Source organism: Sinorhizobium fredii USDA 205 (assembly GCF_001461695.1).
In the GTDB taxonomy this organism is placed as follows: domain Bacteria; phylum Pseudomonadota; class Alphaproteobacteria; order Rhizobiales; family Rhizobiaceae; genus Sinorhizobium; species Sinorhizobium fredii.
Genome location: NZ_AUTC01000045.1, coordinates 113587 through 171257 on the forward strand (window position 1 = coordinate 113587; position 57671 = coordinate 171257).

General features: G+C 64.1%; 43 protein-coding genes and 2 pseudogenes (1 of these 45 running past the window's edge). 19 read left to right on the forward strand and 26 right to left on the reverse strand.

The genetic code is table 11. The features are described 5' to 3' along the window. The 4 genes from cysE to N181_RS06470 form a co-directional block, all read right to left on the reverse strand. Positions 1-193 carry the beginning of a serine O-acetyltransferase gene (gene cysE / locus N181_RS06455; protein ID WP_014329834.1) on the reverse strand. Its footprint begins 635 nt before the window's first position, so 193 of the gene's 828 nt are visible here — the first part of the coding sequence; it begins with the start codon at positions 191-193; the stop codon falls past the left edge of the window. Positions 194-200: 7 nt separating this feature from the next. Then, positions 201-1190, reverse strand: coding sequence for a WD40 repeat domain-containing protein (locus N181_RS06460; RefSeq protein WP_014329833.1), 990 nt, complete (start codon positions 1188-1190; stop codon positions 201-203). A 37-nt stretch (positions 1191-1227) separates the two neighbouring features. Beyond that, positions 1228-2322, reverse strand: a complete 1095-nt coding sequence (locus N181_RS06465) for a CobW family GTP-binding protein (protein ID WP_014329832.1) — start codon at positions 2320-2322, stop codon at positions 1228-1230. A 113-nt stretch (positions 2323-2435) separates the two neighbouring features. Next, positions 2436-3227, reverse strand: a complete 792-nt coding sequence (locus N181_RS06470; protein WP_014329831.1) for a creatininase family protein — start codon at positions 3225-3227, stop codon at positions 2436-2438. A gap of 113 nt (positions 3228-3340) precedes the next feature. Here N181_RS06470 and N181_RS06475 point away from each other — a divergent pair, with 113 nt between their 5' ends. From N181_RS06475 to N181_RS06485, 3 genes are all read left to right on the forward strand, one after another. Continuing rightward, positions 3341-3844, forward strand: coding sequence for a MarR family winged helix-turn-helix transcriptional regulator (locus N181_RS06475; protein ID WP_014329830.1), 504 nt, complete (start codon positions 3341-3343; stop codon positions 3842-3844). Between the two features lie 371 nt (positions 3845-4215). After that, positions 4216-5238 carry a LacI family DNA-binding transcriptional regulator gene (locus N181_RS06480; protein ID WP_014329829.1) on the forward strand — a complete coding sequence of 341 codons (1023 nt, stop codon included), beginning with the start codon at positions 4216-4218 and terminating at the stop codon, positions 5236-5238. A gap of 76 nt (positions 5239-5314) precedes the next feature. Next, the gene (locus tag N181_RS06485; RefSeq protein WP_014329828.1) at positions 5315-6277 is read left to right on the forward strand and encodes a 2-hydroxyacid dehydrogenase; all 963 of its coding nucleotides are present in this window, start codon (positions 5315-5317) and stop codon (positions 6275-6277) included. On the opposite strand, the gene N181_RS06490 is transcribed toward N181_RS06485, so the two are convergent. Beyond that, positions 6278-7033: a gamma-glutamyl-gamma-aminobutyrate hydrolase family protein gene (locus tag N181_RS06490; RefSeq protein ID WP_014329827.1), complete on the reverse strand. Its 756-nt coding sequence runs from the start codon at positions 7031-7033 to the stop codon at positions 6278-6280. 419 nt (positions 7034-7452) lie between these two features. Here N181_RS06490 and N181_RS06495 point away from each other — a divergent pair, with 419 nt between their 5' ends. From N181_RS06495 to N181_RS06520, 6 genes are all read left to right on the forward strand, one after another. After that, the gene (locus N181_RS06495) at positions 7453-9762 is read left to right on the forward strand and encodes a putative bifunctional diguanylate cyclase/phosphodiesterase (protein WP_060563300.1); all 2310 of its coding nucleotides are present in this window, start codon (positions 7453-7455) and stop codon (positions 9760-9762) included. 167 nt (positions 9763-9929) lie between these two features. Next, a complete protein-coding gene (locus tag N181_RS06500; protein WP_014329825.1) occupies positions 9930-10706 on the forward strand; it encodes an N-acyl amino acid synthase FeeM domain-containing protein in 777 nt (258 codons plus the stop codon). A 335-nt stretch (positions 10707-11041) separates the two neighbouring features. Further along, positions 11042-11266, forward strand: coding sequence for an aa3-type cytochrome c oxidase subunit IV (locus N181_RS06505; protein WP_014329824.1), 225 nt, complete (start codon positions 11042-11044; stop codon positions 11264-11266). A gap of 266 nt (positions 11267-11532) precedes the next feature. Beyond that, positions 11533-12681 carry a Re/Si-specific NAD(P)(+) transhydrogenase subunit alpha gene (locus N181_RS06510; protein WP_060563301.1) on the forward strand — a complete coding sequence of 383 codons (1149 nt, stop codon included), beginning with the start codon at positions 11533-11535 and terminating at the stop codon, positions 12679-12681. Further along, the gene (locus N181_RS06515; RefSeq protein WP_012709410.1) at positions 12682-13092 is read left to right on the forward strand and encodes an NAD(P) transhydrogenase subunit alpha part 2; all 411 of its coding nucleotides are present in this window, start codon (positions 12682-12684) and stop codon (positions 13090-13092) included. A gap of 9 nt (positions 13093-13101) precedes the next feature. Further along, positions 13102-14502: an NAD(P)(+) transhydrogenase (Re/Si-specific) subunit beta gene (locus N181_RS06520; RefSeq protein WP_060563302.1), complete on the forward strand. Its 1401-nt coding sequence runs from the start codon at positions 13102-13104 to the stop codon at positions 14500-14502. 94 nt (positions 14503-14596) lie between these two features. On the opposite strand, the gene N181_RS06525 is transcribed toward N181_RS06520, so the two are convergent. The 4 genes and pseudogenes from N181_RS06525 to rpsU form a co-directional block, all read right to left on the reverse strand. Continuing rightward, positions 14597-15817, reverse strand: a complete 1221-nt coding sequence (locus N181_RS06525) for an adenylate/guanylate cyclase domain-containing protein (RefSeq protein WP_050984028.1) — start codon at positions 15815-15817, stop codon at positions 14597-14599. A 177-nt stretch (positions 15818-15994) separates the two neighbouring features. After that, the gene (locus N181_RS06530) at positions 15995-16468 is read right to left on the reverse strand and encodes a DUF992 domain-containing protein (RefSeq protein WP_037394188.1); all 474 of its coding nucleotides are present in this window, start codon (positions 16466-16468) and stop codon (positions 15995-15997) included. 156 nt (positions 16469-16624) lie between these two features. Beyond that, positions 16625-17511, reverse strand: a pseudogene (locus N181_RS06535) (tetratricopeptide repeat protein). A 252-nt stretch (positions 17512-17763) separates the two neighbouring features. After that, positions 17764-17976 carry a 30S ribosomal protein S21 gene (gene rpsU / locus N181_RS06540; protein WP_012709405.1) on the reverse strand — a complete coding sequence of 71 codons (213 nt, stop codon included), beginning with the start codon at positions 17974-17976 and terminating at the stop codon, positions 17764-17766. 352 nt (positions 17977-18328) lie between these two features. On the opposite strand from rpsU, the gene N181_RS06545 reads away from it, so the two are divergent. The 4 genes from N181_RS06545 (at position 18329) to soxG (ending at position 23524) form a co-directional block, all read left to right on the forward strand. After that, a complete protein-coding gene (locus tag N181_RS06545) occupies positions 18329-19582 on the forward strand; it encodes a sarcosine oxidase subunit beta family protein (RefSeq protein ID WP_014329818.1) in 1254 nt (417 codons plus the stop codon). Between the two features lie 69 nt (positions 19583-19651). Then, the gene (locus N181_RS06550) at positions 19652-19993 is read left to right on the forward strand and encodes a sarcosine oxidase subunit delta (RefSeq protein ID WP_014329817.1); all 342 of its coding nucleotides are present in this window, start codon (positions 19652-19654) and stop codon (positions 19991-19993) included. Next, a complete protein-coding gene (locus tag N181_RS06555) occupies positions 19990-22983 on the forward strand; it encodes a sarcosine oxidase subunit alpha (protein ID WP_014329816.1) in 2994 nt (997 codons plus the stop codon). Before N181_RS06550 ends, N181_RS06555 begins: the two co-directional genes overlap by 4 nt. After that, complete coding sequence (gene soxG, locus N181_RS06560; protein WP_014329815.1) at positions 22976-23524, forward strand: sarcosine oxidase subunit gamma family protein; 549 nt, start codon at positions 22976-22978, stop codon at positions 23522-23524. Before N181_RS06555 ends, soxG begins: the two co-directional genes overlap by 8 nt. Before the next feature lie 81 nt (positions 23525-23605). Here soxG and N181_RS06565 read toward each other — a convergent pair whose 3' ends face one another. The 13 genes from N181_RS06565 to N181_RS06625 form a co-directional block, all read right to left on the reverse strand. Continuing rightward, positions 23606-24682, reverse strand: coding sequence for a DUF2332 domain-containing protein (locus N181_RS06565; protein ID WP_037394191.1), 1077 nt, complete (start codon positions 24680-24682; stop codon positions 23606-23608). Beyond that, complete coding sequence (locus tag N181_RS06570) at positions 24675-25163, reverse strand: MaoC family dehydratase (RefSeq protein WP_014329813.1); 489 nt, start codon at positions 25161-25163, stop codon at positions 24675-24677. The genes N181_RS06565 and N181_RS06570 overlap by 8 nt, the downstream gene beginning before the upstream one ends. Before the next feature lie 77 nt (positions 25164-25240). After that, positions 25241-27205 (reverse strand): glycogen debranching protein GlgX, encoded by a 1965-nt coding sequence (gene glgX, locus N181_RS06575; RefSeq protein ID WP_037394194.1) that lies wholly within the window; start codon positions 27203-27205, stop codon positions 25241-25243. Between the two features lie 254 nt (positions 27206-27459). After that, positions 27460-29088, reverse strand: a complete 1629-nt coding sequence (locus N181_RS06580) for an alpha-D-glucose phosphate-specific phosphoglucomutase (protein WP_037435179.1) — start codon at positions 29086-29088, stop codon at positions 27460-27462. A 5-nt stretch (positions 29089-29093) separates the two neighbouring features. Further along, positions 29094-30536 (reverse strand): glycogen synthase GlgA, encoded by a 1443-nt coding sequence (gene glgA / locus N181_RS06585; protein ID WP_040961719.1) that lies wholly within the window; start codon positions 30534-30536, stop codon positions 29094-29096. 11 nt (positions 30537-30547) lie between these two features. Next, complete coding sequence (glgC, locus tag N181_RS06590) at positions 30548-31810, reverse strand: glucose-1-phosphate adenylyltransferase (protein WP_037394210.1); 1263 nt, start codon at positions 31808-31810, stop codon at positions 30548-30550. Positions 31811-31923: 113 nt separating this feature from the next. Beyond that, entirely contained in the window at positions 31924-34134 is a 2211-nt protein-coding gene (gene glgB, locus N181_RS06595; RefSeq protein WP_037394213.1) for a 1,4-alpha-glucan branching protein GlgB, read from the reverse strand. Beyond that, positions 34131-36596 (reverse strand): glycogen/starch/alpha-glucan phosphorylase, encoded by a 2466-nt coding sequence (locus N181_RS06600; RefSeq protein ID WP_081318981.1) that lies wholly within the window; start codon positions 36594-36596, stop codon positions 34131-34133. The genes glgB and N181_RS06600 overlap by 4 nt, the downstream gene beginning before the upstream one ends. Positions 36597-36862: 266 nt before the next feature. After that, complete coding sequence (locus tag N181_RS06605; protein WP_037394216.1) at positions 36863-38104, reverse strand: vWA domain-containing protein; 1242 nt, start codon at positions 38102-38104, stop codon at positions 36863-36865. Positions 38105-38278: 174 nt separating this feature from the next. After that, positions 38279-39157 carry a transglutaminase family protein gene (locus N181_RS06610; protein WP_037394246.1) on the reverse strand — a complete coding sequence of 293 codons (879 nt, stop codon included), beginning with the start codon at positions 39155-39157 and terminating at the stop codon, positions 38279-38281. 253 nt (positions 39158-39410) lie between these two features. Next, positions 39411-41819 (reverse strand): circularly permuted type 2 ATP-grasp protein, encoded by a 2409-nt coding sequence (locus tag N181_RS06615; protein ID WP_037394219.1) that lies wholly within the window; start codon positions 41817-41819, stop codon positions 39411-39413. Then, the gene (locus tag N181_RS06620) at positions 41820-45146 is read right to left on the reverse strand and encodes a transglutaminase family protein (protein WP_014329803.1); all 3327 of its coding nucleotides are present in this window, start codon (positions 45144-45146) and stop codon (positions 41820-41822) included. A 138-nt stretch (positions 45147-45284) separates the two neighbouring features. Further along, a complete protein-coding gene (locus N181_RS06625) occupies positions 45285-46319 on the reverse strand; it encodes an aldo/keto reductase (protein WP_014329802.1) in 1035 nt (344 codons plus the stop codon). A 104-nt stretch (positions 46320-46423) separates the two neighbouring features. Here N181_RS06625 and N181_RS06630 point away from each other — a divergent pair, with 104 nt between their 5' ends. After that, positions 46424-47374 carry a LysR family transcriptional regulator gene (locus tag N181_RS06630; protein WP_037435190.1) on the forward strand — a complete coding sequence of 317 codons (951 nt, stop codon included), beginning with the start codon at positions 46424-46426 and terminating at the stop codon, positions 47372-47374. A 48-nt stretch (positions 47375-47422) separates the two neighbouring features. On the opposite strand, the gene N181_RS06635 is transcribed toward N181_RS06630, so the two are convergent. Further along, complete coding sequence (locus tag N181_RS06635) at positions 47423-48187, reverse strand: VOC family protein (protein ID WP_060563303.1); 765 nt, start codon at positions 48185-48187, stop codon at positions 47423-47425. A gap of 34 nt (positions 48188-48221) precedes the next feature. Continuing rightward, positions 48222-48692, reverse strand: a complete 471-nt coding sequence (locus N181_RS06640) for a DUF1579 domain-containing protein (RefSeq protein ID WP_037394228.1) — start codon at positions 48690-48692, stop codon at positions 48222-48224. A 324-nt stretch (positions 48693-49016) separates the two neighbouring features. Here N181_RS06640 and N181_RS06645 point away from each other — a divergent pair, with 324 nt between their 5' ends. After that, positions 49017-49463, forward strand: a complete 447-nt coding sequence (locus tag N181_RS06645; RefSeq protein ID WP_014329798.1) for a MarR family winged helix-turn-helix transcriptional regulator — start codon at positions 49017-49019, stop codon at positions 49461-49463. A gap of 35 nt (positions 49464-49498) precedes the next feature. Here N181_RS06645 and N181_RS06650 read toward each other — a convergent pair whose 3' ends face one another. Beyond that, the gene (locus N181_RS06650; RefSeq protein ID WP_037394231.1) at positions 49499-49960 is read right to left on the reverse strand and encodes a MarR family winged helix-turn-helix transcriptional regulator; all 462 of its coding nucleotides are present in this window, start codon (positions 49958-49960) and stop codon (positions 49499-49501) included. Between the two features lie 101 nt (positions 49961-50061). On the opposite strand from N181_RS06650, the pseudogene N181_RS06655 reads away from it, so the two are divergent. Next, positions 50062-50465, forward strand: a pseudogene (locus N181_RS06655) (GFA family protein). Positions 50466-50532: 67 nt separating this feature from the next. On the opposite strand, the gene ilvD reads toward N181_RS06655, so the two are convergent. Then, a complete protein-coding gene (gene ilvD / locus N181_RS06660; RefSeq protein ID WP_037394235.1) occupies positions 50533-52371 on the reverse strand; it encodes a dihydroxy-acid dehydratase in 1839 nt (612 codons plus the stop codon). 357 nt (positions 52372-52728) lie between these two features. Here ilvD and N181_RS06665 point away from each other — a divergent pair, with 357 nt between their 5' ends. From N181_RS06665 to N181_RS33970, 3 genes are all read left to right on the forward strand, one after another. Then, positions 52729-55995, forward strand: a complete 3267-nt coding sequence (locus N181_RS06665; RefSeq protein ID WP_037394238.1) for an adenylate/guanylate cyclase domain-containing protein — start codon at positions 52729-52731, stop codon at positions 55993-55995. A 90-nt stretch (positions 55996-56085) separates the two neighbouring features. Then, complete coding sequence (locus N181_RS06670; RefSeq protein ID WP_014329793.1) at positions 56086-56766, forward strand: peroxiredoxin-like family protein; 681 nt, start codon at positions 56086-56088, stop codon at positions 56764-56766. A gap of 352 nt (positions 56767-57118) precedes the next feature. Next, complete coding sequence (locus N181_RS33970) at positions 57119-57286, forward strand: hypothetical protein (RefSeq protein ID WP_014329792.1); 168 nt, start codon at positions 57119-57121, stop codon at positions 57284-57286. The last annotated feature ends 385 nt before the right edge of the window (positions 57287-57671 follow it).

Here is a 57671-nt window from a genome sequence, read left to right on the forward strand (position 1 = left end):
GGGAAGCAAGAATGCCACCAAGCAGTTCGGCATTTGTCCGGGCTTGCGTGATCAGTCTCAGGGTCGGTTCCATGACCGGTTCGCTTGCGGCAAGCTGCCGAGCTTCCGCGCGAATGAAGTCCCAACCCTCGCCGTCGGCCAGCGGCGCTACCGTCGAGCCGCGATACCTCTCGGCCGTGTTCCCTTTGACCATTCGTTCCCTATCCCGCCAAATCCACCACGCCACAATCTCCGGCGGCGGAGCCGAAAGCAAGCTGCCGGCCGGTCCTGTTCCAGGCCATGGCGGTGACCGCGCCCTTGCCGGGGCGGCGCAGCAGCACTTCCTTGCTGTCGGCGAGGCGGGCGGCGAGGATCATGCCGTCCTCGTAGCCGATCGCGACGATGTCCTCGGCCGGATGACAGGCGACCGTTGTCACCATCGTGTTGCCGCGCGTGCCGAGTTCGAGCGGCGCCTTGCCCATTGGGCCGTCCTTGCCCTGGAAGGGCCAGACGATCGCCGCCGGGGCGCCCGCGGAGGCGAGCCATTTGCCCTTGGCCGACCAGGAAAGCGACTTTACCTTGGCCGGGTAGCCGGTCATGCGCATGTGCCGCGCCTCGGCGCCTGGCTTTGCATCGAGTTTCCAGCCATGCAGCGCGTTTTCCTGCATAGAAGTGACGACGAAGCGGCCGTCGGGCGAAAAGGTAACGCCGGTATGGGCGCCCTTCCATTCGAGGTCGAGCGGCTGGCCGGCGATTCCGACCCAATGCAACGACACGCCATTGTAGCGCGCCACAGCGATGCGCAAGCCCTTGGGGGCGAAGGCAATGCCCTCGACGGTGCGCTCCTCGGGGAATTCCTTGGTGGTGCCGTCGGCAAGGCGGACATAGCTCGTCTTGCCGAAAGCATAGGCGACCGCCCTTTGTGGGCCGGCGGCGACCTGGGAAATCCATTTGCGCGGCGTCTCGGCGACAAGGCTCGCCGTTCCGTCGGCCGAAACGCGCATCACCTTGCCGTCCTCGCCGCCGGTCAAGAGCGTGTCGGTTGCCTCGTCATAGGCGAGCGACAGCAGGCCGTCGTGCAGCTCGGTCGTCTTGTGGCCCTGATCGAGACGGTGAATGGTGCCGGCGGCCCCGGCGAAAAAGGGAATGTCCTTCAAAAAGGCCACGCCGACGACGTGGCCTTCGAGATCGAGCGGAGCGACGGTCGGCATCAGTTGGTCAGGCTCTCTTGGTTACCACTACCCGGGATCATGCCTGGACTTCACAGGCCTTGAAGGTGCGCTCGAGCTTCTCGCGGTCGAGATCGCGGCCGATGAAGACGAGGCGGGTCTCGCGCTTCTCGCCTTCCTTCCACGGCCGCTGGTGGTCGCCCTCGATGATCATGTGAACGCCTTGCACCACATAGCGCTCGGCGTCGCCTGCAAAGGCGATGATGCCCTTGAGGCGCAGGATGTTCGGCCCATCCGTCTGGGTGATCTTCTGGATCCAGGGGAAGAAGCGTTCCGGATTCATCTCGCCGCCACGCAACGAGATCGACTGCACTGTCACGTCGTGGATCGGCGACGGGGCATGATCGTGGTGATGGTGATGGTCGTGATCATGATCATGGTGGTGATGGTCATGATCGTGATGATGATGGTCGTGATCGCAGTCGGGGCCGCAGACGTGATCGTCCTGTTCACCCTGATCGAGAAAATGCGGATCGTTCTCCAGCGCCCTTTCGAGGTTGAAGGCGCCCTGGTCGAGCACCTTGCCGAGATCAATATCAGAGCGCTGCGTCCGGTAGATGCGGGCCGACGGGTTGATCACGCGGACGGTCGCCTCGATGCGCTCGAGTTCTTCGGGTGACACGAGATCGGTCTTGTTGAGCAGCACCACATCGGCAAAGGCAATCTGGTCTTCCGCCTCCCGGCTGTCCTTCAGCCGCAGCGGCAGGTGCTTGGCGTCGACCAGTGCCACGACTGCGTCGAGCTCGGTCTTGGCGCGCACGTCGTCATCCATGAAGAAGGTCTGGGCAACCGGCACCGGATCGGCAAGGCCGGTCGTCTCGACGATGATCGCGTCGAAACGACCGGGACGGCGCATCAGCCCTTCGACGACACGGATGAGGTCGCCGCGCACGGTGCAGCAGACGCAGCCGTTGTTCATCTCGTAGATTTCTTCGTCGGATTCGACGATCAGGTCGTTGTCGATGCCGATCTCGCCGAATTCGTTGACGATCACCGCATATTTGCGGCCGTGATTTTCGCTGAGGATGCGGTTGAGGAGCGTCGTCTTGCCGGCGCCGAGATAGCCCGTGAGCACGGTGACGGGGATCGGCTTCTGCGTGGTCGTTTCGGTCATGGGAGCCTCGAGGATTGGCGATGCACCGCGGGCATCTTACGTTGGGGTCTCATATAGGAGATGACGCAGCGATGCGCAAATGTGCGGCGCGCCTTTTCGCCGCCGTCAATCGATCAGGCAAAGTCACCGATGTCGAAGGCTTGCACGTCCCTGAGCAGTTCGATGATGCCGCCGACCGCATGGCCGAGCAGCGCTTCGCCGCGCTCCGGCGTGGCGGCGGCGGCATTGCCGGCCACGCCGTCCGGGTTGAGGTCCGACATCTTCCAACCGAAGGCATGCGGGCCATAGGCGCGCAGATGTTTGAACCGCCGCTGGAACTCGCTCTGGCGGGAAGGAAAGTGGCGCGCCTTTGCCATGTCGACCTTGTCCGGGTGGAGGGCCAGCATCACCGACGTTTCGATGTCGCCGCCATGGATGTCGATCGCCTTGTCCTCCGCGCTGATCCAGCCCTCCGGCTGCCCGAAACGGGTCCAGCTCGTCGCGACCGCCAGCATGCCGAAGCGCATGCGCGCTTCGGTTGCCACGATGGTCATCAGGGGGGAATTGCCGCCATGCGCGTTCAGCATCACGAATTTGCGGATGCCGAGCCGGCTGAGGTTTTCGGCGATACCGAGCCAGCGCGCGATCGCTTCGCCGTAGGCAAGCGTCCGGGTCCCGGCAACGTCCAGATGTTCGATCGAATAGCCGATGGGCTCGACCGGCAGAAAGGTCGCCGGCAGTCCCTGGGGCAGCCTCGCAATGACGCGATCGACAATGCCCTCGGCGATCAGCCGATCGGTTTCGAAGGGCAGATGCGGCCCGTGCTGCTCCTGCGCGCCGAGCGGCAGGACGGCGATCCAATCCCGGCGCTCAGCGGCAGCAAGAGCGGCGGGATTGTCGCCCCAGCGGGGCTTCGGCAGCGACATTTCTGTTCGGTCCTCCGCATCGATTGTCGTAAAATCGTTATTTGAGTCACACAGTTCGTAATCTCAAGCGGTATTGCTATAAAGGCAGTGTACGGGATTCGGCCGGAGGTCCAATGGGCAAGAAGAGCAAAGCCGAAAAGAAGGTCAAGAACGGCAAGAGGAAGGACGAGATCGCCGCCGAGGCGCTCGATCATGATTTGGCGTCGATTCTCGTCCAGGCAGCCCGATCGATGCGCACCGTGCTTTCCCGCAACCTCGTTGAAAGCGGCCTTTATGCGGGCCAGGACGGCGTCATGCTCGCCCTTGCCGAAACCGACGGTCTGACCGCCGGGGCGCTCGCCGCCAGGCTCGGCGTCAAGGCGCCGACGATGACGCGCACGATTGGCCGCATGGAGGCCCAGGGCTTCCTCGAGCGCCGGCCGGACGAAGGTGACGCGCGGCTGACGAAGGTCTTTCTGACGGCTCCGGGTCGCGACCGCCTGCAGACCATCGCCGAGGCCGGCCAGCATTCCGAAAAGCTCGCGACGCGCGGCCTCACCGACAAACAGGTGCGTACGCTTCTGAAACTCCTGCGCGCGGTCGACAAAAACCTTCAGGCGGCACGCGCCGCCAACTAACGTCCGGGTTTAGAGCCTTTCCTGGTTAAATTGAAGCATTCTGCCGGAGCAGGTTTTCGTCAGGGCAGAGGCGATTGTCGAAGGTCGTACCTGAAGGTACGGCCGAGGCGATCGCGTCTGAGCCTGGCGGAAAGATGCCCGGCCCTTCGGGTTGGCTGAAGCGGGCGGCCTGTTTGCTCGGCTGGCTTGGCCGTATGCTTTGGCTACGCCGCGCGCCAGCCGAGCAAACATTCCACTCCGCTTGAGCCAACAGAATGGTTCCATTTAACCAGGAAAGGCTCTAAGCGCACTTCCCGATTGCAGCGGCGATTTAAACAGTTTAAAGAGGGTTTAAAACGGGCCGGGACAATCGACGGGCAACGGGGGGCACGGTGGCGCAGAAGGTCAAGCTTTCGACAATCGCGGAGACACTCGGACTTTCGACGGCGACCGTATCCCTGGCATTGCGAGACAGCCCGCTGGTGGCGATCGCCACCCGCGAGAAGATCAAGGAGCAGGCGCGCGCCCTCGGCTACATCTACAATCGCCGCGCCGCAAGCCTCAGGACATCGCGCTCCGGCATCATCGGCGTCGTCGTGCACGACATCATGAACCCCTTCTATGGCGAAATCCTCAAGGCGATCGAGGCGGAACTCGACCGCGACAAGCAGACCTTCATCCTCTCCAATCATTACGATTCCGTCGAGAAGCAGCGCGATTTCATCGAGACGCTGCTGCAGCTCGGCGGCGACGGCGTCATCATGTCGCCGGCAATCGGCACACCGCCGGAGGACATCCAGCTCGCCGAGGACAACGGCATGCCGGCGATCCTGATCGCCCGCTCGATCGAGGGCCTCGACGTGCCGATCTTCCGCGGCGACGACGCCTACGGCATCGCGCTTGCCACCAACCATCTGATCGGACTCGGCCACCGCTGCATCGCCATGGTCGGCGGCACCGACCAGACCTCGACGGGGCGCGACCGCTATCAGGGCTATGTCAACGCGTTGCGCAAGGCGAATATCGACGTCGATCCGGACCTGCGCATCCCCGGCCCCCGTTCCAAGCAGGGCGGCTTCGAGGCGGCGGTGCATCTTCTGTCGCTGCCGCAAAAGCCAACCGCCGTGGTCTGCTGGAACGACCTTGTGGCGATCGGCATGATGAACGGCATCGCCCGCGCCGGCCTCGTGCCGGGCGTCGATATTTCGGTCACCGGTTACGACGATCTCGAGGAGGCCTCGATCGCGACGCCGGCGCTGACGACCGTCTGGAACGGTCAGGCGGAAGTCGGCCGCAGCGCGGCGCGCGCCCTGCTCGACAAGCTTTCGGGCAGCCACGAGCCGGATGGCATCCACCTGATCAAGCCGGAAATGCGGATCCGCCAATCGACCGGTCCGCTCCGCGTAACGGCTTGATCCTTTTCTCCGAGTCAGAACAGGATGCGGGAAGCGATCATCCGCGTTTTCGCCACGCTCCGGAAAGGGAACCTCGATGAGCCGTCCTAGAATCCTCGTGCCCGGCAAGATCAACCCGCGCATCCTCGAGCGACTGCCTGAGATGTTCGACACCGTGCGGATCGAGCGTGCCGATGCTTCGCTGGTCACGGCAGACATGGCGGATGTCGCCGGCATTGCCGTCTCGGGGCGCCTGCCGACCGAACTGATGGACGCCTTCCCGCGGCTCGAGATCGTCGGCAATTTCGGCGTCGGCTATGATGGCGTCGACGCCGCCCGTGCGGCGGCGCGCGGCATCGTCGTCACCAACACGCCGGATGTGCTGACCGAGGAAGTCGCCGATACGGCGATCGGTCTGCTGCTCAACACCGTGCGCCAACTGCCGCAGGCGGAGCAATGGCTGCGGCAGGGCCGGTGGGTTCGCGACGGCAACTTTCCGCTATCGCCGCTGTCGCTCCGTGGCAGAAAGGTCGGACTTTTCGGCCTCGGCAGAATCGGTCTGGCGATCGCCCGCAGGCTGGAGGCGTTCAGCGTGCCGATCGCCTATCACACGCGCAGCCGGCGCGAGGACTTGCCCTTTGCCTATTATCCGAGCTTGGTGGGTCTCGCCGAGGCGGTCGACACGCTGATTGTCATTGTGCCGGGGACGCCGAGCACGGCGAAGGCCGTCAATGCGGACGTGCTCGCGGCGCTCGGACCGCAAGGGGTGGTGATCAATGTCGGCCGCGGTTCGACTCTGGACGAAGCCGCCCTCATTGCGGCGCTACAGGGCGGCACCATTGCCGGTGCCGGGCTCGACGTCTTCGAGAACGAGCCGCATGTGCCCGAGGCGCTGATCGCATTTCCGAATGTCTCGCTGCTGCCGCATGTGGCGTCTGCCTCGGTCGTCACCCGCAATGCCATGGCCGATCTCGTCGTCGACAATCTGAAGGCGTGGTTTTCAACCGGACGGGCGCTCACGCCGGTCCCGGAGACGCCGTTCGAGCGCGCGAGCCGATAGCTATCCGGCCTTGCTTTTGCGATAGCCGCGCACCGCATCGCCGAAACCCTTGAACAGGGCGGCGGAAGGCGCGTCGGTCCGCACCCAGTATTCCGGATGCCATTGCACTCCGACCGCGAACGCCTTGGCGCCGATGACCGACACGGCCTCGATCGTGCCATCGTCGGCGATGGCCTCGACCGCAAGCCGCGGTGCGGTGGCGGCGATCGCCTGGCGATGCAGCGAGTTGACCCGAATCCGGCCGGTGCCGAGGACGGGCGCGAGGCAGCTTCCTTCCTTGACGACCACGTCCTGGCGGATGCCGTAGGCGATGTCGAGATCGGGCACGTCCGGTTTGCGATGGTCGGAGATTCCCGGCTGCTCCTGAATTTCGGTCGCGAGCGTGCCGCCGAGCGCGACATTGAGCTCCTGAATGCCACGGCAGATGGCGAGCAGCGGGACGCCTCGATCAAGCGCCCGACGGATCAAAGGAAGGCTGGTCGCATCGCGGCCCGGGTCGAAGGGGCCGTCCGCGTCGGTCGCCTCTCGGCCGTAAAGCGACGGGTGGACGTTGGAGCGGGCGCCGCTGGCAAGCACGCCATCGACCCGGTCGAGGATTTCGTCGATGTCGTTGCCGGTTTCGAGCGCCGGAACGAGGAACGGCATGACGCCCGCGCCCTCGACGGCGGCACGCACATATTGATGGGCGACCACGTGCCAGACATTGCCGTCGAATTCGCGAAAGTCGCAGGGGATGGCAACGACAGGTTTCGACATTCTCAGACTCCGTTCATCGTGTTGATAAGCCTTGTCGCCAGAGCGCGGCCAAAGTCAACTACGGAGAGAGGCGCTCCGTGCGCGTGCTCCCCGGCGCGGTTTTCGGACCTGCTCAGGTCTTCGATCATGCGCCTGGCGTCGTTTCTTCAAAGTCGGCTAACCATTTGCTCTGGAAAGAGCCTCGGCGGCTCCGAAACTGCGCAGGTTGGATCGGTTACGATTTCCTTAAAGCGCACCTATGCGCGGTTGCAAAACCCATCCACTATTTGGCGTCAGCTGCAAGAGCTGGTTGAATCTCCGGCCGGAATGGGAAAACCGAGTTGCCGCTGCTTCCCAATTCTGCAGATATATTCGACAGTTAGACGAAATCATTCGTTAAGCCGTGGATCCTAACAATCCGGCAAACCGGAGCTTGGTTCATGACGCGCAATGAACAGGGCGCTTTTCCGACGGACATCTACCTGTCGTCTGTAAGTTCGCTCTACCAACATCGCCGGGCATTGGTGATCGGCATGCTGTCGCACGTCGTAATCTTTCTGCTCGTCTTCCTGAAGACGTCCGAACCCCTCTATCTTGGCTGTGCCATCGCGATCGTGATCATCTGGATCCTTCGCAACCTCGACATGCGGCGCTTCGACCGCCAGGATTTTTCCCGTGCCGATCAAGCGGCCGTCAGGAGGTGGGAAAACCGGTATATCATCGGTGGCATTGGCGTCACGCTCACCTGCGGCCTCACCTGCGGCTACGCCATTGCCGTCAGTCAGGATGCATTCTCCGAACTCGCCTGCATCTCGGTGACGCTCGCCTCGATGATTTCGCTGGTCGGCAGGAATTACGGTTCCGAACGCGCGGTGCTGTTGCTGTCGTCGTCGGCCTGCCTGCCGATCGTCGTCGGTCTGCTGACGTTGCGCGATCCCTACATGCTCGTGCTGGCCATCCTGATCCTGCCGTTCATCTTCACGACGTGGAAGATGGCCAACAATGTACGCGCCTTTCTCTACGACAATGTCCTCGCCGCCCGGGAAATCAGGTCGATCGCCGGACAATTCGACGCGGCGCTCAACAACATGACACACGGCCTGTTCATGCTGGACGGCGACAACCGCATTGTCGTCGCCAATGAACGCGCCTGCGAGCTTCTGAAGCTCGGCGACAAGGCGGATATGAAGGATCGGCTCCTCGACGACGTGCTTCAGCACGGCGCCGGCCAGATGTCGCTCGACGGCGAAAAGAGCGCGAACATGGTTCGCCAGCTCGACCTCCTGCTCAAGGGCAAGCGGTCGCGCGCCCTCGTGCCCATAGCCGAGGATCTCTTTCTCGAATTCTCGGCGAGCCGGCGCGAGAACGGCGAGATCGTGCTGATCTTCGAAGACGTGACGGCGCGGATTCAGGCGGAAAGGCAAATCCTGCAGATGGTGCGTTTCGATACGCTGACCGGACTGCCGAGCCGCGACTATCTTGCCGAGTTGGCGCACAATGCGGTCGCTGGCGAGGCTGCGTCTGATCGCGACGTCGGGCTGCTGCTCATCGATATCGCCGAATTCAAGCATGTGAACGATACAAGGGGCCACGTGGTCGGCGACAAATTGCTTCAGGCAATTGCCGAGCGCCTCAAGCACGTTGCCGGCAGCGGCGCGATCGCGGCACGCCTGATGGGGGACGAGTTCGTCGTCTTCTTCCCCAACAAGGCAAACAGTCTCGACCTGGATGAGCGGATTCGCGATCTCCACGCCCGGATGCGCGGTACCTATGAGGCTGGCGGCTTCACATTCTACATGACCATGAGCGCCGGCTTCGTCGTCGCCAAGCGCAGCGCCTTTCGATTCGAGGATCTGCAGATCAAGGCCGATCTGGCGCTGGCGGAGACAAAATCGCGCGACAGGGGAGGGTGTACGGCCTTTGAAGCCGAGATGGATGCGCGCTACCTCGATCGGCAGAGACTCAAGAGCGACCTGCGCGAAGCGCTCAAGTCCGGCGCCCTTAGCGTCTCCTATCAGCCGATGTTTACACCGGACGGATCGCGTGTCGAGTGCTGCGAGGCCCTGGCGCGCTGGGCTCATCCAGAACGCGGACCGGTCCCGCCCAGTGTCTTCATTCAGCTCGCGGAGGAGATGGGACTCGTCACCGACATCACCCGCTTCGTTCTCCGGCAGGCCTGCCGCGACTGCTCGACCTGGCCCCAGGGCGTGGCTGTTTCGGTCAACTTGTCCGTCCTCGACCTTCGAGACAGGCAGATCGTCGAAATTGTCGGCAAGGCCCTGGACGAGACGGGGCTCGATCCTGCCCGGCTGCATCTGGAGGTGACGGAGAGCTGCCTGATGGACGAACCGGCCAAGGCTCAGTCGCTGCTGCACGAGTTGCGCGAACGCGGTATGACCATCGCGATCGACGACTTCGGGACCGGCTATTCTAGCCTCAGCTATCTCGACGCGCTCCCCGTCTCGATTATCAAGATCGATCGGTCCTTCGTCCGCAACATTCGCGGCGATGCGCGTCGTTTCAAGCTGCTGCGCAGCGCCGTCAATCTCGCTCGCGCCCTAGGCCTCAAAGCGGTCGTCGAAGGGGTCGAGACAGTCGATGAGTTACAGCTCATCAACAACCATCGCTGTGCCGATCTGATCCAGGGTTTCGTCTTTTCAGCGCCGATGCCGGCATCGGCGATCCGCGATCTGTGCAAGCCGCGTGTCCGAAAACGGGCCACCAAGACCTCCCGCTCGAACATCGCCTAGGATTACTTCCCCGCAAAAAGCATCCGTGCCGGGCAAGGCCCGTTACCCAATTCACATTAACCGTTTGTTAAGGTTAACAAACGGTTAATGTGAATTGTGCCATTTTGTTGTTGCCGACAGCCCTTCCCTCAATAGGTTTAACCTCCTGTTAACCATGGGGTGGGGTGATGCGTGCCAACGGAGGCCAGACCGATTCTGGCAGCTTTTCGGAGAAGCTCATGCGGCTCCTCGATCGCGTCGAATACCGGCGGGTCGAGGGTGGCGAGGACATGGAGGATATCGCCCGCCTGAGGTTCAAGGCCTACAAGGCCGTGAACCTGATGGAGTTGACCGGCTCGACCCTCATCGACACGCTGGACTTCGACAGCCACGCCTATGTCTTCGGCATCTATCTCGACGAGAGGCTGGTCAGCACGGTGCGCGTCCACCACGTGACGCCGGACCACCGCGCCAGCACGTCCGGGCTGATCTTCGGCGAAGAGATCGACGTCTTCCTGGATGCCGGCATGGTGCTGATCGACCCGGGCCGGCTCGCCGTCGACCCGGAGGTGCTCGGCGACGATCTCAAAGCCTTGCCGTATCTGACGCTGCGCCCGGTGGCGATGGCCTGCGAGTACTTTGCCGCCGACCGCTGCCTGACCGCCTGCCGTCCGCGCCACGCGGCTTTCTACAAGCGCATCTTCGGATCGAGAACGGTGGTGGAGCGACGGGAGAATCTCGGCGTCTACAATGCCGACGGCTCGCTCCTCGTGGCGCAGGTGCGCGGTCAGCGGCCATCGATTCTCGATCGTTATCCGATCTTCGATTCCGAGCCGTTCGAGCGACGCCTGACGTTCGGCGGCCGCGAAGAGGTGCCGTTTGCGCCGCTGACGATCCTGCCGACCGCACGATTCGCGCAGATGGGCCAGGGCCGATCCTTTTTGCGGAGATCCACGGGCGTATAGTTCGGCCTACAGCGCTGCGCGCCTTATCAGACGCGCAAAGGTCGCTGTAGCACTTTGAATTGCTGCATGTCTTTGTCCTTAAATCGAATTCGATTTAAGGAGACATGCAATAGCAACCGAAATTCTCGAACGTGCGTTGCGTGCGCCGAAACAATTCGCCGGCGTAGGTGTTCGACTATGCCGCAGGCTGCGGGGGCGGGTTTTCGTTGCGAAGCGCCGTCGCTTTGTGTATGCGGAAGCTAAAGGACCGCTGTCCCGTGTCGTCGCGGAGCGGTTCCGATCGTGGGTCAAAGCGAACCGCCTAGGCGGTGCCACAGCATTCTGGAGAACTGGAGATGGCAGAGCATCACACGGGACCGGCCGAGACGGGCGCCCCGATGGACTATTCCGAGCATGAGAAGACCTACAAGCTCTTTCTCGACGCAACGAAATACGGCACGCTGTTTTGCGTTGCCCTGCTGATTGCCATGGCCGCCGGCTTCTTCACGACGATGGGCTTCATCAGCGCCGTCGTGCTGTTCATCCTCCTCAACGTCGCCGGTTACTTTTTCCTGCGCTGAGCGGCCTCTCTGACAATTCTGTCGAAGGTGGGGGGAGGGTGCCCCTGCCTTGTCGCCGGACGCGGTCCGGCCTGACCTCACCGCGTGAGGAGCGTTTTTTCGGCGGCGGGCATGCTCCGCCTTCGAGGGAAGAGTGCCTGTCGCTGCAGCGCCGCGCCTTCATTCGCACGGGTCTTGCTGTATCGCCTTGAAGTCCTGCCGACTCGGCAATCGAACATGTACCCGCATTCAGCGAGGGCCTGGCTGCGGGGCGGAGAGGGGGAGTATTGAGCCAGATTGTCTTTATTACCAAGGAATCCGATCCGAGCGAACCGCGCGTCGCCGGCTCCGTCGACAGCGTCAAGAAGCTGAAATCGCTCGGCTTCGACGTGGTCGTCGAGGCCGGTGCCGGCCACGGTTCGCGCGTACCGGATGCGGAGTTCGAGAAGGCCGGGGCGCGGATCGGCAGTGCCGCCGATGCCAAGAGCGCCAACGTCATCCTCAAGGTGCGCCGGCCGACAACCGAAGAGATGGCCGGCTACCGGTCCGGAGCGATCGTCATCGCCATCATGGATCCCTACGGCAACGACGAGGCGATCGCCGCGATGGCGGGCGCCGGGCTGACCGCCTTCGCCATGGAACTGATGCCGCGCATCACCCGGGCCCAGTCGATGGACGTGCTGTCCAGCCAGGCCAACCTTGCCGGCTACCAGGCGGTGATCGACGCGGCGCACGAATACGACCGGGCCCTGCCGATGATGATGACGGCGGCCGGCACGGTGCCGGCGGCGAAGATCTTCGTCATGGGCGCCGGCGTCGCCGGGCTGCAGGCGATCGCCACGGCCAGGCGCCTCGGCGCCATGGTGACGGCCACCGACGTTCGTCCCGCCGCCAAGGAGCAGGTCGCCTCGCTCGGCGCCAAGTTCATCGCCGTCGAGGACGACGAGTTCAAGGCGGCCGAGACGGCCGGCGGCTACGCCAAGGAAATGTCGAAGGACTACCAGGCCAAGCAGGCGGCGCTGGTCGCCGAGCATATCGCCAAGCAGGACATCGTCGTCACCACGGCGCTGATCCCCGGCCGGCCGGCGCCGAGGCTCGTGACCCGCGCGATGCTCGATGCCATGAAGCCGGGCTCCGTCGTCGTCGACCTCGCCGTCGAACGCGGCGGCAATGTCGAGGGCGCCGAAGCCGGCAAGGTCGTCGCGGCCGGCGGCGTCAAGATCGTCGGCCACCTCAACGTGCCGGGCCGCATCGCCGCCTCCGCCTCGCTGCTCTACGCCAAGAACCTCGTCACCTTCCTGGAGACGATGGTCTCGAAGGAGACGAAGGCCTTGGCGCTCAACATGGAGGACGAGCTCGTCAAGGCGACGGCGCTGACCCACGGCGGCGCCGTGGTGCATCCGGCCTTCGGCGGTGCGAACGGGGGGGACAAGTAAATGGCGAACGAACTTCTGGACAAGGCACTGACCGATCTCGAACGGGCGGTCGAGGCGGTCAGGACGGCGGCCGAATATGTGCCGGATGCGGCCGGCGCAGTGGCGCATGGCGCCACCGGCGGGGCGATCGACCCCTTCGTCTTCCGCCTGGCGATCTTCGTGCTGGCGATCTTCGTCGGCTATTACGTCGTCTGGTCGGTGACGCCGGCGCTGCACACGCCGCTGATGGCGGTGACCAACGCGATCTCCTCGGTGATCGTCGTCGGCGCGCTGCTGGCGGTCGGCATCTCGGCTTCGGGGCTGGCCACCGGCTTCGGCTTCGTCGCCCTGGTGCTGGCCTCGGTCAACATCTTCGGCGGCTTCCTGGTCACCCAGCGCATGCTCGCCATGTACAAGAAAAAAGACAAGTGAGGCGGGCCGATGAACGCTAACTTCGCAGCCTTCCTCTATCTGGTCTCCGGCGTGCTGTTCATCATGGCGCTGCGCGGCCTGTCGCATCCGACCACCAGCCGCAAGGGCAATGCCTACGGCATGATCGGCATGGGCATCGCCATCGTCACGACGCTCTTCCTGGCGCTGCCGTCGATCGGCGGCTTCCTCTTGATCGTCGCCGGCCTGGCGCTCGGCGGCGGCGCCGGCGCCTATATCGCCAAGCGCATCCCGATGACGGCGATGCCGCAGCTCGTCGCCGGCTTCCATTCGCTGGTCGGCCTCGCCGCCGTGCTGGTCGCCGCCGGGGCGCTCTATGCGCCGTCCTCCTACGGCATCGGGGCGATCGGAGAGATCCACGCCCAGGCGCTCGTCGAAATGGCGCTCGGCGTGGCGATCGGCGCGATCACCTTCACCGGCTCGGTCATCGCCTTCCTGAAGCTCGACGGCCGCATGTCAGGCAAACCGATCCTGCTGCCCTATCGCCATCTCATCAATCTGGGCCTCGCGGCGCTGATCGTCTTCTTCATCGTCGGCCTGGCGCTGACCGAAAGTCACTTCGACTTCTGGGCGATCGTCCTGCTGTCGCTGGTGCTCGGCGTGTTGATCATCGTCCCGATCGGCGGCGCCGACATGCCGGTCGTCGTGTCGATGCTCAACTCCTATTCCGGCTGGGCGGCGGCCGGCATCGGCTTCACGCTCGGCAATCTGGCGCTGATCATCACCGGGGCGCTGGTCGGCTCGTCCGGTGCGATCCTCTCCTACATCATGTGCAAGGGCATGAACCGCTCGTTCATCTCGGTGATCCTCGGCGGCTTCGGCGGCGAGACGGCGGCGGCAGCGGGTGACGACGGCGTGCAGCGGACCGTCAAGCAGGGCTCGGCCGACGATGCCGCCTTCCTGATGGCAAACGCCTCGAAGGTGATCATCGTGCCCGGCTATGGCATGGCGGTGGCGCAGGCCCAGCATGCGCTGCGTGAAATGGGCGACCAATTGAAGGCGGCCGGCGTCGAGGTCAAATACGCCATCCACCCGGTCGCCGGCCGCATGCCCGGTCACATGAACGTGCTGCTCGCCGAGGCGAACGTCCCCTATGACGAGGTGTTCGAGCTCGAGGACATCAACTCGGAATTCGCCCAGGCCGACGTCGCCTATGTGATCGGCGCCAACGACGTCACCAACCCGGCGGCCCGCGACGACAAGACCTCGCCGATCTACGGCATGCCGATCCTCGACGTCGACAAGGCCAAGACCTGCCTGTTCGTCAAGCGCTCGCTCGGCTCCGGCTATGCCGGCATCGACAACACGCTGTTCTACAAGGACGGCACGATGATGCTCTTGGGCGACGCCAAGAAGGTCACCGAGGAAATCGTCAAGGCGATCAACCACTGAGGATTGCCGTTGCTTCCGACCTGAATGCCCGCCTCACGAGGCGGGCATTTGCGTTCTTGCCGGGAGTTTCGCGTCTAATTCGATCGCGCGGTTACTAGCCCGGTTGGATTTCCGGGTCCCAGGTGAAGAGCTCCTTCGCCCTTGCGACGCCGCGAAGCGCGAAACGTCCGAGCGAAACGGCGTTGGCGCGATGCGCGGCCGGGGAGGCCTCGACGAATTCCGAAGACATGATGACGTGGCGTTCGACCGAGCGGCACATCGAGACGATGCGGCTCACCTCGTTGACGGCGGGCCCGACCACGGTGAAATCGAGTCGGTTCTGGCTGCCGATGTTTCCGTAGAAGACTTCGCCGATGTGCAGCCCGAGATAGACGTCGGTGGTCGGTTTTCCTTCTTCGAGCCGCCGCTCGTTCAGGTCGGCGAGCATGACGCGCAGTTGTCGCTCGGCGGCGATCGCGGCGCTGCAGGCATCGGCTGGCTTGCGGCCGTTGAAGATGGCGAGGACCCCATCGCCGATCAGCTTCAGCACGCTGCCGCCATGCTCCTCGATCGCGGCAATGACCGTGCCGGAATAGTCGTTGAGGAAGGGAATGACCTCCTCCGGCGCGACGCTCTCGGCGATGCGCGTGTAGTTGCGCAGGTCGGAGAACCACATGACCGCCTCGATCCGCTCGGCCGCCCCCCGTTCGATGCTGCCTTCGACCACCCGCCGCCCGGCGTCTTGGCCGAGATAGACATCTGCGAGCGTGCCGATGATGCGGACGCAGGAGGCTGCCTTCACGGCGAGGGCAAGCGTCGGCACGAGCGTTCGGAGCGCATGGAGGTCTTCGCGGTCGAAGCCTCCGCGTCTCTTCGTCGTCCAGTAGGAGTAGAAGCAATCCATCTGTCCGACACGGCCGCGGTCGGTGAAATGATGGATCAGGCCGAAGCAGTCGGTGTGCCCTTCGGATTTCAGCTTGTCGAGCATGGTGAAGGGAATATGCGGCTCCTCCGCAAGTTGGATGCGGCGCTCGGCCTCGTTGTCCTGGAGCATGTGGAAGAAGATGGAACGCTGCCAGTTTTCCTGTGCCTCGCCGCCGCTGGTCGAGCCGTAATGCACGACGTCCGGCACGTCATTGCTTTCGGTGTTCCACTGAAAGGCGCGGCCCTCGAACTCCGGGTGGAGGGTGTCGATCAGCCCAAGCGCGCGGTCGATATGAAGGCCGGCGGCGTGGCACCGATCACAGAAGCCCGCGAGAAGGTCCTGCTCCTTGAGGCCGCGAATTCCCTCGTCCGACATCCAGAGAACGATGTCGCGGATTGCCTGGTCCTTCATCCTATATCCCGTCGTGCTGTCGCGCCGGTTCAACCAGCGACCAACAGCAAGAGTGGCGCGCCTTGCCCCGGCGCGCAAGTCGCTGCAGTTTGGATGTCGAGGAACAAGAGGTCTGCGGGTGAAGTGACCCGAGCGAGGCCCCGGCGGGGCCCCAACAATTTATTCGCCCTATGACGGTCAACTGGCCGGCGCCAGCACCAGGTGATCGATGCCAAGCGCGATATTCAGGCCTTCCTGGACCTGGACGTTGATCGGTTGCAGCATGAAGGCCCTGTTCGTGCCGCCGGCGATAACCTTCGCTCCGCCGCCAACGGCAAAGCTGGCGTCGGCGCCGACACCGGCATATTCGCCGGCCAGCGCATATTCGGTGAACGGCGTGCCGGTTTTCGCCAGCACATCCCAAATCATCACGGTCTTGCCGGTCGACCCGATATCGATGCCGATCTTGGTGATCCTGCCGGCATAGACGGCGCCTGGCGAACCATCCGCCGGCTTGAAGGTGCACATCAGGTTCTTGGTGGAGGTGATGATAAGCCCCATGCCGCCTTCCGAACCGCAGGTCAGGCGGCCGAGCGCAACGTAGTTTTGAGCGGGGGCCGCCGCCGAAAGGGCCGCAAGGGCGGCCGCTGTAACAAGGATCTGTTTGATCATGGCTGATCTCCATGTTTACGTCATAGTCAAACAGATTGCGCTCGTGTTGGTTCCCCAATCGCCGATCGGCCGGGGCTCGCACAATGTCGTGGCCGGCAAACAAGAACGCCCGCGACATTGCCGCGGGCGCCTCAACAGGGAGGAACGGGATTGGGGTCAGGTTGCCTTGACGCGGGCAAGCCCGGCGCGGGCCGGCTCGTATTTCGGATCGAGCTGCAGCGCGTGCGAATAGGACTTCTGCGCCTTGGCCTTTTCGCCGCGCCGCTCGTAGATCAGCGCCTGGTTCGCCCAGGATTCGGCGAGCTTGCCATTCAGATTGATGGCCGTGTTGAAATCCGAGAAGGCATTGTCGTCGTCGCCTTGCGCCACATAGGAAATGCCGCGGCCGTTATAGGGCTCGGCCGAGCTCGGCGACAGCGAGATTGCCGTCGAGAAATCCTCGATCGCGTGGGCGTGATCGTTGCGCGCCTGATAGATCAGGCCGCGATTGTGGTAGGCGCGGGGATCGGTGGTGTCGAGCTGGACCGCCTTGTTGAAATCGTTGAAGGCGGCGTCGAGTTGGTTGGCCTGGCGATAGAGATTGCCCCGGCCGATATAGGCGACGTCATAACTCGAATTGAGCTGCAGTGCGGCATTGTAGTCGGCGAGGGCGGCCTGCTGGTCGCCCATGTTGCGATGGACGAGCCCGCGGTTGGCATAGGCTTGGTAGAAGCTCGGGTTGAGCTTGATCGCCTGGTCGAAATCGGCAAGCGCCCGGCGGAATTCGCCGGCGCGGCCGTAAGCCGAGCCGCGCACGTTGTAGGCTTCCGGGTCGCTCGGATTGGAGGCGATGACGCTCGACAGCGAGGCGATGTTTTCTTCCGAGCCTTGCGCCCGTTCGACGCGGATCATCGATTCGGAGGCGTTGTCGGTCTGGCATCCGGCAAGCAGCAGGGCCGAGCCGAGTATCAGCATGGCGGCAAGCTTCGGATTGCGCTGGTGGGGCGGCGCGCCTCTTGGATGGTGAAACCGGAGACGTCCGCAGTCATGGCAGCAAGTGTCAAAGTCGATCCCTCAAAGCGACAAGGTCCCAGTGCTTTCCTTTACGGAGAGCGGCGAAGGCGCGGGGGCTCCGGGGGCTCTACGAGCGCCTCGGGCGAACCGTCCGGCCTTGTTTTCCGGGCGGCTGAACCGTCGCCAGCTGATGCGGCAATCACGCTAGACTGCCGACGGACAGGGTGTCCATATCAAAATGGCGGCGGCGATGCCTCGCCCCCGCCACAAATTACATTGGAAAGCGTCGAAAAAACGACCAATCAGCGGGCCAGGAGGCCTTCACGCTGTGCGCGCTTGCGAGCCAGCTTGCGAACGCGGCGGACGGCCTCGGCCTTTTCGCGCGCACGCTTCTGGGACGGCTTTTCATAGAAGTCACGCATCTTCATTTCGCGGAAAATGCCTTCGCGCTGCATCTTCTTCTTGAGTGCGCGAAGCGCCTGATCGACATTGTTATCGCGGACAAGTACCTGCACGTGAATCCCGTTCCTTTGTTCGAGTTGTCCGCCTCACCATCAGGTTTGGGAGGCAATAAGTCTGCGTTCGCTGAGCCGAAAGCTCTACGATTAGAGGAGCGGATACCAGATCGTCGGCTGAAAGTCCAGCGGCGCGATAGGAGCGCAAGGAAAAATGCGCCGCAGCCGGGGAGAACGGGCGGTCGCGACCCGGAATGCTTGTCGCGGTTTGTCGCTCATGTCGCAAGTCCGCCCAAGTCCGCCGGATCGCGTCGCAAAAGAAACGTTGCGCCGCCACCGGATTTGCGATTTCTAACCCCGACGGAACGTTTTTTCGCGGTTCTTTTTTCGCGGTTCATGGAGTAGCAGGCGGATGCGCAAATTTTCTGTTTTCGCCGTGGCGCGTGAGGCATTGCGCGGCCACAAGGGCTGGGGCCCCCATTGGGCCTCGCCGGAGCCACGCCCGCAATATGATGTGATCATCATCGGCGGTGGCGGGCATGGCCTTGGGGCCGCCTATTATCTTGCCAAGGAGCACGGCATCACCAATGTCGCCGTGCTTGAAAAGGGCTGGATCGGCGGCGGCAACACCGGCCGCAACACGACGATCATCCGGTCCAACTATCTCTATGAAGAGAGCATGGACATCTACGAGCATTCGTTGAAGCTCTGGGAGAACCTGTCGCAGGACCTGAACTACAACGTCATGTACTCGCCGCGTGGCGTGATGATGCTGTCGCACAACATTCACGACCAGCAGTCCTTCAAGCGGCACATCAACGCCAACCGGCTCTACGGCATCGACAACGAATGGCTGACGCCGGAACAGGCAAAAGCCTATTGTCCGCCGCTCGATATCGCCAAGAGCGCCCGCTACCCGATCAATGGTGCAGCGCTGCAGCGGCGCGGCGGCACGGCGCGCCACGACGCCGTTGCCTGGGGCTATGCCCGTGCGGCCTCCGACCGCGGCGTGCACATCATCCAGAACTGCGAAGTGACCGGCATCCGCCGCGACGAAACCGGCCGGGTCACCGGCGTCGATACCAATCGCGGCTTCATCGGTGCGAAGAAGGTCGGCATTTCGGCGGCCGGCCATAGTTCGGTGCTGATGCAGATGGCGGACGTGCGCGTGCCGCTGCAGAGCCAGCCGCTGCAGGCGCTGGTCTCCGAACCCTTGAAGCCGATCTTCCCCTGCGTGGTGATGTCGAACTCGGTGCATGCCTATATCTCGCAGTCCGACAAGGGCGAGTTTGTCATCGGCGCCGGTACCGACCAGTACAATTCCTATTCGCAGACCGGCGGCCTGCAGATCATCACCCATACGCTCGACGCGATCTGCGAACTCTTCCCGATGTTCCGCCGCGTCAAGATGATGCGGCAATGGGGCGGCATCGTCGATGTGACCCAGGACCGCTCGCCGATCCAGGGCGTCACGCCGGTACCCGGCCTCTACCTCAATGCCGGCTGGGGAACGGGCGGCTTCAAGGCGACGCCGGGCTCAGCCAATCTCTTTGCCCATCTCATCGCACGCGGGGAGCCGCATAGGCTCTCTGCGGGGCTGACGCTCGAGCGCTTCCGCACCGGGCGGCTCATCGACGAGGCGGCCGCTGCCGCCGTTGCGCACTAGAGTTGAAGGATAGAGCGACCTTTGCGCCTTCTGGCGAAGACGCGGCGCTCTAATGCGAGGACATTCCAGATGCTTCTGATTTACTGCCCCTACTGCGAGGAAGAGCGCTCCGAGCTCGAATTCCGCAATGCCGGCGATGCCCACATCGCCCGTCCGACCAACATCGCCGACATCAGCGACGAAGAATTCGAGGCCTATTTCTTCCTGCGCGACAACCCGAAGGGCGTGATCTTCGAGAGATGGCGGCACATCCATGGCTGCAGCCGCTTCTTCAACGCCGCCCGTGATACGGTCAGCGACCGGTTCCTGACGACCTACAAGGCCGGCGAGCCGAAGCCCGATCTCGATGCGCAGCCGAAGACGGCCGCGACGGTCGAGACCTACGAGGCCCTGGAAGGAGCAGCGCAATGAGCGGCGTCAATCGCATTTCGGGTGCGGGACGCCTGACGCCGGCCCGCACCGCAAGGTTCACCTTCGACGGTCGCACGCTGACGGCGCTCGAGGGCGACACGGTCGCCTCGGCGCTGATCGCCAACGACATCCATCTGGTCGGCCGGTCGTTCAAGTATCACCGTCCGCGCGGCATTCTTTCCGCCGGTGCGGAGGAGCCGAATGCGCTGCTCGATGTCTCGCGCGATGCGGCACGACGGCAGCCGAACGTGCGGGCCACGGTGCAGGAAGTCTTCGACGGCATGAAGGTCTCCTCGCAGAACCGCTGGCCGTCGCTTGCCTTCGACGTCGGCGGCTTCAACGATCTCCTGTCGCCGTTCTTCGCCGCCGGCTTCTACTACAAGACCTTCATGTGGCCAAAGGCGGCGTGGCACAGCCTCTACGAGCCCTTCATTCGCCGGGCAGCCGGTCTCGGCGTCGCGCCGACCGAGCCCGATCCGGATCACTATGCCAGCCGTTACACCCACTGCGACGTGCTGGTTGTCGGCGCCGGCGTCGCCGGTCTTGCGGCTGCTCTCGCGGCGGCAAAGGCCGGCGCGAAGGTCATCCTTTGCGACGAACAGCCGGAAGTCGGCGGGGCGCTCCACTACGACTCCGGTACGCTCGTCGACGGCAAGCCGGGCTATGCCTGGGCGCAGGAGACCGGCAAGGCGCTGGCCGACATGGACAACGTGACCGTGCTGACGCGCACGACGGCCTTCGGCTACTACAACCATAATTTCGTCGGCCTCGTGGAGCGCGTGACGGACCATCTCGCCGCTGTCGACAAGACGCTGCCGCGCGAGCGGCTCTGGCAGGTGCGCGCCAAGAAGGTCATCCTCGCCAACGGCGCGATCGAGCGCCACATGGTGTTCGCCAACAACGACCGGCCGGGCATCATGCTGGCATCGGCGGGCCGCACCTATCTCAACCATTTCGGCGTCGCGGTCGGCAAGAAGGTCGGCATCTATACGGCGCATGACTCCGCCTACGAGGCCGCCTTCGACCTCAAGAAGGCCGGCGTCGCGGTTGCGGTGATCGTCGATTGCCGAGAGCAGCCAGGCGAAGCGGTGCTGGAAAAGGCGAGACACCTCGGCATAGAGGTGCTGACGGGTCACTCCGTCGTCAACACCACGGGCAAGCTGCGGATCGCCTCGATCAGCGTCGCCCGCAACGGCGGCCGCGGGGCGCGCAAGATTGCCGTCGATGCGCTGCTCGTCTCGGCCGGCTGGACCCCGTCGGTGCACCTCTTCTCGCAGTCGCGCGGCAAGGTGAAGTTCGATGCGGCGACGGAGCGCTTCCTGCCCGGCACCTATGCGCAGGACTGCCTGTCGATCGGCACCTGCAACGGCACCGACGACCTTCAGGCGACGATCGACGAGGCGCTTGCCGCCGGCGAGCTGGCCGCCCGGGCTGCCGGCGCCGAAGGCGGGGCGCAGGTCGCGCTTACCGGTCAGAACGCCTTTGAATGGACCGGCGGCATGATCGGGGCGGCCGAAGGGGCGGGACCGGATACGACCGTCAAGGCCTTCATCGATTTCCAGCACGACGTCTGCGCCAAGGACATTCGCCTTGCCGTGCGCGAGGGCATGCATTCGGTGGAGCATATCAAGCGCTTCACCACCAACGGCATGGCCTCCGACCAGGGCAAGCTCTCCAACATGCACGGGCTTGCGATCGCCGCGGAAGCGCTCGGCAAGGGGATCCCCGAGGTGGGGCTGACGACCTTCCGCCAGCCCTATACGCCGATAACCTTCGGCGCGATCGTCAACCACTCGCGCGGCAGCCTGTTCGATCCGGCCCGAAAGACGCCGATGCATGCCTGGGAGGAGGCGCAGGGCGCCGAGTTCGAGGATGTCGGCAACTGGAAGCGCGCCTGGTTCTATCCGAAGGCCGGCGAGGATATGCATGAGGCGGTCGCCCGCGAGTGCAAGACGGTCCGCGAAGTGGCCGGCGTCTTCGATGCGTCGACGCTCGGTAAGATCGAGGTGGTCGGCCCCGACGCCGCCCAGTTCCTCAACCTGATGTACACGAACGCCTGGGACAACCTGAAGCCCGGCCGCTGCCGCTACGGCATCATGCTGCGCGACGACGGTTTCGTCTATGACGACGGCGTCGTCGGCCGGCTGGCCGAGGATCGCTTCCATGTGACGACGACGACCGGCGGCGCGCCGCGCGTCCTGCATCATATGGAAGACTATCTGCAGACGGAGTTCCCGCATCTCAAGGTGTGGCTGACCTCGACGACGGAGCAATGGGCCGTCATCGCCGTGCAGGGCCCGAAGGCGCGCGAGATCATCGCGCCGCTCGTCGAAGGCATCGATCTGTCTAACGAAGCCTTCCCGCATATGAGCGTCGCCGAAGGGCGGATCTGCGGCGTGCCGACAAGGCTGTTCCGCATGTCGTTCACCGGCGAGCTCGGCTTCGAGGTCAACGTGCCGGCGGACTTCGGCCAGGCGGTCTGGGAGGCGATCTGGGCGAGGGCCGAACCGATGGGCGCCTGCGCCTACGGCACCGAGACGATGCACGTGCTGCGTGCCGAGAAGGGCTACATCATCGTCGGCCAGGACACCGACGGCACGCTCACGCCGCATGACGCCGGGCTTTCCTGGGCGGTTTCGAAGAAGAAGCCGGACTTCGTCGGTATCCGCGGCCTGAAGCGGCCCGACCTCGTCAAGGACGGCCGCAAGCAACTCGTCGGTCTCCTTACCAAGGATCCGAAGGTCGTGCTGGAGGAAGGCGCTCAAATTGTCGCCGATCCGAACGAACCGAAACCGATGACCATGCTCGGCCACGTGACGTCGTCCTACTGGTCGTCAAATTGCGGCCGCTCGATTGCGATGGCGGTCGTTGCCGGCGGCCAGGCGCGCCTCGGACAGACGCTCTACGTGCCGATGGCCGACCGGACGATCGCCGTCGAGGTGAGCGACATGGTGTTCTTTGACAAGGAAGGAGGTCGCCTCCATGGCTGACCAGGCAATTCGCAAAGCTCCGCTCGCCGGCCTCAGGGGTGGCTCGCACGCGGCGATCCTGACGCCGGCCGCACCCGCCTCGCGGATCTCGCTGCGCGCCGGCAAGGACGCGGTTCCGGCGCTCTCCGCCGCCCTCGGTGTGACGCTTCCGCTCAGGCCGAAGACCTCGGCGTCGAGCGGCAAGCGCCATGCGCTCTGGCTCGGTCCGGACGAGTGGCTGGTGATCGACGAGGACGGCGCCGACCTGATGGCCGCCGCCGCATCGAGCGGCGCACTCCATTCGGCCGTCGATGTCTCGCACCGCAACACGGCGATCATCGTCAGCGGACCGGGCGCGGAAGTGGCGATCAATAGCGGCTGCCCGCAGGACCTGTCGCTCGGCCTTTTCCCGGTCGGCGCCTGCTCGCGCACCGTCTTCGGCAAGGCGGAGATCGTTCTCCTCCGGACGGCGGAGGATACATTCCGCCTCGAATGCTGGCGGTCGTTCTCGCCCTTCGTCTTCGGCCTGCTTTCGGAAGGCGCCGAAGACGCGGCGCATTGAGGCGGCGTATTTTTGAACTGGAAGCGGCGGAGCGATCTGCCGCTTTTTCTTTTTCAGGCCCGGATGTGACGTGTCACGCTGTCACAGTCTGCTGCTTGCCGACCAGCCTTCCCATGCGACCCATCGGCCGTGGAAGTCGGCGCGACCGATGAGGTGCTTTTCACCGCCCGGCCATATCTGGAGCGACAATGCCGCTCCGGGCGTTTGGCCGTCTGCCTCCATCTGCAGCCGGGCGATCGGCGCCTCGTCAGTCGCCGCCACGCCGGCGGCGGAAATCAAAGCCTCACCTTGCCTCTGGGCAGTCGCCGGCAGGTATTGCCAGGCGACCGAGTGATAGATGACGTGAAGGGCGCCGGGAAAGCTCGTTGCCAGCCGCACCTTCAGCCAGTCGATTGCCTCAGCGCGCTCGACCAGCCTGGCTTCGGATGCGGCGATGTCCAATGCTTTCCTCGTTCGATCGAGCCGGTCCAATTGGTCGGCCCAGATATAGGAGAGCAGCAGCAGCCGATCGTTCTCGTCCGCCGGGTTCAGTGGATTGAGATCGCAACCGGCGCGCTCCACAATGTCGATGGGCCCGATCGGCGGCGGTCGACCCGCCCAGTCCGGCGCAATGACGACCGCGGAAGTTTCGTCGCCCCAGTCACCGTTCGGCAGAGCGTAGCGATAGCGATCCCAATGGAGGTTCAAGCCGGCGCTGGCGCCGATCTCGGAGAGGACAAGTGGCATTCCGAAAAGGTGTGCGATCGTCAGGAAGCCCGGAAGCAATGCGCCGGAGCGGCGCACCTCATTGGTTTGCGGTGCTGAGCCAAGCCTCTCGATAATGAAATCCGCATGCCTCGCAAGGGCGCCCTCGCAAGCCGACCATAGTGCGGCGTCATCGGCATGATTGGGCGGATAGCATCCTTGCAGTTCCTCGTCGCGATGCAGAAGAACAAGAGCGTGAAGGGCGCCAAACAGCCTGAGCGCCAGTGCGTCGCCGTCGGCGGATGGATCGCCCGGCCAGCTGAGAACGCGGCACCCGACCGCGGTTTTCTCGTTCAGGCAATCTGCGGCCAGCCGGCAGAGGCGCGCCGTGAAGGGCGAACCGAGCTGTTCGCAGGCTTTCGCCTGGCGGCGAAATGCACCGCGGACGGTCTCGGCCGGCCGGCCGTCAGGCATCGGCCGGCCGGTCCTTCGGGTCGAACTGGATGATCGTCTGCCACACGGCGGTGAGAGCCGGCTTGCGTTCGCCTTCGACCTCCACGGTCGCGTCATAGGTGATCATCAGCATGCCGGCGCCGCGGAAGCGGGCATCGGCCATGGTGAAGCGGCCGCGCACCCGCGCGCCGCTCTTGACGGGTGCCATGAAGCGCACCTTGTCGAAGCCGTAATTGATGCCCATCGTCTGCTCGCGGATCTTCGGCAGGCAATTGTAGTTCATTGCCGAGAGCAGCGAGAGCGACAGAAAGCCGTGCGCAATCGTGCCGCCGAAGGGTGTTTCGGCCGCCGCGCGCTCGGGATCGGTGTGGATGAACTGGAAGTCGCCCGTCGCCTCGGCAAAATTGTCGATGGTCTTCTGGGAAACGGTGATCCAGTCGGATACGCCGATCTCTTTGCCGATCAGATCTCTTACGTCGGAAAGTGAAATGTCTTGCGGCATGAGATTGTCCTGAACCAGCGGCCTCCCTATTGATCTATAGGCTGGCCGGGCAATATCTAGCAAGTGGCGGTAAAACTTTAGAAAACCTCGACCAGGAAGGTGACTGAACGCGCCGCGGCGGCGGCCGGCAGCGCCACGCCCGTGAGGGCGTCGCGCCATTCGCCGTCGAGGCTCGGGGGCGGCCTGAAGGGGTGCGACGCATGGCCGCGGTTGATGACCACGGCGAGCCGGGTCGATCGCTGCTGTTGCCGATCCCCGGTCGCCAGCACCATGATAAAGTTGTCGGTCGCCGGGTGTTCCCAATCCTCGACAGTCATCGAACGGCCGTCGAGCCGCAGCCAGGTGACGTCGCCCTGTCCGGTGAAGAAGGTCGTGTCGGCGAAGACGCCAAAGCGGCGGCGCATGGCGGAGAGCGCAGCCGTGTGGTCGACGAGTTGCTGGTCGAGCGCCTCCCAGTCGAGCCAGGTGGTCGTATTGTCCTGTGCATAGGCATTGTTGTTGCCGTGCTGGCTGCGACCGCCTTCGTCCCCCGCCGTCAGCATGATCGTTCCGCGCGAGGCGAACAGGCTGCCGGCGAGCGCCATGACATCGTTCTGCCGCGCCGCAACGACCTCCGGATCCTCGGTCGCGCCCTCGGCGCCATTGTTCCAGGAATAATTCTCGTTGTGCCCGTCGCGATTGCCTTCGCCATTCGCCTCGTTGTGCTTGCGCGCATAGGCGACGAGGTCGAAGAGCGTGAAGCCGTCATGGGCGGCGATGAAATTGACGCTGCGCGTCGTCGTCTCGCCCCAGCGCGAGAAGGTCTCGGAAGAGCCGGCAAGCGCGGTGGCGAGCGCCCCGACGGCGTGCCGATCGCCGCGCCAGTAACGGCGAATATCGTCGCGGGCGCGATCGTTCCATTCGAGAAAGGGGTGCGGGAAATTGCCGAGCTGATAGCCGCCGGGGCCGGTGTCCCAAGGCTCGGCGATCAGGATGCGGTCCGACAGCAGCGGATCGGCGACGATCGCCGCGAAGAGGGCTGCGTCGCGGTGAAAACCGCCCATGTCCCGGCCGAGGATGGAGGCAAGGTCGAAGCGGAAACCGTCGACGCCGGCGGCCAGCACGAAATGGCGCAGGCTGTCGAGGATCAGCCTTTGGACGATCGGGTGATCGCAGGCGATGGTATTGCCGCAGCCGGTGTCGTTGATGAGCTCGCCCGGCCGGTCGGTGACATGGCGATAATAGGCGAGATTGTCGAGACCGCGCATCGAAAGCGTCGTGCCGTAGCGGTCGCTCTCGCCGGAATGGTTGAAGACGAGGTCGAGGATGACGCCGATGCCGGCCTTGTGCAGGGCCTCGACGGTGTTGCGCAGCTCCTTGACGCCGCCGGGAACCAGGCGCGGATCGAGCGCCATCGGCGCGATCGGATTGTAGCCCCAGCCATTGTGGAGCCCGAGCAGCGGCAGGTGCCGCTCATCGATCCAGGCGACGATCGGCATCAGTTCGACGACGGACACGCCGAGGCGGGTGAGGTGCTCGATGACGACCGGCTCGGCGAGGGCGGCCAGCGTGCCGCGCTTCTTTTCCGGAATGCCCGGATGAAGCATGGTGAACGGCTTGACGGCGACCTCGTAGATCAGGCCACCGGGCTCAAACAGCGGCGGCTTCGTCTTGACCGCCTTGACGTCCGTGACGATCGCCTTCGGCACGAGGTCGGCCGTTTCCCCGCCGAACACCGTCAGCCGTGGATCGTGGCGAAAGGGGCGGTCGAGTTCCACGGCATAGGGGTCGACGAGCAGCTTGGAGGGGTCGAACCACAGTCCGTGGTCGGGCGAGTAGACGCCCTCCGCACGCAAGCCATAGCGGGTGCCGAGCGGCACGTCGGCAAGGGTGATACTGTGGACATCGCCGTCTCGCGCCATCGGCAGGCGGCGCAGTTCTTTGTCGCCCTGCTTGTCGAACAGGCAGAGATCGATGAGGGCGGCATTGTGGGACCAGACGGCAAAGCGGGTTCCGTCTGGCGTGCGCGTAACGCCGAGAGGTGGGATTCCGGTCGTCGGCATGAAGGCGCTTCCCTTTTTGATTTTACAGTTGAAATCAGTGCCGCCGTCCACCCCCTCTGACCTGCCGGCCATCTCCCCCACAAGGGGGGAGATCGACTCGCGGCGAACCCTCGCCCGGGTCGAACGGCTTGGAATAGGAAGCCTCATCATTCGCACAGGGCGGGCCGCATCCGATCTCCCCCCTTGTGGGGGAGATGGCCGGCAGGCCAGAGGGGGGTGAACTGGGGCACCAGCGGAGGATTTGAGAGAGCGCCTCAGGTGATGACGGTCGGTTCCTCGCGGCCGGTGCGCGTCTTGATCTCGGCGAGGTCTTCGGCGACGGCGATCAGGTCGGCCAGCGCTTGCTGCGTGTCGAGGTCGTGGCGGGTCGGATCCGGCTCGAAGCGTTCGATATAGACGCGCAGCGTCGCGCCGGACGTACCGGTGCCGGAGAGGCGGAAGACGACCCGCGATCCGCCCTGGAAGAGGATGCGGATGCCCTGGTTGTTGCTCACCGATTTGTCGACCGGATCGTTGTAGGAGAAATCATCGGCGGTCTCGACGGTGAGCGCGCCGAAGCCCTTGCCCGGCAGCCCGGCGAGCTTGTCCCTGAGCGCGGTGATCAGGCCGTTTGCCGCATGCGTATCGACGCCTTCATAGTCATGGCGCGAATAATAGTTGCGGCCGTAGGTCGACCAGTGCTTGCGGACGATGTCGAGCGCGCTTTCCTTGCGGACGGCCAGGATGTTGAGCCAGAGCAACACGGCCCAGAGCCCGTCCTTCTCGCGTACGTGGTTGGATCCGGTGCCAGCGCTTTCCTCGCCGCAGATTGTCGCCAGGCCCTCGTCGAGCAGGTTGCCGAAGAACTTCCAGCCGGTCGGCGTCTCGTAGAGACCGATGCCGAGTTTCTCGGCGACGCGGTCGGCCGCACCACTCGTCGGCATGGAGCGGGCGATGCCGGCAAGGCCCTTGGCATAGCCGGGCGCCAGATGCGCATTGGCGGCAAGGATCGCCAGGCTGTCGGAGGGAGTGACGAAGATGCCCTTGCCGATGATCAGGTTGCGGTCGCCGTCGCCGTCGGAGGCGGCGCCGAAATCGGGCGCGTCGGGCGCCATCATCGTCTCGTAGAGGGCGCGGGCATGGACGAGGTTCGGGTCCGGATGATGGCCGCCGAAGTCCGGCAGCGGGATGAAGTTCATCACCGAGCCTTTCGGTGCGCCGAGCCGTTTCTCGATGATCTCCTTGGCATAGGGCCCGGTGACGGCGCTCATTGCATCGAAGACGACGCGGAAGCCGCCGGCAATCAGCTTGCGGATCGCCACAAAGTCGAACAGGCTCTCCATCAGCTCGGCATAGTCGGCGACCGGGTCGATGACCGTCACCGTCATGTTCTCGACCTGATGCGATGCCTCGGCGTCCAGATTGACGTCGGCGACGTCGGCGATCTTGTAGCTGTCGATCACCCTGGTGCGGTCGAAGATCGCATCCGTCACCTTTTCCGGTGCGGGACCGCCATTGCCGACATTGTACTTGATGCCGAAATCCTCGGTCGGGCCGCCGGGGTTGTGGCTTGCCGACAGCACGATGCCGCCGAAGGCCTTGTACTTGCGGATGACATTGGAGGCGGCGGGCGTCGACAGAATGCCGCCGCGGCCGACGAGCACGCGGCCGAAACCGTTCGCCGCCGCCATCTTGATCGCCTTCTGGATGACCTCGCGGTTGTAGTAGCGGCCGTCGCCGCCGATCACCAGCGTCTCCCCTTGGAAGCCTTCGAGCGAATCGAAGATGGATTGGATGAAGTTCTCGGCATAGTTCTTCTTCTGGAAGACCGGGACCTTCTTCCTAAGGCCCGAAGTGCCGGGCTTCTGGTCGCCATAGGGGTTGGTGGAGACGGTTTTTATCATCTGTCTTAGCCTTTCGCGAGAAGACCGGAGTAGAGCGACGCGTAGCGTTCCGCACTCTTGGCCCATGAAACGTCGGACTTCATGCCCTGGTTCTGCAGCCGCGCCCACACTTTCGGCTCGCTGTATGCACGCATTGCGCGCCGGATCGCAAGGCGCAAGCCGTCGGCGGTGACCGGGCGGAACTGGAAGCCAGTCGCGACCCTGGCCGACAGCGCCGCCTCGTTGGCGTCGATGACCGTGTCGGTCAGGCCGCCGGTGCGGGCAACGATCGGTATGCAACCATAGCGCAGACCATAGAGCTGCGTCAGGCCGCAGGGCTCGAAGCGCGAGGGGATGAGGATCGCGTCGGAACCCGCCTGCATGAGATGCGACAGCGGCTCGTCGTAGCCGGTCGCCATGCCGATACGGCCGCGGTGACGCGAGGCGGCGGCCATCAGCGCCCCCTCGAGCGCACTGTCGCCGGAACCGAGCACGATAAGCTTGCCGCCGAGCGTCACGATATCGTCGGCCGCTTCGGCCAAGAGGTCCATGCCTTTTTGCCAGGTGAGCCGGCTGATGACGCAAAAGATCGGACCGCGGCTCGCGTCCAGGCCAAAACGCTCTTCCAGAGCCTTGCGATTGGCGGCTCGCTGCTTGATGGCGGTCGGACCGTAGTTTCGGGCAATGTGGGGATCCGTCTCGGGGTTCCAAGTATCGACATCGATGCCGTTGACGATCCCGGTCAGGTCCATGGCGCGGCTTGCCAGAAGCCCTTCCATTCCCATGCCGAATTCCGGCGTCAGGATCTCATGCGAATAGGAAGGACTGACCGTAGTGATCGCCGTCGCCGTCTGAAGGCCGCCCTTGAGGAAGCCGACATCGCCGTAATATTCGACGAACGGCACGGAGAAGGCTTCGGGCGGTAGGGAGAGCTCGGGAAAGACCGAAGCGCCGAACTGGCCTTGGAAGGCGATGTTGTGGATCGTCAGCACCGTCGGCATGTTCCGTGCCGAGCCGAAACGCATATAAACCGGTGTCAGCGCCGCCTGCCAATCGTGGACATGGACGATATCCGGCTTCCAGCCGGGAACGACATCGTCGCCGGCGATCTCGGCGGCGGCGAGCGACAGGGCGGCGAAGCGGCGGAAATTGTCCGCATAGTCGCGCCCGGTCGGATCGAGATAGGGTCCGCCGTCGCGGTCGTAGAGCGCCGGTTGATCGAGGACGAGCAGGTCCAGCCCGTCGAATTCGGCCGCCAGGATGGTCGCCGGGTGGCCGAACAGATTGGCGATGCGGCCGGCCGCCTTTGGCTTCTTGAGCTTGTGGAGCACGGCCGGGTAGCCGGGCAGCAGGGTGCGGGTGCGGATGCCGTGGGGAAGAAGTGCCGCGGGAAGCGCGCCGGCGACATCGGCGAGCCCCCCGGTCTTGACCAGCGGGTAGACCTCGGACGCAACGGACAGGATGTTCATATGCGGCAGACCTACATTCCCAGCTTGTCGATCATCGTTTGGGTGATCAGGCAGACGCCGTTCTCGGACCGGCGGAAGCGCTTGGCGTCGAGCACCGGATCATCGCCGACCACCAACCCCTCCGGTATCACGACCCGGCTGTCGATGACGACATTGCGCAGAATCGAATGCCGCCCGATCGTCACGTCGGGGAGAACTACGGCATTTTCGAGTCGGGAGTATGAATTGACCCGGACGCCGGTGAACAGGAGGCTCCTGTTGAGCGCCGCACCGGAGATGATGCAATCGCCCGAGACGAGCGAGGAGGTCGCCGAGCCGCGGCGGTCTTCGTCGTCGTGGACGAATTTTGCGGGCGGCTTGATTTCGGAGAAGGTCCAGATCGGCCAGGTGCTGTCATAGATGTCGAGCTCGGGCGTGATATGGGTGAGGTCGATGTTGGCCTGCCAGTAAGCGTCGATCGTGCCGACGTCGCGCCAGTAGGCCTCGCGTTCGAAATCCGAACGGACGCAGGAGTGGGTGAAGCGGTGGGCAACCGCCTTACCGTGCTCGACGATATAGGGGATGATGTCCTTGCCGAAGTCGCGACTCGACTTCGGATCGGCAGCATCCCGGCGCAGCATGTCCATCAGGAACTTGGTGTGGAAGACGTAGATGCCCATGGAGGCCAGCGCCATCTCCGGGTTGCCCGGGATGCCGGGTGGATCGGCCGGCTTCTCGACGAAGGCGATGATGCGGTCCTCGTTGTCGACATGCATGACGCCGAAGCCCGTCGCCTCCATGCGCGGCACTTCCAGGCAGCCGATCGTCACATCGGCGCCGGAATCGACGTGCTGCTGCAGCATCAGCTCGTAGTCCATCTTGTAGATGTGGTCGCCGGCGAGGATCACCATGTACTCGACGCCATGATCCTCGATGATGTCGATGTTCTGGAAAACCGCATCGGCGGTGCCTTCATACCATTGCGTCTCCGAGACGCGCTGGCTGGCCGGCAGGATGTCGAAACTCTCGTTGCGCTCGGGGCGGAAGAAGTTCCAGCCGCGCTGCAGGTGGCGGATCAGCGAATGGGCCTTGTACTGGGTCGCCACGCCGATGCGGCGGATACCGGAATTCAACGCATTGGAAAGCGCGAAATCGATGATGCGCGCCTTGCCGCCGAAATAGACGGCCGGCTTGGCGCGCCGGTCGGTCAGTTCCTTCAGTCGGCTGCCGCGGCCGCCGGCGAGAACATAGGCCATGGCATCACGGGCCAGAGGTTGCGTACGTTTTTCCACCATTTGTCCTCCCCAAGATCAGTTCTTCGGGGACCGCCCGGCAGCATTCTGCGACGCCTCGCGGGCCCCATGATTCTCTATGCCTGTCCGCCGGCGGTGCCGGCCGGAACTGCTCCTCAATCCTGCTCCAGCATCAGCGTCGCCAGTGGCGGCAGCGTGATGGTGGCCATCGTCCTTCCGTTCGATCTCTTTTCCGCTTGCACGGCGCCGCCGTTGCCCTTGCCGCTTCCTCCGTAGATCTCCGCATCAGTGTTGAGGATTTCCTTCCAGCGCCCGGCGACCGGCAGCGGCACGTCGTAATCCTCCCGGTAGACGGGCGTGAAGTTGGTGACGACCGCGACCAGTTTCTCGCCCGGCGCCTTTCTGAGCCACGCGAAGACCGAATTGTCCCGGTCGTCGGCGATCAGCCACTCGAAGCCCTCGCCCTCGCAGTCGCGCGCATGCAGCGCCGGCTTTGCGCGGTAGGTGCCGTTCAAGTCGCGGACGAGCCGCCGCATGCCTTCGTGAAGGTTGTATTCGAGCAGGTTCCAGTCGAGCTGGCGCTCTTCCGACCATTCGCGCCATTGGGCGAACTCCTGCCCCATGAACAGCAGCTTCTTGCCGGGATAGCCCCACATGAAGGCGTAGTAGGCCCTGAGATTGGCGAACTTCTGCCAATCGTCGCCGGCCATCTTGGCGATCAGCGATCCCTTGCCGTGCACGACCTCGTCATGCGACAGCGGCAGGACAAAGTTCTCGCTGAAGGCGTAGATGAGCCCGAAGGTCATGTCGTTGTGGTGGAACTTGCGGTGCACCGGCTCGCGCGACAGATATTGCAGCGTGTCGTGCATGAAGCCCATGTTCCATTTGAAGCCGAAGCCGAGCCCGCCGGTGTGTACCGGATGCGAGACCTTCGGCCAGGAGGTCGACTCCTCGGCGATTGTCAGGACGCCCTGATGGATGCCGTAGAGGCGGCTGTTCATCGTCTGCAGGAAACGGACCGCCTCGAGATTTTCATTGCCGCCATATTCGTTCGGCACCCATTCGCCATGCTGGCGCGAATAGTCGAGATAGAGCATCGACGCGACCGCATCGACGCGCAGGCCGTCGACATGGAACTTCTCGGCCCAATAGAGGGCGTTGTTGACGAGATAGGCGGCGACCTCCTCCCGGCCGAAATTGTAGATTGCCGTGTTCCAATCGGGATGGAAGCCCTGGCGTGGATCCTCGTGCTCGTAGAGCGCCGTGCCGTCAAACCAGCGCAAGCCATGCTCGTCGGTCGGAAAATGCGCCGGCACCCAGTCGAGAATGACGCCGATGCCGGCCTTGTGGCAGCCATTGACGAAGCGGGCAAAGCCCTCCGGCTCGCCGAAGCGCGCGGTCGGCGAGTAAAGGCCGGTGGTCTGGTAACCCCATGACGGGTCGTAGGGAAATTCGGAAATCGGCAGGAATTCGATATGGGTAAAGCCCATGTCGACGCAATAGGGGATCAAGCGTCCCGCCAGTTCGTCCCAGGAGAGCATGTCGCCGTTGTCGCGGCGCTGCCACGAGCTGGCATGGACCTCATAGATGGAAATCGGCTGCCGGCGCGGATCGACTTCATCCCAGTGCCGCCGGTGCGCCTCGTCGTCCCAGACCTGGGCGATTTCGCCCGTGGTTACCGATGCGGTGTCGGGGCGGAGCTCCGAGCGCCGGGCGAACGGATCGGCCTTTAGAGGCAGCAGCGTGCCGTCGTTGCCGAGAATCTCGTATTTGTAAGGGACGCCAATCGGCACGCCGGGGATGAAGATTTCCCAGATGCCCGTGTCGGCGCGTAGCCTCATGACGTGGCGGCGCCCGTCCCAGTCGTTGAAGCTGCCGACGACGGAGACGCGCCGCGCGTTCGGCGCCCAGACGGCGAAGTGAAAGCCTTCGGCGCCGTCGTGCGAGATCGGGTGGGCCCCCAGCCTGTCGAAGAGCCTGAGATGCGAGCCTTCGCGGATGTAGTAGTCGTCCATCGGCCCAAGGACGGGACCGAAACTGTATGGATCGACCACGACCCATTCGCCGCCCGGATTGCGGGCCCGGTAGCGGACCGGCTGCGCCTTGCGGAGCGCGACGGGACCTTCGAAAAACCCCGCGTCGTGGCGCCGCTCAAGTGCTCCGACGTCGTTGCCGGACAGGGTCTCCGCGACCACCGTCGCCGCGCCGGGAACGAAGCAGCGCGCGACATAGCTCTTGCCGCATGCGTGAACGCCGAGAACGGCAAAGGGGTCGCTGTGGGTGCCGGAAAGTATTGCCTCGATTTCCTGCGCCGGCAGAAAGCCTGGTGCAGCGGGCGTTTCGTCCTTGCCGGGCGGTGACGTCATCCGGCTCTCCAGATTTCACCGGCATATTGCCGGATCGTGCGGTCGGAAGAGAACCAGCCCATGCGGGCGGTGTTGCGGATCGTCTTCGAATACCAGTCGGACGGAGTGGTCCAGAGTTTGTCGACCTCACGCTGCGCCTTGGCATAGGCTTCGAAATCGGCGGCGACCATGAACCAGTCATGGTTGTAGAGGCCGTCGACAAGTCCCGCGAAGCGGTTGCGGTCATCCGGCGAGAAGACGCCGGAGGCAATCGCCTGAAGCGCCTGCGACAGCTCGCGCGAGCCCTCGATGACAGCACGCGGGTTGTGCGCCTCGGCCCGGGCCTTCGCCACCTCCTCGGCGGTCATGCCGAAGATCTTGATGTTTTCCTCGCCGACCCAGTCGCGCATCTCCACATTGGCGCCGTCGAGCGTGCCGATGGTCAGGGCGCCGTTGAGGCCGAACTTCATGTTGCCGGTGCCCGATGCCTCCATGCCTGCGGTCGAGATCTGCTCGGAGAGGTCTGCCGCAGGAACCATCACCTCGGCCAGCGAGACGTTGTAGTTGGGGACAAAGACGATTTTCAGGAGACCGCGCACGGCCGGGTCGTTGTTGATGACACGGGCGACGTCATTGGCGAGCTTGATGATCAGCTTGGCGTGATGGTAGCTCGGCGCCGCCTTGCCGGCGAAGAGCTTGACGCGCGGAACCCAGTCGAGCTCGGGATGCGAGCGGATCTGATCGTAGAGCGCCACGGCCTCGATGATGTTGAGCAATTGCCGCTTGTATTCGTGGATGCGCTTGATCTGGATGTCGAACATCGCCGACGGATCGAGCCTGATGCCGAGGCTCGCCTGGACCACCTTCGCCAGCTTGACCTTGTTGGCGCGCTTGACGGCGGCGAACTGTTCCTGGAAGTCCGCCTTGTCGGCAAAGGCGTCGAGCGCCTGCAGCGCCTCGGTGTTGTCCATGAACTCGTCGCCGATCGCGTCCCGGATGAGACCGAACAGGCCGGGATTGCACTGCATCAGCCAGCGGCGCGGCGTGATGCCGTTGGTCTTGTTGTTGATGCGGTCCGGATAGAGCTTGTGCAGGTTGGCGAACACCGTCTCCTTCATCAGGTCGGTGTGCAGCGCCGAGACGCCGTTGATCGAATGTGAGCCGACAAAGGCGAGATTGCCCATGCGCACCCGCCGCTCGCCCGTTTCGTCGATCAGCGAGATGGAGCGGATTTCCTCGTCGGCTGCATGCTTTTGCCGGCGCGCCTCGATGAGGACTTTCGCATTGATCGCGTAGACGATCTGCATGTGGCGGGGCAACAGCCGCTCGAAGAGCGGCACCGGCCAGCTTTCGAGCGCTTCCGGCAGCAGCGTGTGGTTGGTATAGGCGAAGGTCCGCCGGGTGATGTCCCAGGCCTCTTCGAAACCGAGCCCGTGGATGTCGGTCAGCAGGCGCACCAGTTCGGCGACGGACACCGCCGGGTGCGTATCGTTGAGCTGGATGGCGACCGCATCCGGCAGCGACGTGAAGTCCGGATATTGCTGCAGATGCCGGCGCAGAATGTCCTGCAGCGAGGCGGAGGAGAAGAAGTATTCCTGTCGGAGGCGCAGTTCCTGGCCGGCCGGCGTGGCGTCGGCCGGATAAAGCACGCGTGTCAGGCTCTCCGCCTTGTTGCTCTCGCGCAGCGCACCGATGTGGTCGCCGGCGTTGAAGGCGTCGAGCAGGATCGGATCGATCGGCTGCGCAGCCCACAGCCGCAGCGTGTTGACCCGCTTTGCCCGCCAGCCGACGGCCGGCGTGTCGAAGGCGGTGGCGATCACCCGCTCCGCCGGCTTCCAGACGTAGCGCTGGACTTCCTCGTCGATATTGACCGTCTCGACGCTGCCGCCGAAACCGATCTCGTAGGAGCTCTCCCGCCGCTCGAATTCCCAGGGATTGCCGTGGGCCAGCCAGGTTTCGGGCAGTTCGACCTGCCAGCCGTCGGCCATCTGCTGGCGGAACAGGCCGTGCATGTAGCGGATGCCGTAGCCATAGGCGGGGACATCGACGGTTGCCATCGACTCCATGAAACAGGCGGCAAGGCGCCCAAGGCCGCCATTGCCGAGCGCGGCGTCGGGCTCGAGCTGCGCCACAACGTCGATATCGACGCCCAGCGAGGCAAGCGCATCACGCATCTCGTCCATCAGGCCGATATTCGTCATGGCGTCGCGCATCAGCCGGCCGATGAGGAATTCGAGTGAAAGGTAGTAGACACGCTTCGCCCCCGTCGCATAGGTCTTGCGCGTCGAGTCCATCCACTTGTCGGTGATCCGGTCGCGGGCGACCAGAATGGCGGCGGTCAGCCAGTCATGCGGCTTTGCGACCTTCGGATCCTTGCCGATGCGGTATTTGAGGCGCTCGAGAATCTCGACGGCAAGCTGGCCCGGTTCGGAGGATCTCAGGGCCGGCTGCGGCAGTTCGTTGGTGGAGAGCCGATTCATCATGAGAACTGTCAAACCCTTGTTGCATTTCAGGAAACCGTAGGCCGAACCGGCCTGGAAAAGGCATTTATGCATCGATCCGAAGCGCTTGCAACAGGTGTTTTTAAATGGATTAGATCACTGCGACGCCGGGCGCGGATGCAGTTAGGCTTCTATTTCAATAGTTTCGCAGGAAGAAAAATGCCGTCCGGCAGAGGCCGGACGGCATTTCAAAACGACTAATTCAGGCCCGACATCCCAGGTCTTAAGGGGCCTGCTGTTGAGGCCGGCTATTTCGTCAGGCGGGAAACCACTGCCGCGGCGCGTTCGCCAATGGCCTTGAAGGCCGCGACAAGGTCTGTGACTTCCTCGGCCTCGAAATAATGCGAGGTGGAGGAGGCGCAGTATTTCAGCAACGCCTGGCCGCGCGGCGGCGCCATGAAGGCGACGCTATAGATCTCGACCTTGTTGGCCTTAGCGGTGTCGCACCATTGCTTCGTGACCGTGTCGTCATTGGCGTAATTGTTCTCGCCGTCGGTCATGAAGACCATGTACCTCGACGGAACCTGGCCGTTCTTGGCGGCGTGCGCCGTTTTTTCCGTCTCCGCGATGACCTTCTGGTAGGCGGTCTTGAAGGCGCCAGCCGATGCCGTGCCGCCGGTTGCGACGAGCGCATTGACATAAGCCGCGGCGCCGCTCGTACCCCAGGCGAGTGTTCCCGCGGTGTCTTGCACAGAATTATAGGAGATCGCGGCGGTGCGGACATAGATCTGATCCGGGTCCGCGACCAGCAATTGCGCCAGCAGGTCGGTGACGGCAGTCTTCAGAGCGTCGATCTTGGTGACGTAGCAGGGACTGCTCGCCCAAAGATTGGGGTATCTGCTCCAGTTGGACTCCGTATAGTTGGGGCAGCTCTTTTTTGCCGTGTTGATTGTGTTCGTCTTCCATGCCATCGAGCCGGATCGGTCGAGGACCAGGTACATCGACAGCGCGTTCTTGCTCTCGGTCGCGCTTTCCGCCGTGGAGCTGGCTTCGAGCTCGATCGAATCCGTGCCGAGCAGCCGCGTCATGGCGTTGAACTCGATGACGTGCTTGTTGATGACGGTGACCTGGAAGATCTTTCCTTTCGTACCGTTGGGTGTCTCGGTGATGTTCACCTCGAGCGTGTTGACGTCGTCCCACGTTGGCGTCGACGACGCAGCGCCGGAGGAGGCTCCGTCTCCGCTGTCGGCCGGAGCATCGGGCGTCGTGGTGCCGCCGGCCTGGGTCTTCAGGAATTTGCGGGCGATCTCCTTGGCTGCCGCGATATCCGGCTGTTCGTCGGAGACAAGCGCGGAGGCCGCCGCAAGGGCGGCCGCGTCGGTCGCGTCCTGCAGCTGGTTCTTCGTCATCAGCATGTTGGCCATGTCGATCGAAACGCCACCGGCTGCGAGAAGCAGCGGCGCTGCGACCGCCGTCATCATTCCAAAATTGCCGCCCCGGTCCTTGAGCATCGTGATGAAGGACCGGCCGATCATGGACCGTCTTCTCATGTTTCGCACCCCCACACGTTGTAGCTTTTCGCCTATGACACTAGCGGTGATGCGTTACGGTCCCGTTGAGACGATCGCTGCAATCTTAGCGAAACTGCCAGAAAGCCCATGTCTTCTGGGGGCATTCGGCGAGGCCGAACTGTGCGAAAACGGTGCGAATTGTACTGTTTCAGGTCATTCCACGGGAATGACGTCGACGGCCTGTTCGGTTGTGTGGCTGCCGTAGCTTTTCAGCACACCGATGACCGGCGCCACGTCGCCATAGTCACGGCCATGGCCGACGACGATATGATCGGTGCCTGCCGGAATATTGTTGGTCGGGTCGAGTTCCATCCACCCGCCGGTTGTGCCGCACCAGAAGCGGACCCAGGCATGCATGGCGTCGGCACCTTCAAGCCGCTCCTTGCCGGGCGGCGGCAGGGTCCTGAGGAACCCGCTGACATAGCCGGCGGGGATGCCGAGGCTGCGCAGCGCCACGATCATCACATGCGTGAAATCCTGACAGACGCCGCGCTTCAGCCTGAAGGCTTCGGCGGGCGTCGTGGTCACGGTCGTCGCTTCGGCATCGTAGACGAAATCGCGGTGAATGCGCTCGCAGATGGCGCTGCCGATCTGACGCACCGTCATGTTTTCCCCGGCGATCTCGCGCGCATAGGCGGCGATTTCCGCAGCCTCCGGCAGTAGCGGACTCGGGCCGATGAAATGGTGCGGCGATTCTACATCGATCGCCCAGCAGGAGGCGAGCTGCGGGGGCAGGCCGGCCAGAGGCGGCGATAAATCGGCGGTGAGCTCCGTCGCCTCGGCCTGCACGCGCGCCTGCATGCGAATGACCAGGTTCTCGTGTACCGAGCGGAACAGGATGGAGGTGGTGGCGTTGGCAAAGAAATCGACGCTCTCCGACCGCTCGCCCGGCGTGGGCTGGAACGTGACGGAGCCGGCGATGAGGCGCTGTCGGCCCGGAATTGAGGCGGGCAACACGCGCACGAGATGGCGCCCGCCGCTCACCGGAACCTCGTAGCCGTAGGTGATCCTCAAGTTGATGTCATAGAGCATGGGAAGTGCCGCCCTTCGCTGGATCACGATACGGTATTCGTTTGCCACAATGACCCCTCCCCAACCCCTTCCCACAAGGGGGAGGGGCCCGGTGGCCGCGGCGCTCGCCTGTCATTCCAAACTGGCGTCCAGCACCAAGGTTGACGGGAAGGTGGGGTGGGTTCGGCAGAGAAAGCCCGTCCCCCTTGTAGGGAGGGGTTGGGGAGGGGTGGCATCCCCACACGCGTGCGCTGCTGTGCCGCCTCATTCCACTCTAGCCGAGATAGGTTTGGGCGAGCAGGTCCGAAAGTTTTTCGAGGTCCTGCTCGAGCCGCTTGTAGACCGTCTCGTTCATCGCTTCCGGCGTCATCACCGCAAGCCCGGAGTGAAGCCGCATCGTTTCCCGGTAGAAGGGTGACATCTGGCCGTTGACGAAGGCGTTCGGCAGCAGCTCGACCTCCGTCTTGATCTCGTTCAACTGAAAAAGCACGGAGCGGGGGTTGAGCGGGTCGAGCGCCAAGAGGTCGGTGACCGTCAGGGCGGCCGTGTTGACATTGTAACGGCGGCGATGGGTCATGACGCTGTCGCCGATCTCGAGCAGCATGTCATAGGCGCCGTCCGGAGCCTCCGGTCCGGACATGTGCCCGAGCAGCCTCGTCATGTGCAGGCCACGCTCGAGATAGCGGCCGATCGACAGGAACCGCCAGCCGGTGAAGCGATACATGTTCTCGTGGACGAGACCGGCAAAACCCGCAAGCTTGCGCAAGAGAATGGTCATCGCATGGGTCGCGTCGTCGCCGGCCTGCACTGTCGCATGGAATTTGCGTGCCGTTTTCGACAGGTCGTTCAAGGCGAGCCAGCCGTCGGGGGAGAACCGATCGCGGATGTTGCCGGCGCTGAAGAGCGCGCTGTCGATGTTGGCAAGCAGGCTCACCGGTACCGGCTGGCGCGTGCTGATGTCGAGCGCGGAGAGGTAGCTGCTGACGTCCTTCAGGAGCGGCATGCTCGGATCGGCCGCTTCGGCAAAGCGAGCGTGCCAGGCGCGCAGGATCCGAAGCGCACCCTCCGCTCTCTCGATATAGCGGCCGAGCCAGAAGAGATTGTCCGCCGCGCGGCTCGGCAGGCTGCCTGGAAGATTGCGGGTGAAGCTCTCCTCGGCCGGGAGCAGGGTGGTGCGCTCGACCGGTTTGTCGCTGACGATCCAGACATCGGCGGCGGTGCCGCCCGCCTGCATGGCGATCGCCGCCACGTCGTCGCCCGAGCCGATGCGGGCGAAGCCGCCCGGCATGATCTGCCAGCCGTCGCGGGTGCGTGCCGCAAAGACGCGCAAGCTCATCGGCCGCGGCGTCAGCCGCCCGCGCACCCAGGCCGGCGTCGTCGACAGGGTGACGACCTCCTGCCCGACGAGCTTGCCACCATCTGTCGCCAGCCATTCGGCGACCGAGGTCCTGGCGGTGTCGCGCAGCGAAGCGCCGAGCACCGATTGGCCGTTGTCGTCGAAGAAGGGCCGCGTCGAATAGGCCGGGCCGATCACCATGCCCTCGATGTTGTTCGCGACCTGCTGGCGCTCCGATTCCTGGCCGCACCACCAGGTGGCGATCGACGGCAGCTTCTGCTCTTCCCCAAGCAAATGGCGACACAGCGTCGGCATGAAGGCGAGGAAGGCACGCGTCTCGATAATGCCGGAACCGATCGCATTGACGATCGAGACGGAGCCGGCCCGGAGCGCTTCGACGAGGCCGGGCGTGCCGATATGGGAGGATTGATCGAGTTCGAGCGGATCGGCGAAGGAGGCGTCGAGGCGGCGCCACAGCACGCCGATCGGCTTCAGGCCGGCGACGGTGCGCACCATCACCCGGCCGCCGACGACCGTCAGGTCCTCGCCTTCGAGCAGCATGAAGCCGAGATAACGGGCGATATAGGCATGCTCGAAATAGGTTTCGTTGGCGATGCCGGGCGAGAGGACGGCGATGCGGTCGTCCGGATGCAGCTTTTGAGCTTGCAGGGTGTCGCGGAACGCCCCGAAGAAGCTCGCCAGGCGGTGGACGTGGGTTTCGGCGTAGAGGTTGGAAAAGGCGCGCGTCGTCGCCACGCGGTTTTCCAGCGCAAAGCCTGCGCCGGACGGCGCCTCGCTCCGGTCGGAAAGAACCCACCAGTTGCCGTCAGGCCCTCGTCCGATCTCGAAGGAACAGAAATGCAGGAAATGTCCACCCGCCGGGTTAACGCCGGCGAGCGGGCGCAGGAATTGCGGGTTGGATGCGACGAGGGCCGGCGGCAGCAGGCCTTCGCGGACGAGGCGGTTCTCGCCATAAATGTCCGCGACCACCTTCTCGAGGAGCTCGGCCCGCTGGATCAACCCCTCGGAAACGACAGCCCATTCGGCTTCGTCGATCAGCACCGGTATGTGCGACAGCGGCCAGCTTCGTTCGGTGTTTTCCTTGCCATAGGCCCGATAGAAGACGCCGGCGTCGCGCAGATAACGGTCGGCGCGGGCGAAGCGGTTGGCGAGCTCCGTTTCGTCCATTCGGCCGAGCGCGGCAAGCAGCCGCTGCCATACCGGTCGGACGTTGCCCTGGGGGTCGAGCATCTCGTCGGCGACGCCCGGCAGGGCGCGATAGCCGAACGCCGGGTCGCCATCGAGCCGCCTCTTGCTTGTTGCCTCTGCCGCCTGCTTCTTCGCCATTTACACTCCTGCCGGACGCCTCAAGTCGAGCGTCAGGGGAAACTCCGCCGATGGGGTCTCGGGTCGCAGCCGATACATGCCGGTCGTGTGGCCCCAGGGCTCGAAGCGCGCCAGCCGGCGTGCCTCCGCCTCATTGCCGTTGACCGGGAACGTCTCATAGTGACGCCCGCCCGGATGCGCAACATGGTAGACGCAGCCTCCGATCGCCCGATTCGACCATGTATCATAAACGTCGAATGTAAGGGGAGTGTTCACCGGCAAGACGGGGTGCAAGCCGGTTGCCGGCTGCCAGGCCTTGTAGCGCACGCCGGCGACGGCGATGCCGTTCGTGCCGGTTTTCGAAAGCGGCACCGACCGGCCGTTGCAGGTCACGATGTAGCGATCGGGATTGCCGGTCTCAAGCTTCACCTGAAGACGCTCTACGGACGAGTCGACATAACGCACCGTGCCGCCGATCGCGCCCTGCTCGCCCATCACATGCCAGGGCTCGAGCGCCTGGCGGATTTCGAGCTTCGCTTCCTCGTATTCCACCTCGCCGCAGAAGGGAAAGCGGAATTCGAGCTGTGCCGCGAACCATTCCGGCCGGAAATCGAAGCCATGAGCTCTCAGATCAGCGAGGACGTCGAGGAAATCCTGCCAGACATGATGCGGCAGCATGAAGCGGTCGTGAAGTGCCGTGCCCCAGCGCACGAAGCTGCCGTCGACCGGGTTCTTCCAGAAACGGGCGATGAGGGCGCGGACCAGCAGTTGCTGGGCAAGCGACATGCGGGCATTGGGCGGCATCTCGAAGCCGCGGAACTCGATGAGCCCGAGCCTTCCGGTCGGACCGTCGGGCGAAAAGAGCTTGTCGATGCAGATTTCGGAGCGGTGCGTGTTGCCGGTGACGTCGACGAGCAGGTTGCGGAACAGCCGGTCGACGAGCCACGGCAGCGGCGGCATGCGGCCCGCGCCGGGCGCCGGCACCTGGGCGAGGGCGATTTCCAGTTCATAAAGTGAATCGTGGCGTGCCTCGTCGATGCGCGGCGCCTGGCTGGTGGGTCCGATGAACAGGCCGGAAAAGAGATAGGAGAGCGAGGGATGGCGCTGCCAGTGCAGCACGATGCTCTTCAGGAGGTCCGGCCGGCGCAGGAAGGGACTGTCATTGGGGTTGCGACCGCCGACCACCACGTGGTTGCCGCCGCCGGTTCCAGTGTGGCGGCCGTCGATCATGAACTTGTCGGCGCCGAGCCGGCTCTGGCGCGCCTCCTCGTAGATCGCCGTGGTAATGTCGACGCATTCCCCCCAGGTCGACGCCGGGTGGATGTTGACCTCGATCACGCCCGGGTCGGGTGCCACCCGGATGACGTTGATGCGCTCGTCCTGCGGCGGAGCATAGCCTTCGATGTGGACGGTGAGGCCGAGCGCCGCGGCGGCCCGCTCGGTCGAGGCGATCAGGTCCAGATATTCCTCGATGTCCGTCGTCGGCGGCATGAAGACGCTGAGCCGGCCGTCGCGCGGCTCGACCGTGATCGCGGTGCGCACGGAGCCGGCGATCTCGTCGCGCGAGACGGGCAGCGGCGTTTGCGGCTCCTCGGAGGGCTGGAAGCGTGACTGTTGGGCGCGACCCTTCTCTTCGGTGAAATCGGGCAGGTCTGAGCGCCGAACGGTCGGGTCGACCGGATTGATATAGGGATAGGAGGAGGGGGCGATATAGGGCAGAGAACCGAGCGGCAGGCGGTAACCGACCGGACTGTCGCCGGGCACGAGAAAGATCTTGCCGCGCCGGGTCCTCCATTTCTCGCTCGTCCATTTGCGGCCCGAGGCCCGGGAATTCCAGGCCTGCACCGGCAGCACGTAGCCCGTCGGCGTCGTCAGGCCCCGTTCGAACACGCGGGCCAGACGGCTGCGCTCCTCCGGATCCTTGAGCTTCGAGTTGGACGGATCGACATTGTTCGGCAGGTTCGCTTCCTTGATGACCCATTCGGCCGGATCCTCATAGGCCGGAACGACCATCTCGGCTGCGACGTCGAGTTCGCCGGCGATGGCGACCAGCAGGCGCTCGGCATCGCGCTCCGCAACATCCTTCCTGCCGCGTTCCTCGGCAATCAGATCCGGCCGCTGCCAGATCGGCAGGCCATCCCGGCGCCAGTAGAGCGAGAAGGTCCAGCGCGGCAGGCTTTCGCCCGGATACCACTTGCCCTGTCCGTAGTGCAGGAAGCCGCCTGGCGCGAAGCGCTCGCGCAGGCGGCGAATGAGCGCGTCGGCCTTTTCACGCTTGGTCGGACCGACGGCGGCCGTGTTCCATTCGTCGGATTCGAAGTCGTCGATCGACACGAAAGTCGGCTCGCCGCCCATGGTGAGCCGCACGTCGTTCTCTACCAGCACCCGGTCGACTTCGTTGCCGAGCGCGTTGAGCGCCTCCCAGCTCTCGTCGGAAAAGGGCTTGGTGATGCGCGGATGCTCGGCGACGCGCGCCACCTTCATGTCGAAGGCAAAATCCGACTGCGTGTTCGGATCGCCGAAGAAGCCGCCGGAGATCGGTGCAGCGTTGCGATAGTGCGGGGTGGCGGCGAGCGGAATGTGGCTCTCGCCGGTCAAGAGGCCGGAGGTCGGGTCGAGCCCGACCCAGCCGGCCCCCGGGAGATAGACCTCGGCCCAGGCATGCAGGTCGGTGAAGTCGTGCTCGGTGCCGGAGGGGCCGTCGAGGGCCTTGAGGTCCGGCGTCAGCTGGATGAGATAGCCGGAGACGAAGCGGGCGGCATAACCGAGATTGCGGAGGATCTGCACGAGCAGCCAGCTCGAATCGCGGCAGGAGCCCCTGGCGAGACCAAGCGTCTCCTCCGGCAACTGCACGCCCGGCTCCATGCGGATGACGTAGCCGATCTCCTTCTGCAGCCGCGCATTGAGGCCGACCACCATGTCGACGGTGCGCTGGCGCGAGCGATCGACGCCTGCAAGGAAGGCCGAGAGCCTTTCGCCCGCCGGCTCCGGCGTCATGTAGATCTTCAGGTCCTCGCTGAGGTCCTCGGGATAGCGGAACGGCCAGTGCTCGGCCTCCTCCTCGACGAAGAAGTCGAAGGGATTGTAGACCGTCATGTCGGCGACGAGATCGACTTCGATCTTCAGTTCCGTCACCGGATCCGGGAAGACATAGCGGGCGAGATAATTGCCGTAGGGGTCTTGCTGCAGGTTGACGAAATGGTTTTCCGGCGAGACTTTCAGCGAGTGGCTGATGACCTTGGTCTTCGAATGCGCCGCCGGTTTCAACCTGATGATCTGCGGTGAGAGACTTACCGGCCGGTCATATTTGTAGTGGGTCAGGTGATAGATACTGGCCTTGATCGACATGCAGCGCTTTTTCCCCTCGATGGCGGATCCATCGTCCGCCATTCGAAAGGACTTTGTGCAATGCGAATAAAGAATGCAAGCCGAAACCAGGCCGGTTCAGGCTTGCTTTGCCGTCTCTGAGGCAACTCTCTCATAGCCTCAGACGGGCGGAGGATTGATCCGGGCGAAGCCCTCCTGGCGGTAATAGGGGAAGTGGGGGTAGGGCGCCGTCGTCGCGCTCGCTGCGTCGAGGCGGGCGATCTGCTCGGCCGAAAGAGACCAGCCGACAGCGCCGAGGTTCTGGCGCAATTGTTCCTCGTTGCGCGCGCCGATGATGACGCTCGATACGGTCGGGCGCCGAAGAAGCCAGTTGATGGCGATCTGCGGTACGGTCCGGCCGGTTTCCTCCGAGATCTGATCCAGCAAGTCGACGATCTCGTAAAGCCTTTCGTCATCGACGGGCGGGCCGAATGCGGCCGTGTCGTGCAGCCGGCTTCCCTCCGGCCACGGCTCACCGCGGCGGATCCGGCCGGTCAGCCTCCCCCAGCCGAGCGGGCTCCAGACGAGCGCGCCGACGCCCTGGTCGAGGCCGAGCGGCATCAGCTCCCATTCGTAGTCCCGCCCGGCCAGAGAATAGTAGACCTGATTGGCGACGTAGCGCGGATAGCCGTGCCGGTCGGCAACCGCGAGAGACTTCATCAATTGCCAGCCGGAGAAATTCGAAACGCCGATATAGCGCAGCTTGCCGGCGCGCACGAGCATGTCGAGGGTCGACAGCACTTCCTCGATGGGCGTTCCGGCATCGAAGGCATGCAGCTGCATCAGGTCGATATAGTCGGTGCCGAGCCGTTTCAGGGCGGCGTCGACGCCCTTGACGAGGCGCGCGCGGGACGAGCCGGCATCGTTCGGCCCGTCGCCGACCGGCAGCGATATCTTAGTCGACAGGAGCACCTCGTCGCGCCGGCCCTTGATCGCTGCGCCGAGGATTTCCTCGGAAGCGCCATCGGAATAGACATCTGCCGTGTCGAAGAGGTTGACGCCGGCCTCGAGGCAGATGTCGACCAGTCTGCGGGCCTCCGCTTCCGCCGTCGTGCCCCAGGCACCGAAGAGCGGACCCTTGCCGCCGAAAGTCCCTGCGCCGAAGCTGAGCGCCGGCACCTTCAAACCGGACGAACCGAGACGTCGATATTCCATTCCTCGAACTCCTTCGTGATCATTTCCTGCTGTGAGAAAGATGGAGCTAGACGTGTTTTGGATATAGACTGCCGATGGGAACATTATCTGTGAGTTGAATTCACATGTCGCGACCCTCGGTCAACCGTTCGGGCGAAATGGAAGTCTTCGTCAAGGCGGTGGAGCTCGGCGGCTTTTCCGCTGCTGCCCGCCACTTCCGCATGACGCCTTCGGCGGTCAGCAAACTGGTGCTGCGCCTCGAAGAGCGGCTCGGCGTCCGGCTGGTCAATCGCTCGACGCGTAAGTTGCAGCTTACGCCGGAGGGGCATGCCTTCTACGAACGCACGACGCGGATTCTCGCCGACATCGACGAGGCCGAGCGTTGCGCCTCGGCCGGCGAAAGCCCGACCGGCCGGGTAAGGCTGAACGTCAACGCCTCCTTCGGCACCCATATATTGATGCCACTGGTGCCGGAATTCCGGGCGCGCTTCCCGGCCGTCACGCTCGACATCATCCAGACCGACGCCGTCGTCGACCTGATGGAGGCACGCGCCGACGTGGCGGTCCGGGCGGGGCCGCTGAAGAGCTCGACGCTGATCGCCCGCAAGCTCGGCGCGACGCGAATGATGATCGTTGCAGCCCCTTCCTATGTCGAGCGGAACGGAATGCCTTCGAGTCTCGATGAATTGCGGGCGCATGACCGGCTCGGCTTCTGCTATGCCCGCGCGGTCGACGGATGGCCCCTCGGGAAGACGGGCGAAACGGTCGTGCTGCCTGCTTCGGGGACGGTGCAGGTCAGCGATGGCGAGGGGCTGCGGCACCTCGCCCTTGCCGGCGCCGGCCTGGCACGGCTTGCCGAGTTCGCGGTGCGCGAAGATATTCGCGCCGGCCGGTTGCTGACGGTGCTCGAAGACTTGAACCCGGGGGATCGTGAAGACATCCACGCGGTTTTTCTGGGGCAGGGCGGCGCGCTTCCCTCACGCGTGCGTGCGGTTCTCGATTTTCTCGCCAGCCACGCCCGCGTGAGGCCAATGCTGCCGAACGGCCTCCGGCAGGGGCGGCAGGCGTCGCAATAGGACAAAGGCTCGCGATACCGCGAGCCTTCTGTTCCGATCGACGACGCGTCAGCGCTTCGGTGCAACGAGCGCGAAAAGCGCCCCCTGCGGATCGGTGGCTTGGACGATCCAGGCGCCGCCGGGCACCTCCATTGGCTCCTGAATGATCTTCGCACCGCCGGACTTGGCGCGGTCGATCGCCGCGTCGAGCGCCTCGACGTTGAAGTAATAGAGCCAGTAGGGTGGCGCGGGAATTTCCTTCGGCTTGGTCATCATGCCGCCGATCGGTTGACCGTTATGGGCGAAGATCTGGTAAACGCCCATCTCGCCCATATCCATCGCCTGGTCCTTGGTCCAGCCGAACAGTTTCGAATAGAAGCCGAAGGCGGTGTCGAGGTCGCCGGCCATCAGTTCGTGCCAGCCCACATTGCCGGCGGCCATCTGGTCCATGGCCGGCGGCGGCTCGCCATCGCCCTTGAAGAGGGCAAAGGCCGCGCCATGCGGGTCGGTGACGATCGCGAAGCGGCCGACGCCGGGGATGTCGTCGGGCGCGCGGTGGACGGTGCCGCCTGCGGCGGCGAGCTTTTCGGCGGTCGCGTCGACGTCATCGACGGCCACATAGCCGAGCCAGGCCGGCGGCACTTTCATCTCGAGTGCGCCGTCGGGCATGGTCATCAGACCGGCCACCTGATGCTCGCCCTTGGAAAAGAGCGCGTAGTCCATGCCGGGCATGCCGGCGTCGCGGGCGGACCAGCCGACGACACTTTTGTAGAAGGCCTCAGCGGCCTTCGTGTCCGTCGTCATCAGTTCGTACCAGATGAATTTCCCATGCATGGTTGCTTCTCCCGTTGTTGGTGCATGCAGCGTGCTATCGCCGGCGGTATTCCGCCTTCATCAGTTCCTTCCAGCTTCCATCTTCCGCCTGGACGCGGGCCGTCAATGTCCTGTGGTTCGCATCGTTCAGCGTTATTCTGTCCTGGTATTTGGCGAACCTGCCGGGATTCTCGAAATCCGGGCCGTCGCAATTCAGCGCGAGCGTCTTGCCGTCGTCTTCGATCTCGCCGTCATAGACCCACATATGCGTCATCATGGATCCGACCCATGTACCGACATAGCGGCCGGTCAGCGGATTGAAGCCAAGCGTCATCAGCGTCTGGCCGGAATTTCCGTCCGGCATGGTCCCTTGCCCTTCGCAAACGACCCAGAGGCCCTGCATCGAACGGACATTCTCCACCCATGGCGCATTCGCCTCGCTGCCTGCCGGATCTTCGGACGTGATCGTCCATTCGCCGAGCAGTTGTTCCAGCCAGCGGTGTTCTTCCTGGGGCTCCGCTTTCACTTTTTCCTCCTTGGTTTTTCACCCATGGGCGGTTCTCCGACCCTGGGGCTTTTCGATTGCACAGCCTCGGCCGCCGTGCCCGATGCTACGGGGCACGGAGCGTGAAATAGGGCCGGTGGCCGCTAAGTCCATTCCGTCGCATCAGGCGTGCCGTTTCGGGAGTGCTCGGCGCCGTATCCGTTCCTCCTCCCGTGAGGGCCTTCGATCGATCTTGTTGGAGCATCGGTCATGACGCAGCTCGAAACTTGCGATGAGGACGTCGAACGAGGGGAAGCATTGTCATTTGCGCTTGACTATTTACGTTGATATCAACATTAGTCGGACATGTCAAAGCCGCCGCTCATTCCCTTCTCGACCACGATCTTCGTCCGGGACACCTGTCTCTGTCTGCATGTCCAGCGTGCCGCCCGGGCGCTGGCCCGCCGTTTCGACGAGGCGCTCCGGCCGCTCGACATCACCAACGGACAGTTCTCGCTGATGATGTCGCTCAACCGGCCGGAGCCGCCGAGCATGAGCGCCGTCGCGTCGCTTCTGGCCATGGATCGCACGACGCTGACGGCGGCGCTGAAACCCTTGGAGCGCCGTGGTCTCTTGGAGACCTTTTCGGATCCGCAGGACAGACGGCTGCGCCGCCTGCGCTTGACGGACGTCGGCGAGCGGCTGCTGGCCGACGCCGTGCCGATCTGGAAGCGGACGCATGCAGCGGTCGATGCGCAGCTCGGCGAGGCCGGCCCCGACCAACTGCGGGCCGATCTTCTCGCGCTTATCTAGTAGCAACCCGCAACCGTTCCGCCGTTGCGAACTGATCAGGACGAAGTGCGGCGTTCGCCGACGAGCGCGACGACCTCCGTGATCAGCGCCGTCGCCTGCCGCAGTCGCTCTTCCCCCATCTCGGCGCCAAGTGCATTCGCCCAGACGGCTTGTCGCGCGGTGATCTCTGCCAGCGCGACCTCTCCCTTTGGCGTGAGTGTCATCAGCTTGGCGCGCTGGTGTGCCGGATTTTGCCGATAGGCGAGCAACCCGTCGGCTTCGAGGAGATCGGCAATGCGTTGCACGCCCTGCCGCGCCAGTCCAAGCGCGCGGGCGGCATCGGCAACCGACATCGTCGCATGTCTCGCGGCGGCCAGCACCTGCCAGCGAGCGCTGGTCTGGCCAGATGGCTGCGCGAGCCTATCTCCTTCAAGGGTCAGATGTCCGGCAAGGCGAATGACCGAGATGGCGAATTCGGCGAAAGCATCGCCGGAAGGCGTACGGGGAGGTGAATTCATATTGACAACATATTGTCATTGCGGATAAAAGATTTTGACAATAAGTTGTCATAGTGAGTGATGGTTGGCAAGAGCGACGTTCCAAAACGGGGAGGATTGAGATGAAGATGACCTACAAGGGTAGCTGCCACTGCGGACGGATTCGCTACGAGGTCGATGTCGATCTCGAGGCCGGGACCAGTCGATGCAATTGTTCCTACTGCTCGAAAATGCGCTATTGGGGTGCTTCCGTGAAGCCGGAGGATTTCCGCTCCTCTGCGAAGAGAGCGGTATCGGAGACTATCAGTTCGGCACGATGAGCGGCCATCACCGGTTCTGCATGAATTGCGGCACGGCGCCCTATGGGCACGGATATGTCGAGGAGATCGGCGGAGCCTTCGTTTCCATCAACATCGCATGCCTGGACGATATCGATCCTGCCGTGCTGGCGACCTTGCCGATCCAATATATGGATGGGCTGCACAACAATTGGTGGAATGTTCCGGCCGAGACGAAACACATGTGATCTCAAAGCGAAACGAAAAGGGCTCCCGCTGCGGCAGGAGCCTTTTTTGTTGGCGACGTTGCGCCGACTACCGGTCGCCGAGGTCCCGCACGGCGCCGCGGTCGGCGGAGGTCGCGAAGGCGGCATAGGCCTTGAGCGCCGTCGTCACCCGACGCTTGCGCGGCTCTGCGGGCTCCCAGCCCTTTTCATCCTGCTCGGCGCGGCGGTTGGCAAGCTCGGCTTCCTCGACCCGCAGGCTGATCGTGCGGTTCGGGATGTCGATGTCGATCATGTCGCCCTCGCGGACGAGCCCGATCGTGCCGCCATTCGCAGCTTCCGGCGAGACATGGCCGATCGACAGGCCGGAGGTGCCGCCGGAGAAACGGCCGTCGGTGATCAGCGCGCAGGCCTTGCCGAGGCCCTTCGACTTCAGGTAGCTCGTCGGATAGAGCATTTCCTGCATGCCCGGTCCGCCCTTCGGCCCCTCATAGCGGATGACGACCACGTCGCCGGCCTTGATCTCGTTGCCGAGGATCGCCTTGACCGACGCATCCTGGCTTTCGAAGACGCGGGCCGGGCCGGAAAACTTCAGGATGCTCTCGTCGACGCCGGCGGTCTTCACGATGCAGCCGTCGAGCGCGATGTTGCCCTTGAGCACCGCAAGGCCGCCATCCTTGGAGAAGGGATGCTCGACCGAGCGGATGACGCCCTTTTCGCGGTCGGTGTCGAGGTCGTCCCAGCGCGCCTCCTGGCTGAAGGCCACCTGGGTCGGGATGCCGCCAGGGGCGGCGCGGAAGAAGTGGCGGACCGTCTCGCTCGTCGTGCGGGTGATGTCCCAGCGGTCGATAGCGTCACTGATCGTGGCGCTGTGCACGGTCGGGCAATCGCGGTTGATGAGGCCGCCTTTCTCAAGTTCGCCGAGGATCGACATGATGCCGCCGGCGCGGTGCACGTCTTCCATGTGCACGTCGCTCTTCGCCGGCGCCACTTTCGACAGGCACGGAACCTTGCGTGACAGCCGGTCGATGTCGTCCATGGTGAAATCGATCTCGCCCTCATGGGCGGCGGCGAGAATGTGCAGAACCGTGTTGGTCGAGCCACCCATGGCGATGTCAAGCGCCATGGCGTTTTCGAATGCCTGCTTGGAGGCGACGTTGCGTGGCAGCACGCTCTCGTCTTCCTGTTCGTAATAACGGCGGGCGATGTCGACGATCAGGTGGCCGGCTTCGACGAAGAGGCGCTTGCGATCGGCGTGCGTGGCGAGCGTCGAGCCGTTGCCGGGCAGCGACAGGCCGAGTGCCTCGGTCAGACAGTTCATCGAGTTGGCCGTGAACATGCCGGAGCAGGAGCCGCAGGTCGGGCAGGCGGAGCGCTCGATGACCTTGACGTCCTCGTCGGAAACGCTGTCGTCGGCGGCCGCGACCATGGCGTCGACGAGGTCGAGCGCGTGCGTCTTGCCGTGCAGCACGACCTTGCCGGCCTCCATCGGCCCGCCGGAAACGAAGACGGCGGGAATATTGAGGCGCAATGCCGCCATCAGCATGCCGGGGGTGATCTTGTCGCAGTTCGAGATACAGACCATGGCGTCGGCGCAATGGGCGTTGACCATGTATTCGACGCTGTCGGCGATGATCTCGCGCGACGGCAGCGAATAGAGCATGCCGTCATGGCCCATGGCGATGCCGTCATCGACGGCGATGGTGTTGAATTCCTTGGCGACGCCGCCGGCCGCCTCGATCTCGCGGGCGACGAGTTGGCCGAGGTCCTTCAAATGCACGTGGCCGGGCACGAATTGCGTAAACGAGTTCACTACCGCAATGATCGGCTTGCCGAAGTCGCTGTCCTTCATGCCCGTCGCGCGCCAGAGGCCGCGGGCGCCGGCCATGTTGCGGCCGTGGGTGGTGGTACGGGAGCGATAGGCAGGCATAACGTGTTCCTTCACGGACGAATATCGATACGCGAATATGGCGATCCTTGAGCGCCGGTCGAGGGGTACTAGCGCAAAATTGCGCGCGCGTCATCTTTCGCGTCAGATTATTTCCGCCCCGCGGATGGTCCGCGCGCCGGTCATGGAAGCGAGCTTAGCGGGTCGTGGTCGCTTTGCACAGCACTCGAACCCCAGCCCGGAAGTCTGGGTTGCAACGCGGCGCTCTCCAGCCTGCTCCTCGATCTCCGCCAGGATGGCGCATTGCCAAGCCGGATCAACAAGTCCATTGTTTTTGCAGCATTCACGCCTGTGTAGCGGAGTCCTTCGCTGCCGGGGGCGTATTGAGGTTCGTCCGCGATGAACTGCCATGAATGCGGTAGCGAGATAGAGAGTGGCTTCGCGTTTTGCCCGAAATGCGGTGCCAAGCAGCACAGTTCGTGCCCCGGTTGCGGCTATCTCTGTGCTCCGCATTTCGCCTTCTGCCCGCGCTGCGGCACCCGGCTCGGAGCGACTGCGGAAGCCCCACAGGCTCCGACGCGGCACCCGACGCCGCCTGTACCGCAGGCGCCTCCAGCTCCATCAGGCCAGGATATCGGCGCCGACCGGCGTACGGTCACAGTGCTGTTTGCCGATCTTTGTGGGTTCACCGGGCTCAGTGAGCAGATTGATCCGGAAATATTGCAGGCGCTGCAGAACGAGCTCTTCGAGGAATTGACGAGCGCCGTCGAGGCATTCGGCGGCTTCGTCGACAAGTTCATCGGCGACGCGCTGCTCGCCCTCTTCGGCGCCCCGGTGGCCCATGAGGACGATCCGGAGAGGGCTCTTCGGGCCGCATTGGAGATGCGCGATCGGACCGCGCGAGTGAGTGACCGCTGGCACAGGCGCATCGGCCTGCCGCTCAGCCTGCATATCGGTGTCAACACCGGCCCGGTGGTCACCGGCGGTTTCGGGGCGGGCGACACGAAATCCTATTCGGTCACCGGCGATACGGTGAACACGGCGCAGCGCCTGCAGGCGATGGCCGGCCCGGATGAAATCCTTGCAGGGCCGGTTACGCACAAGCTCACCCGGCATGCCTTCGCCTATGAAACGCTCGGCGCGGTTGCCTTGCGCGGCAAGACCGGCAGCCTTCAGGTGCATCGCGTCAACGGCCCGCTCGAGGCGCCACGCCCGGCGAGGGGTCTCGACGCGCTCGGTCTCAGCGCGCCGCTCATCGGACGCGATGCCGAGATTGCCCGCATGCGCGACTGCCTGGTGCTCGCCTGCGCCGGCACGGCGCAAGTCGTGCGCCTGACCGGGGAGGCCGGCATCGGCAAGTCGCGTCTGGTGAGCGAGCTCCTGGCAGCCATCGGCGAGGACCCGCGCTTTGCGCATGTGGTCGTCAGGCGCGCCGCCTGTTCTCCGCTCGGCGAACCGTCCTATGGGACGCTCGCCACCGTGCTGAGCAGCGCCTATGGCATACCGGCCGGCGGCACGGCGGAGGAAACGCAGGAGCGGCTGGCCTCCGGTCTCGCCGAAATCGGCTTTACCGCCGAGGAACTCGGTGAACTGATGCCGCTTCTCTTCCATATTCTCGGGATGGGAGATCGCGAAGGCGCCCTTCAGCACGTCGCTCCCGACCAGATTCGGCGCCAGCTCCTCTCGGTCATTCGCACCTTGTTCGAGCGGCGGCTCGAACGGACGCCCTTGCTCATCATCCTTGAGGATTTGCATTGGGCGGACTCCGCCTCGCTGGAGGCGTTGCGCTTCGTGCTCGACCGGCTGGATCGCCGTCCTTTGATGCTGATCACCACGCAGCGGCCCGGTGCCGGCCCGGAGCGCCTGTCCCCGGAGCGCACGAGCGTCACCGCACTGCGTCTCGGGCCGCTCTCCCCCGCCGACGGACAGCGGCTCCTTGCGGGCTTATTCGGAGAGAAGTGCCTGCCTGGAAGCCTGCGCCAGCAAATCCTGGCGCGTGCCGGCGGCAACCCGCTGTTCATCGAGGAAATCATCCGCGGCCTCATCGAGCTCGAAACGCTTCGTCGCGACGGCTCGCAATGGCATGTGGCCGACGGCGAAGCGAGCGTCGATATTCCCGTCGGCATCGAGGCGATGCTGCTGGCGCGGATCGATCGCTTGCCTCAGGAGGCGCGCCGTCTCGTCCACGGTGCCGCCGTCATCGGCCCGCGCTTCGACGCCGAGTTGCTCGCCATCGTCTCTCCCCAATCGGGCGATGTCGCATCGGGTCTGGAGTTGCTTTGCGATGCCGAAATCATTGAAGAGAGTGCCAGGGGCGGGACGCCGGCATCGCAAAGCTACCGCTTCGTTCAGTCGCTACTGCACGAGGTGGTCTACAACAATCTGCTCGTCAAACGGCGGACAGAGATACATGCGGCCATCGCGAACGCTCTGGAGCGCCGCTATGGCGAAAACCCGGAGCGTTTCGAGGATCTGGCTGTCCTCGGGCATCACTACAGTCAGTCGGCCGAACGGGCCAAGGGGGCTCGCTACCTGATGGCCGCCGGAGACCGGGCAAGCCAGCTCTACGCCAACGAGGATGCCATCCGGTTCTATCGGCAGGCGATGGCCGCCCTTGCCACGCTCGGCGAAGAGAGGCCGGAGTGGTTCATCGCTCGCGAGCGGATCGCCGATCTCCTGGTGCCTTTCGGTGAGCGCGCCCAGGCGGAAGAGCACTACCGCGCGCTGCTCGACACCGGTCCTGTCGCGGCAGACGCCGTGGCTTCCGCGCGAATCCTCCGCAAACTCGGTCATCTTCTCTGGGAGGCCGGCAAGCGCGATCAGGCGCAGGCGAGCTTCACGGAAGCGACTGTGCTCCTCGAACGCGCCGAGGCTCCGGTCGATAGCGCGTCGCTGCTGCAGGAGCGGGGGCATTTGGCTTTCCGCATGGGCGACTATCTCGGCGCCTCGCGATGGGCGGACGAAGCCTTGGAGAAGGTCAAGGCGCTTGGTCCCGACGTGAGCGACGAGACCCGGCGGGAGGTGGCCCTTGTCACCGCCGAAGCGTTGAATACCAAGGGTGCGGCTCTGGCGCGACGCGGCCGGACGCGAGAGGCGATCGAGGCCGTGGAGACGAGCGTTGCGGTGGCCGAAGCGGCCGCCCTGATGCACGCGGCCTGCCGCGGCTATACGAATCTCGGCGTGCTCTACACGATCGTCGACCCGAAGCTTGCCATCGAAGTCTGCCGGCGCGGCCTCGATATGGCCCGCCGCATCGGCGATCTCGGCTTCCAGGCGCGGCTTCTCGCCAATCTTGCGGTCGCCCATTGCACCTTCACCGACCGTTGCGCGACCGAAGGCGTGCCGGCGGCGCAAAAGGCGATCGAGATCGACCGGGCGCTCGACCAGCGCGACCATCTGCCGGTCTCGCTGCTCGTCCTCGGGCAGATCTTCCAGTGCCACGGCCGGCCGGCCGACGCCCGCAAGCTCTACGGCGAAGCGCTCGATCTGGCCGGCGAAACCGGCGAGGCGCAGGTTCTGTTTCCGTGCTATGATGGCCTGGCGACACTTTGCCTCGATGAGGGCGAACTCGCCGAGGCCGAACGCCATTTCAGTTCGGCTCGAGACATCTGCGAAAGTCACGATCTCGACCCAGAGGCCTTGGTGATCCTGCCGTTCCTCGATTGAACGGCTTTCGTTCAGGCAAGGCGCGGGAGAGAAGAAGGGCGCTCACCTCAAGGGGCCGGGTGCTGCAGGCGTGCAGGAAGGAGAACAGCCATGGCGGAATATTCCAGTTCCGGGCCGTTGCAGCCGGGCGATCGGGCGCCGAACGTCGTGCTCGACGCGATCACCCAGGAGGGCAAGATCGCCATCGACGATTTCCGGGGGCGCAAACCTGTGCTGGTGGGGCTGTTCAGGGGCCTGCAATGTCCGTTCTGCCGCCGGCAGATCGCCACGTTGGCACAGCTCAAGGCGGCTCTCAGTGAAAAGGGTGTGGAGACCCTGACGGTCGTGAACACGCCGATCGAGCGGGCGCGCCTCTATTTCCGCTACCATCCCTTGCCGAATCTGCTCGCCGCGTCGGATCCCGAACGGATTTCACATCGCGCCTTCGGTCTGCCGAATCTCGAATTCACCGAAGACGAGGACGATTGGCCGCGCAAGCTGGGCATGCAGACCGTGATGTCGATGCGCCTTGACATGCCGGGCGTACTGCCGGAGCCGATGGATCCGGTTGCTGCGTCGAATTATCTCCAGAAAGCCGATGGCTACGAGATGACCGATGACGACAGGCGGATGGAGGCCGCCGCCATGGCGCAACTCGTCGGGGAGTTCCTGCTCGACCGCGACGGCGTCGTGCGATGGTCGTTCACCGAAGCTTCGCCGGACGGCCGCAACATGTTCCGTGCTCCTTCTCCGGACGAGGTGATGTCGGCAGCTTCGCAGGTCGTCCACTGAAAGCCCAAGGGTCAGGCACCTTCCTGCGGCGTGTGCGCGGACGGCGCGAAACCCGCACTTCGAGACCGATGCGAACAAACAAAAAAGGCCGGGGTAAACCCGACCTTCTCATCACCTCCGCCGTTGCCAGTCCATCCGTGGTCAATGGCGAGGTGGGTCCTTCCTAACCGCCGATCATGACAGCCGGATGACGCGCAATCGAAAAAATCCCATTCGATTGATCGGTGAATAGGCGGGCCGATCCGAGGGCCTCGAAACGGTTGACCTCGAAACTGTTGATGGGGGAAGCGAATGAAGGGTGGCGATACGTCGCGTTAGAGGTTTCTAAAGAATTCATCGACAAGATGCCGACATGCGCGGCTTGCTACTCTTCATTGTTTTGTTGGCTGGCATCTGGGCGATCGACCGGATCGCCTGCGAGGGCCACTACAGCCGCGCGGCCTGGCGCGACGCGCAGGAGCAAGCCAAGTCCCTTCGCTACCGGGTGAAATATTGGGTTGACGATATCGTCAGGCTTTAGGGCCCGATCTACAGCGCCGCGCGTCCAATCGGACTCGGTAAGGTCGCCGTAGCACTTTGAAATGCTGCAGGCGTCCTACGGCCACGAAGACGAAACAGCCCCTCATGTAAGCGGCCTTGAGGTAGACGCCCTCGATCGTGGCGGGACGATAGGCGCATAGCGCCTCACCTGTCCTCTCCATCTCGGCGACGACGTCATCCGGCACGCGCCTCGCCAGGGAGGCAGAGCAGCAGGAGAGAATGGCCGCCTGATCTGCGCATCTGTCGGCCGCTGCGAGGCTACTGCTTGGGCATGACGCCCTTGCTTACCAGCCACGCCTCGAAAGTGCCCGGACACCCATTGTCAATCCATTCCGCGCGGTACGAGAAGCCAGGGGCTGCACCCC

Coding starts and splice junctions, on each gene's coding strand:
- N181_RS06460 (WP_014329833.1), bottom strand. CDS start 1,190: ATGCCGACCGTCGCTCCGCTCGATCTCGAAGGCCACGTCGTCGGCGTG.
- N181_RS06465 (WP_014329832.1), bottom strand. CDS start 2,322: ATGACCGAAACGACCACGCAGAAGCCGATCCCCGTCACCGTGCTCACG.
- N181_RS06470 (WP_014329831.1), bottom strand. CDS start 3,227: ATGTCGCTGCCGAAGCCCCGCTGGGGCGACAATCCCGCCGCTCTTGCT.
- N181_RS06475 (WP_014329830.1), top strand. CDS start 3,341: ATGGGCAAGAAGAGCAAAGCCGAAAAGAAGGTCAAGAACGGCAAGAGG.
- N181_RS06485 (WP_014329828.1), top strand. CDS start 5,315: ATGAGCCGTCCTAGAATCCTCGTGCCCGGCAAGATCAACCCGCGCATC.
- N181_RS06490 (WP_014329827.1), bottom strand. CDS start 7,033: ATGTCGAAACCTGTCGTTGCCATCCCCTGCGACTTTCGCGAATTCGAC.
- N181_RS06495 (WP_060563300.1), top strand. CDS start 7,453: ATGACGCGCAATGAACAGGGCGCTTTTCCGACGGACATCTACCTGTCG.
- N181_RS06500 (WP_014329825.1), top strand. CDS start 9,930: ATGCGTGCCAACGGAGGCCAGACCGATTCTGGCAGCTTTTCGGAGAAG.
- N181_RS06505 (WP_014329824.1), top strand. CDS start 11,042: ATGGCAGAGCATCACACGGGACCGGCCGAGACGGGCGCCCCGATGGAC.
- N181_RS06515 (WP_012709410.1), top strand. CDS start 12,682: ATGGCGAACGAACTTCTGGACAAGGCACTGACCGATCTCGAACGGGCG.
- N181_RS06520 (WP_060563302.1), top strand. CDS start 13,102: ATGAACGCTAACTTCGCAGCCTTCCTCTATCTGGTCTCCGGCGTGCTG.
- N181_RS06525 (WP_050984028.1), bottom strand. CDS start 15,817: ATGAAGGACCAGGCAATCCGCGACATCGTTCTCTGGATGTCGGACGAG.
- N181_RS06530 (WP_037394188.1), bottom strand. CDS start 16,468: ATGATCAAACAGATCCTTGTTACAGCGGCCGCCCTTGCGGCCCTTTCG.
- N181_RS06545 (WP_014329818.1), top strand. CDS start 18,329: ATGCGCAAATTTTCTGTTTTCGCCGTGGCGCGTGAGGCATTGCGCGGC.
- N181_RS06550 (WP_014329817.1), top strand. CDS start 19,652: ATGCTTCTGATTTACTGCCCCTACTGCGAGGAAGAGCGCTCCGAGCTC.
- N181_RS06555 (WP_014329816.1), top strand. CDS start 19,990: ATGAGCGGCGTCAATCGCATTTCGGGTGCGGGACGCCTGACGCCGGCC.
- soxG (WP_014329815.1), top strand. CDS start 22,976: ATGGCTGACCAGGCAATTCGCAAAGCTCCGCTCGCCGGCCTCAGGGGT.
- N181_RS06565 (WP_037394191.1), bottom strand. CDS start 24,682: ATGCCTGACGGCCGGCCGGCCGAGACCGTCCGCGGTGCATTTCGCCGC.
- N181_RS06570 (WP_014329813.1), bottom strand. CDS start 25,163: ATGCCGCAAGACATTTCACTTTCCGACGTAAGAGATCTGATCGGCAAA.
- glgX (WP_037394194.1), bottom strand. CDS start 27,205: ATGCCGACGACCGGAATCCCACCTCTCGGCGTTACGCGCACGCCAGAC.
- N181_RS06580 (WP_037435179.1), bottom strand. CDS start 29,088: ATGATAAAAACCGTCTCCACCAACCCCTATGGCGACCAGAAGCCCGGC.
- glgA (WP_040961719.1), bottom strand. CDS start 30,536: ATGAACATCCTGTCCGTTGCGTCCGAGGTCTACCCGCTGGTCAAGACC.
- glgC (WP_037394210.1), bottom strand. CDS start 31,810: ATGGTGGAAAAACGTACGCAACCTCTGGCCCGTGATGCCATGGCCTAT.
- glgB (WP_037394213.1), bottom strand. CDS start 34,134: ATGACGTCACCGCCCGGCAAGGACGAAACGCCCGCTGCACCAGGCTTT.
- N181_RS06600 (WP_081318981.1), bottom strand. CDS start 36,596: ATGATGAATCGGCTCTCCACCAACGAACTGCCGCAGCCGGCCCTGAGA.
- N181_RS06605 (WP_037394216.1), bottom strand. CDS start 38,104: ATGAGAAGACGGTCCATGATCGGCCGGTCCTTCATCACGATGCTCAAG.
- N181_RS06610 (WP_037394246.1), bottom strand. CDS start 39,157: ATGCTCTATGACATCAACTTGAGGATCACCTACGGCTACGAGGTTCCG.
- N181_RS06615 (WP_037394219.1), bottom strand. CDS start 41,819: ATGGCGAAGAAGCAGGCGGCAGAGGCAACAAGCAAGAGGCGGCTCGAT.
- N181_RS06620 (WP_014329803.1), bottom strand. CDS start 45,146: ATGTCGATCAAGGCCAGTATCTATCACCTGACCCACTACAAATATGAC.
- N181_RS06625 (WP_014329802.1), bottom strand. CDS start 46,319: ATGGAATATCGACGTCTCGGTTCGTCCGGTTTGAAGGTGCCGGCGCTC.
- N181_RS06630 (WP_037435190.1), top strand. CDS start 46,424: ATGTCGCGACCCTCGGTCAACCGTTCGGGCGAAATGGAAGTCTTCGTC.
- N181_RS06635 (WP_060563303.1), bottom strand. CDS start 48,187: ATGCATGGGAAATTCATCTGGTACGAACTGATGACGACGGACACGAAG.
- N181_RS06645 (WP_014329798.1), top strand. CDS start 49,017: ATGTCAAAGCCGCCGCTCATTCCCTTCTCGACCACGATCTTCGTCCGG.
- N181_RS06650 (WP_037394231.1), bottom strand. CDS start 49,960: ATGAATTCACCTCCCCGTACGCCTTCCGGCGATGCTTTCGCCGAATTC.
- ilvD (WP_037394235.1), bottom strand. CDS start 52,371: ATGCCTGCCTATCGCTCCCGTACCACCACCCACGGCCGCAACATGGCC.
- N181_RS06665 (WP_037394238.1), top strand. CDS start 52,729: ATGAACTGCCATGAATGCGGTAGCGAGATAGAGAGTGGCTTCGCGTTT.
- N181_RS06670 (WP_014329793.1), top strand. CDS start 56,086: ATGGCGGAATATTCCAGTTCCGGGCCGTTGCAGCCGGGCGATCGGGCG.
- N181_RS33970 (WP_014329792.1), top strand. CDS start 57,119: ATGCGCGGCTTGCTACTCTTCATTGTTTTGTTGGCTGGCATCTGGGCG.